The organism is Ochrobactrum sp. A-1 (genome assembly GCF_022488005.1).
In the GTDB taxonomy this organism is placed as follows: domain Bacteria; phylum Pseudomonadota; class Alphaproteobacteria; order Rhizobiales; family Rhizobiaceae; genus Brucella.
In genome coordinates this window covers 57,672-115,342 of the sequence record NZ_JAKVQC010000007.1, presented here as the reverse complement: position 1 = coordinate 115,342, position 57,671 = coordinate 57,672, and the positions used below count along the sequence as shown (strand labels likewise).

Genomic DNA, 57,671 nt, shown 5'->3' with positions numbered 1-57,671 from the left:
TCGGGCATCGGTCGCATGGCCGTACCGCTGACCCAATATCTCGATCCGGCAAAAGCCCGCTACTCCGGTATCGATCCCGTAGCAGGCGGCGTGAACTGGTGCCGCCAAAACATCACGTCGCGCTACCCGAATTTCGAGTTCCGCCACATCGATATCGCCCATGATCTCTATAACCCAAAAGGGACGGTAAACGGGCTCACTCTTACTCTGCCATTCGCGGACAAGAGTTTCGATTTCGTCATCATGACATCTGTGGTCACGCATCTGCCATCAGATGAAGTCAAAACCTATCTCGATCAGATATCACGTGTCCTCGCTCCCGGCGGAAAATTGTTCATGACGGCGTTTGTCGTGGATGATGTTGCCGCGCGCGACCGCCATGGCAAACGCGACAAACGACTTGCATTTGAACGGCATGGCAGCGGACCGTGCTGGTTTGTGCCGGAACTGCCACCGCTTGCGGCAGTCGGCTTTGAAAACGGTTTTCTGGATCGTGCGCTTGCAGGAGCGAAACTGACGCTCGAAACAAAATCCTTTGGTCACTGGCGCGGCATTGATGCGGATCACTATCAGGATATTTTCATCGCCTCGCGAGGTGTTGCCTGATGGCTCCACGCGTCCTTATAGCAGCCCATAACCACCCGTCTCTGCACCCCGGTGGAACGGAAATTTTCGCGCACGATCTGTTTCGCGCCTATCAGCGCGCCGGTTGCGAAGCCATGTTCGTGGGTGCCACCAATAAGGTGCATCGTGAGGCCCGCCCCGGCACAAGTTTCCAGAGCATCGGCAATGGCGGCGATGAAATCTTGCTCTGGTCCGGCCATTTTGACCGTTTCTATATGAGCCAAATCGACCTTTACGGGATCGTTCCCGACATTGTCGAACTGCTGCAGGATTTCCGGCCCGATGTCGTTCATCTGCACCACCTGCTTTTGCTTGGTGCCGAATTCCCGCATATCGTGCGTCGTACTTTACCCGACTGCCGTATCGTTCTGACTTTGCATGATTATTATCCCATCTGCCATCACGACGGGCTGATGGTGCGCACCACAGGCAAGGAACTGTGCCATGGGGCAGGTCCTGACCGCTGCCATGCCTGTTTCAAGGACATCGCGCTTGATAAATTCGTATTGCGTGAACGACATATCAAATCGCTCTTGAGCGCTGTTGATGCTTTCGTTTCACCGAGCGAGTTTCTCAAACAACGTTACGTTGAATGGGGCCTTGCGGAAGAGCTGATCAGCGTCATTCCCAATGGTCAACCGGAACGCCCCGCAGTCGAAACGCGGCAGGTCGAGCGCAGCAAGCCGGTCTTCGGCTATTTCGGCAATCTCAATCCGTGGAAAGGCGCAACAGTCCTGCTTGAAGCAGCGCAACAACTTATTTCAGACGGTTTCGATTTCGAATTGCGCGTGCATGGTGCAGCACCATTTCAAAGCGAAAGCTTCGTCAGTGAAATCGACCGGCTCTTTGCAGAGACATCGCCGTTCGTCCAACGCCGTGGTGCTTATCGTCGTGAGGACATTGCCCAGCTGATCCAGTCCGTCGATTGCGCAATCATGCCGTCGATCTGGTGGGAAAATGCGCCGCTCGTTATTCAGGAAGCACAGGGGCAAAACCGCCCCGTCATATGCAGCAATATCGGTGGAATGGCCGAAATGATTGAGAACGAGGTCAATGGCCTTACCGTTCCGCCGAATGATCCGCTCGCGCTCGCCCAGGCGATGCGTCGAATGGCGGAAAACCCGGATTTGCGCCAGTCGCTCAGCGAGAACGCGCGTCATCCGGACACCATCGACACGACCGCCGAACGCTATCTCGATCTGATCGGGACATTGCGTATTGCACGTGTCGAGGCAGCATAAGAGGTAAATCATGAACATCGCGACCAAAGTTCCATCCGAGGGGGAAACCAAGCAGGCAGCGACACCCAATGCCGCCGCCGGGCCTCAAAGGACCGAAGCCATGAAAGGACGCGTTGACGCCATTGAGGAAGGCCGCCTCTATGGCTGGGCTTTCGATCCTTCCGTTCCGACCGAACGGCTTCTGATCCGGGTTCTGCTTGATGACAAGCCCATTGCCGAAGCCCCAGCCGACAAGGATCGCCCCGACCTGAAGCGCAACGGCATCGGCGATGGCAAACATGCATTTGAAGTGATGCTACCGCAATTCGCCGCTGTTCGAGCTGGCGAACTGGTGGTGGTTGCCGCCAATTCGTCTGGCACAGAGCAGAAATTGCGCGTACCAAAACCCGACGAGCAGGCCGCCGAAGCGCTTATCGCCGCTCCGATGACACGCATTCTGGACAAGCTCGACATGCTCATGGCGGCGCAACGTCAGCTTCAGGTCAACCAGCGTTCGTTGCAGCGTGTTGCGCCAACACTGGATGCATCCGGCAATGCCGCTCCGGCGGAATTGCTCGACATTGCAAGTTCCGTCGATGGGCTGCGTACCGATCTTCATCAGCGCATGACTGAACTCGACGTGCATATCATGCGTATGGACGGCGTTGTTGCAGGGCTGGAACAGCGCATTGATGACGTTCGCAAGCGCAGCGGCGGAGACCTCAAATTCCTGTTCTTGCTGGCTGCGGTCTTGACTGGGTTCGTCGCTGGCGCGCTTCTCACACTTGCGGTCATGCCCTGAGGACGAGCTGCATGGTTCAAGACGAACGCCCCAACACACCAAAAACTGCCTCAAGACAGGTACGCACGCCGGATCGCCCTCCCATGATGATGGAGGGCGAAATGGTCGTTGGCAGCGTGATCGAAGACACGCTGGTGCTGGTGCTCGGAATCGGCAGTGCCGCAAGCGATCAGGTAACAGCTTTTCTCAATGGCGATCCTGCCATGAGCGTGAAGACGAACCTGATCACATGGCCGCTCAAGGAGCCTTCACCCGCTGGAACTCATGGTTTCGTCGCCATTGTGCCAACGGCTGCTTTGCGCCGTGGCACTCTCAAGACGATCATGTTCCAGCACCGCGCAAAAGTCGCTCGCTATAATTTCGCATCGCGCTCTGCTTCCATTGCCGATTTTGTTGCCATGATCGGCGATTTAGCCGGACCGAGCTTGCCGGGCGTCATTGATGAACTGGTCGAAGGCCTGATTTCCGGCCCTATCAGCCGGAAGAAACTTTCGGCCATTACCGTCCTGCTGCAGGCAGGAGCCCGCTCCGACGGCTGTATCGAACTCATCGGCGGCAGTGACGAAGGCGAAATTTTCGTTCAGGGTTGGGCACAGGATCTGACGCCCACCGTCACCCGGCTACTGATCAGCGGTAAAAACCCTTCGCTTGCGGAATGTGCGGTCAGCGTTTTTGCCCGTCCCGACCTGAACGATGAAGCATCAGGATTTGCGGGTCTCCTGCTTGCCAATGAGCCAGTAGAACCGACTGATATCGAACGGCTTCTGTTTCGCGGACGAAGGGGCTGGCGCTTTACCGAAGTCTATGACCGCAGGCTGTTGTCCGGTTCGCGTGAAACGCCGGGCCATATCCGGGCGATCCTGCCACGAGTACGAAGCTCGACTGACATTCTGCTGCGCATGCGTTCCGCCGCAAACCGTTTCGATGGCGCTGACACGGTATCCGGCCTCCCCTTTCCTGTCCGGATGGGGATAGACAATGTCTTCCGCGTCGAGGGAAGCGGCATGCTGATTTCTGGCTGGCTGCTCGATCCCGATAGCCATGTGGAAAGTGTGAAGCTGCGTCGTCACCGTGGTGAAATCCAGATTGATACCAGCTGGACCCGTATCGACCGGCCCGACGTCACCAGAGAATTCGACAATCAACCGCCTTTTAACGCAGGCCTTGACCCCAGCCGTCACGCCCATGGTTTCGTCGCTTTCGCACCTGAACTTGCCGGGGACAGCACCTCACCGTTCTATCTCGAACTTGCGATCAGCGATGGACGACGCGCGTTCTTTCCATTGACACCAACGCGAGTGACCTCGCGGGACGCCATTGTCCGGCAAATCCGCGCAACTGACCCGAATGCGTGGGCTTTGCGTCATATTGTCGACCAGCAGCTCGTGCCATTACTGCGGGGCGTCAACCGTCCTGCGCCGGAAGTCTTTGGCGTGGTCGATCTCGGCCCCTTCGAAGATGCGATAGGGCCAGCGATCATCATCGGCATCGACGAGCGCGTCGAGGAAATCGAACCTTTGCTGGCACTTCTTGCGCTCGATCCCGAAACCCGCATTGCGCCAATTGTGATCGCGGCTGCGACCGAGATTATCGACCGTATCGGCGTACAAATCAGGCGTCTTGCAGATTTCTATCGCCTGCGCATCCGTCTCGTTTCCGCCACAGGATCGGAAGACCTCTACGATGCGCTCGAAGTCGGCGCCCGCACAGTTTCGACGGATCAGGTGATATTTCTGGCGGGCTCATTGCTGCCGCGCCGCTCCGGATGGCTGAATAAGCTCGTCAGCGCCTATGAAGCGCACAAGGATTGCGTTCTCTCTCCCACCCTTGCCTATGAGGATGATTCAATTCGCTGGGCGGGAACCTGGGTTGCTGGACCGCAATCAGATCGCGCTCTGATCAGTCGTTATGCTGGTTACCCAATCGACGCCGTTTCGGGCATGTCTTTGACAGAAGTGGCAACGGCAACATTCGAGTGCTGCATCCTTCCACGCGAAGCCCTGTTTTCCGTCGGTGGTTTCACACGCGGTTATCTCGGCACCCATGAAAAGGGATTGGATCTCGGATTGAAACTGAAACAGTCGGGCTTGCGCTCCTACTGGTTGCCTTCAGCACAGATGCTTGGAGCTGACGACACATCCGTGACCGACAGGGCATCGACCGTTGCCCTCATTGAACGCATTGACCGGCAGGTCTTCGATGCACGATGGTCCTCTATTCTCGCCGGTAGACGCAAAATACAGGTGGAGGAACCCGCATGAGCGATAAACTCCGTGTTCTCGTCATCTCACACGCTCACCCATCGATTTCACTCGGTGGCGGTGAAATCGCCTCCTACAATCTGCACAAGGGGTTGAACAGCATTCCCGATGTGCAGTCAGTCTACCTCGCAAGGGCCGCTCACCCGATCCCTCGGCATGGCACAACGGCGCTGATGAGCATGCGGCGTGCCAGCGACGAAATCCTGTTCCATGCGGATGAGTACGATCACTTCTATCTGTCGAACAAGAACACCGATGAAATCCGCCGCGATCTGCTGCGCTTTGTCCGCGACTTCGACCCGGACATCGTGCATTTTCATCATGTTCTCGGACTCGGACTTGAAACGCTCTATGCCATCCGCGAGGCACTGCCGGATCGTATCATTCTGGTGACGTTTCACGAGTTTTTGTCCATCTGCAATAATGACGGCCAGATGGTGAAAGCTGGCACTTCCAAGCTCTGCAACGAGGCATCGCCCATTGATTGCCACGCCTGTTTTCCGCAGATACCGCCCGCGCGTTTCCTCAAGCGAGAACGCTTTGTGCGCGGCATGCTGGAATTGGCCGACGCCTTCGTCTCGCCGAGCGAGTTTCTCGCCAATCGCTATCTCGAATGGGGTCTCAATCCAGACAAGATGGCAGTCATCGAAAACGGCATCGCCATCCGCGATGTTACCCCTCCGCGTGAGCTGACCGGCCCGAACCCGCGTCGCAGCCGGTTCGCCTTTTTCGGTCAGATCAACCCGTTCAAGGGCATAGACGTTCTGGTTGATGCCGTATCGCGTGTACCGGAACAGGTATGGGGTGAGGATTCCCGCCTGATGATCTTCGGCGGCAATCTGGAGAAGCAGCCGCCCGCTTTTCAGGAACGTATGCAGAAACTGATTGAAGAGGCTGGCCCGCGCGTGCGTTTCTACGGCGCTTACCAGAATGCCGAAATGCCACGCCTCATGCAATCGGTCGACTGGGTGGTCATGCCTTCGATCTGGTGGGAAAACTCTCCCATTGTCATTCAGGAGGCGTTGCATCATCGCCGCCCGGTCATCTGCTCGAATATTGGCGGTATGGCCGAGAAAATCCGCGATGGTGAAGACGGCCTGCATTTCCGTGTCCGCAGCGCCGAAGATTTGGCCGACCGCTTTACAGAAGTGCTGAGCGAGCCGAGTATATGGGACAGGTTGCATCATTCCATCCGCAATCCGGTCCACTATGTCGACTGCGCCAAAGAGCATCTTGATCTCTATAAACGGCTGCGCGAGTTAAAACCGCGCAGACAGAAACCGGCAGTTACAGAAACTGCTCTTTCTCAGGCAAGCTGAGCCTGGCTTGACCTTAGTGAAACAGAAGGAAGACCGTATGGCACGCGCCCTCGTCATGATCCCTGCGGGAGAAGTGTACGATCACGACAATGTCCGCTGGTATCGTCACACCGACGTTCAGGGCAGCATCAATCACTATCACAATATCGGCGATGCCTTCGTTTTCGAGTCGTCGTTGAAGCTGATGAATTACGAAAAGGCTTCCGAACTCCCGATTACCAATTTCTCGCCGGAGAAGATCGATCAGCTGCGCGAGGAATTTGATTATGTGATCCTGCGCGGCTCGAATTATATCAACAAGGATATGAACTGGCGCGACACGATCCCGGTGCTGCAGCGGCTGAAATTGCCGGTCATTGCATTCGGCGTCGGAGCCCAAGCGCCGGTAAGAGGGGAAATACAACTTTCCGAAGAAACGAAGGCGGTCCTGCGCATCATCGCAGATTCCACTACATCCATCGGTGTGCGTGGCGCTTATACCGCCCAGGTGTTGAACGATATCGGCATCCGCAATGTGCGCATTGTCGGTTGCCCAACCGCGTTTCGTCGCAACAACCAGCATCTGCGCATCAAGTTGCCGCCGCTGGAAAACGTTACGCAAGTCGGCGTTACGGTTCGCCGCGAGGTTTCACCGGCCTATGCGCAGGATATCGAGCAATATCTGACCCGTCACCGCGACCTTCTCAAATCCATGGCTAAACGCTTCGATGTGACATTGATGGCGCAGGGCGAAATCGATGAAAAGAAGTTGGTCTTCGGCAGGGCGGAGCAGAAGGAAGAGGCTATTGCAGCCCTCAAGAACCATCGCTGGACAGCGGACTGGTATTTCGACGAGACTATAGAAAACCTCTATCGCCATCGTATGTTCTATTCGGATGTCGTTGCCGATTACGAGGAACTGGTGCGCAGGCAACAGCTCGTTCTCGGCTATCGCCTGCATGGTAATCTGATGGCACTGGCCAATGGCGTGCCGTCCATCTATTTCACCTATGACAGCCGCACGGCTGAATTCGCTGAGACCTACAAGATACCAAGCTATGATGTCTTCAGCGACAAGCCTTTCCAACTGGAAGATTATTGGGATCAGTCGCTGTTCGACAAATACAATCGGGCATGGTTCGAGACTTATGCCGAGATGAAGCAGTTTCTCGATGAAAATGGTGTCGACAACAAGATGACCGAAACCGGACTGCCCATCGCGGAGTTGAAGGTCGCGTGAGATCTAGTTCTCTGGCAGTTGGGCGGAACCCTTGCCCTTCTGCTCTTCTGCCAGAAGCGACCATGCGGCGATGAACATCGCAGCAATTAGCGGCCCGACCACAAAACCATTGATCCCGATCAGTGAAATGCCCCCAACCGTGGAGATTAGCACGACATAATCCGGCATGCGGGTCCCCTTTCCGACAAGCGGCGGACGCAAAAGATTATCGACCAATCCGATCACGAATACGCCGACGAAAACCAGAATACCTCCGCTGATCCATTCTCCGCTCGCAAAGAACCACGCCGCTGCCGGTACCCAGACGAGTGCCGCGCCGACCGCTGGAAGCATGGAGAGAAACGTCATCAATACGCCCCAGAGCAAAGCCGCCTCGACGCCTAAGGACCAGAAAGTCACGCCGCCTATCGTACCCTGAATGATGGCAATGATGATATTGCCTTTCACCGTCGCACGGATAACAGCGATGAACTTTTCCAGAAACTGCCGCGTATAATCGTCGTTGAGCGGAATGGCCTGCCTGATCTTCCGGCCAAGATCCGCACCGTCGCGGAAAAGGAAGAACAGCAGATAGAGCATGATGCCAAAGCCGATGAAGAATTGGAGCGTGTTCTGGCCGAAGCTGACCAGTTTTCCGGCAAAAAGCTGACTGCCCTGCATAATCGCGGATGATATGCGTGCGCGCCATTCAGCGAAATCGCCCAGTTCGAACCGGGTCAGCCACTCCTCCAGCGAATCCGGCAAGGCGCCCAGAATGCGTGAGATATAACTGTTCAGATCGAACTCCCGACTGCTCAGGCGTTGATAGAGGGAATTCCCCTCCTGTACCAGCGAGCCGAAAATCGCAAGCATCGGAATGATGACCAGACAAATGCACATCAACACGGATAGCAGAGCCGCAATATTTTTTCGACCACCAAGAAGACGTTCAAGGCGCTGTTGTACCGGCGAGAACACCACAGCGAGGATAACAGCCCACAGAACCGCCGAATAGTAAGGCAGCAATAGCCACGCAAAGGCAATGGTGACCAGTGCCAGTAGGATATAAAAGCTCGCGCGCTGGACGGACATAATCACCTGCTGCAGTTTTCCGGGTCGGGAAACCCTGCCCGGAAAACCATTTCAGTTCAATAGAGAAGCATAGTTCCGGCGAGTCATGCTGCTTTCAGAGGCACCAGCTTTTCATTGGGAAGTGAACGGGCAAGCGTGCTCAGAAGATCGCTTTGCGACACCAAACCGATGATGCGGCGCATTTCATCGACCACCACGACAGCATGCGCCAATCCATCTGTCAGGCTGGGCAAAAGGCTCATCACCGGATCGGTTTGGGAAGCGGTTGGAGCCTCCACAATATAACTTCTGAAATCGTCGCCCGGATGCATCAATTCGCGCAAGCCGACCACGCCCTTCAGGCGCCCATCGGCCCCACGCACGGGCAATGTCATGAGATTATGCCTCAGGATCAGCTCGCGCGCTTGGCTCGCCGTAGCATCTTCACCGATACTAACGACATCGCGGGACATAATGTCCGCGCAGGTCAGGTCGCCGTGGGAACGAATGGACACTTCAAGCTCCACCTGCCGCAGCAGACGTCCGAGATCGTTGCGATCGATATCGAAGCTTTCATCCAGAGCAAGCAAGGCGCGGTCGATATCTTCCTCGCGGATACCCATCCGGACCGACGGCGGCAGGTCTTCCGTGCTGTGCTTGTTTACCGGAGCGGCAGCCGCGACATGCGGATATTTCCGGCGCGACAGTTTGTGAAACAGGATACCCAAGCCGACGAGAAGGCACGAATTCAGCGCGACCGGCACAAGCGGAAACAGGAATCCCCACTTGGCAACCGCCGAACCACCCAGAACAGCAGTCAGTGCTGCTGCGCCGCCTGGTGGATGAAGACTGCGGGTAGCCGACATCGCCGCAATGGCGAGAGCCACTCCGAGGCCGATTGCCAAAGCCGGATCATCGACAAACTGGGTGACGGCCAATCCCACAAATGCTGAAATCGTATTACCGCCGATGATCGACCATGGCTGAGCCAGCGGGCTTGTCGGAACCGCAAAAAGCAAAACCGCTGAAGCGCCGATTGGTGCCACGATCAAAGGCAGATGCGGACCGGTTCCCAGCAAAATGCTCGATATGAATCCGGTCAGCGCGATACCGATCAAAGCACCAAGGCAGGCAATCGAACGTTCGCGCAGTGTTGCACCGGCAAGGACCGGCTTGAACAGTCGGAACGCGCGCGACTGGTCTTGTTCAGGATCTTTTTGGGTCATTCCGTCAATCAGGCCGATGATAGGGAAGCTTCAGCGAAAACCCGTTGAAGCTAAAGACTGTTCTCTTGGGGGTGAGTCAATATCCTGCCCTTGCCGGATTCGAACAAGAAAGCAAATCCGTATCCACTTGCCGGAATGGAAAAATCGTTCCTCGTTCATCAACTCATCGAGAACAATGGTCTCAACGCCATCTCAAGCCCGAGAATCATAAGGCCGATCAGAAACCATCGACGGAAGTTTTCCGGTCGAATCTTGCGGCGACACACCTGCCCTATGAACATGCCGACCAGTGATGGAAAGACGGCCAGAACGGATGCCAGCAAAAAATCGCCCGAATAGGCCTGCCTGCTCGAAAGTCCGACCGCAAGTGCGGTGGTCGAGACAGTGAAGGAAAGCCCGAGCGACTGTACGAGATCGTCTTTTCTGAAACCCAGCGATTGCAGATAGGGTACAGCTGGAATGACGAATATTCCAGTTGCACCGGCGACCAGGCCAGTCAACAGCCCGACGACAGGAGACAGCAGGCGCTCAAACCTTTCCGGTATCTGTAACTGGCGGGCAAACAACGTGTAGGCTGCGTAGATAACAAGCGAGAAACCCAGCATCGACGTTGTGACTGCAATATTTCCGCTGACCAGAACCACCGCTCCCGCAATGGTGCCGACTGCAATGGCAAGCATCATGCTCCAGAGACGAAGCATAAGCTGACCGAAACTAGGCCCCGCCAGAAGCTGCCAAAGATTGGTGATGAACGACGGAATAATCAGCAGGCTTGCAGCTGCGAGCGGAGATATCAGCGCGCCCAATATGCCCATGGCGACTGTGGGTAGCCCCATTCCTGTCACGCCTTTGACAAAGCCGGCACCGAGAAATGTAACCGCAATCGTCAGGATCAAGGATAAAGAATAAGTCATGCCCCTGCTATAGCGACTTGGCCATCGGACGGAATGCGGAAGTTCCTTATCGAGCCTTCGACTTTTCCATAGGCAGAATTCGCGCTACCATCGCTTATGCGTTTTGATCTCACAGACCTCCGCCTATTTCTCGCCGTAGCCGATACCGGCAGCATCACGCATGGCGCGGCCGAAGTCGGCCTGTCGCTTCCCGCTGCGAGCGAACGCCTGCGTGACATGGAAGCCGCAGGCCAGGTGTCGCTTCTGGAACGAGGGCGACGCGGCGTTGCCCTCACGGAAGCGGGCGAAGCGCTCCTCCATCATGCGAGGGTTGTGATGCGGCAAATGGCCGACATGCATACCGAGTTGGGCTTGCATGCCAAGGCCATGCGCACGGCCATTCGCGTTGCGGCGAATACCGCCGCCGCCACAGAATATCTTCCAGTACGGCTTGCCAGCTGGATGGCTGATAATCCCCGCATCGATGTGGAACTGAAAGAACGGCAGAGCAGTGATATTGCCCGCGCCGTTTTGCGCGGTTTCATTGAGATCGGCATTCTGTCGGATGCAGCAGAAACCGCGGGATTGGAACTCGTTCCTTTTGCAACAGATCATTTGGTGCTGATTATGGCCAGACATCATCCTTTGGCCGAACATAAGCGTGTGAGCTTCCTCGATCTTCTGCAGGAACAATTCATCGGCCTTTCCGCGGGTGCTTTGCAGGAGCACATCGAAATACAGGCAACCCGACTAGGGGGCCGACTTAAAATCAGGACGAGGCTTCGCACTTTCGAAGGCGTCGGCAATATGGTTGCTGCCAATGTAGGCATTGCGATCATTCCGCAAACGGCTGCCCGACGTCTCAGAAAGGCGCTCCCCATTGCGACTGCGACACTAGCTGACGCGTGGGCGACAAGAAACTTAGTGATCGCTGTACGATCCCTGAATGACTTAACCACACCTGCCAGAAATCTTGTCGATCACCTCACCTTGGGCGGTCGACCTCTCGCAAAAAAGACCGCGAGAGGTTGAACCATAGCACTTTTACGAATTGAGATCTGCAAGTAGATCATCATAGACCTTGCATGCGCCTTCGAGATCGCTCGTTGCCTGCGTCTGAGCACCGCTCATTTTCTGCGCGATTTCGTGAGCTTTCTGGGGGTTCGAAGCAGCCACTTCCTGCATTTTCGTGGCGACTTCCATCGCCTTTGCCTGGACCTCCTCAGTCGTGCAGGCAAAGGATGGAGTTGCCAGAACAACGAACAAAGCGCCTAGAAGATATTTTTTCATAATAGTCCTCTCCTAATCTATTTTCATGAATGCGCATTGCACCTAGCAAGGAATTTTCTTTAGCTCTAGCTAAAACAATAGTTCACCAGAATACTTCACAGAATTGCAATATATCTGGATGAACATAACTATCAGCATTTCAGCATAGGAAGCGACCGGCGAGACCGTGTGCAGGCGTACGGTCCTGGCACCACAAGCGAGCTACCCAGACTTTGGTAGTATAAGCGCTTTCATTGAAGCTCAGGCATTGGCAAGCCGCCAGGATACATCTACATTCTCGTTAGAGACCACCGGATAATCATGCCGTTTCAAGAGCAAGCTCGGTGTTGAATCTTTCTGTCGCAGTGACTTGATAATATCGAAATTGATTGCCCGAAGCGCCCAAAGAGGCGTGGGGAACTAAATTCTAAATACGGGCTTGCCCGCCGCAACATAGTCTGGGAGGACACTATGATGAAGCTTATCGCCACTCTGGCGACAACACTTGCTATTTCCACCGCAGCTTTCTCCGCACAAGCACAAAACTATCCGGAACGGACGATCACCATGGTCGTGCCTTTCGCTGCAGGCGGCCCGACGGACACCGTGACGCGGCTGGTCGCGGAATCCATGTCCAAGGATCTCGGACAGCAGGTTATCGTCGAAAATGTCGGCGGCGCAGGCGGAACACTCGGCGCGGGGCGCGTCGCAACCGCCGAGCCGGACGGCTATACCCTGCTGCTTCACCACATCGGCATGGCTACAAGCGCTACGCTCTATCGCAAGCTCGCCTATGACACGCTGAATGCGTTCGAATATGTCGGCCTCGTCACAGAGGTTCCGATGACCATCGTTGCCCGCAAGGACCTTGAGCCGACCGACCTCAAGGGGTTGATCGAATATGCCAAGGCCAACAAGGATACAGTGACAGTCGCCAATGCCGGTATCGGCGCGGCATCACATCTGTGCGGTATGCTGTTCATGAGTGCGATTGAAACTCCGCTCGTCACCGTCCCTTACAAGGGAACAGGTCCGGCCATGACCGATCTGCTCGGCGGGCAGGTCGACGTCATGTGCGACCAGACCACGAACACGACCAAGCAGATTCAGGCAGGTACAATCAAGGCTTACGCCGTCACCTCGCCCGAACGTCTGGACGTCTTGAAAGACCTTCCAACGACCAAGGAAGCCGGTCTGGACGGTATGGAGGTGGGTATCTGGCACGGCATCTACGCCCCCAAGGGAACGCCGGCTGAAATTACCGAACGCCTGTCGAAATCGCTTCAGGTGGCTCTGAAAGACCAGAACGTGGTTGCCCGCTTCGCTGAACTGGGCACAAAGCCGTCACCGGAATCGGATGCGACACCAGCCGCACTGAAGGCCAAGCTTGAATCCGAAGTCGCACGCTGGAAGCCGATCATCGAGGCTGCCGGACAATACGCAGACTGATCGTATTGCAAGCATTCAAGGCGCGTCTTTTGGCGCGTCCTGATTGTCGTCTCCTGTAGCTGCGCGTCGAAACAGCGGCCATCGGGATCGGTGATCCGACTTCATATGCCGGACCTTCGGCATAGCCCTTTCAACGGCAAATCCGAAAGACGATTGGCCCATGAACGAGCCCTCAAGAAAATTTTCAATCGATCCGACCAACGGATTGTGCGGCGCCCTTCTCGCACTGACCGGCGCGTTTTTCGCCTATCAGTCGCTAGGTCTGGACATCGGCACATCGCTTCGCATGGGACCGGGATATTTCCCGCTTGTCCTGTCCGGTGTCCTGATCCTGCTTGGACTGGTCATTCTTATTCAGGCGACACGTGTCGCGGGCGAACCAATGGGGCCGATTGCATGGCGCGGCCTGTTCTTTATTCTGCCTGCTCCGATATTCTTCGGTCTGACCGTGCGTGGCCTCGGTTTCGTGCCGTCGTTGTTCCTGACCTGCCTCATCGCCTCTTTCGCCTCAATGCGCATGAAACCGCTTGCTGCAATCATTCTTGCTGCTGCAATCACGGTCTTCTCCGTCATTGTGTTCAGTTACGCGCTCGCGCTGCCCTATCAGCGTTTCGGGCCCTGGTGGCCGTTCTAAGGGGGCATGAGCATGGAACTTTTCAACAATCTCGCGCTTGGCTTTTCAACCGCATCGACGCTTGCCAATCTTGGGTTCTGCCTCATCGGTGTGCTGCTCGGCACATTGATCGGCGTCCTGCCTGGCATCGGCGCTACGGCCACAATCGCCATGCTTCTTCCGGTCACGTTCCAGATCGGTGATCCGGTTTCCGCACTCATTATGCTCGCCGGTATCTATTACGGTGCCCAGTATGGCGGCTCGACAACCGCAATTCTCATCAACATGCCGGGTGAATCCTCATCCGCCGTGACGGCCATCGACGGTTACCAGATGGCACGTCAAGGACGAGCCGGTGCAGCACTTGCAATTGCGGCAATCGGTTCATTTTTCGCCGGCACTGTTTCCACCTTTCTGGTAGCGGTATTCGCTCCGCCGCTAACTGAAATTGCCCTGAAATTTGGCTCCGCTGAATACTTCTCGCTGATGGTCGTCGGGCTGGTGTCGTCTGTGGCGCTTGCTCACGGTTCCATCATCAAGGCACTGGCGATGGTCGTTCTGGGGCTTCTGCTCGGTCTTGTCGGCACCGACATCTACACAGGAGCACCACGATTCACACTTGGTATTACGGAATATGCCGACGGGCTCAACTTCGTCGCGGTTGCAGTCGGCGTGTTCGGTATCGCCGAAATATTGCGCAATCTTGAAAGCGAACATACGCGCGAAGTGCTGATGGCTAAAGTCACAGGACTGATGCCGACGCGAGACGATTTCAAGCGCATGACTGCGCCGATCCTGCGTGGAACCGCCATCGGCTCGGCACTTGGCATCCTGCCGGGCGGTGGCGCCATCCTGGCATCCTTTGCTTCATACACAGTGGAAAAACGTATATCCAAAACACCTGAGGAATTCGGCAAAGGCGCGATTGCAGGCGTTGCAGGGCCGGAATCCGCCAATAATGCCGGTGCGCAGACATCCTTCATTCCCATGCTGACGCTTGGAATTCCGGCCAATCCGGTCATGGCACTGATGATCGGCGCCATGATTATTCAAGGCATCGTGCCCGGTCCGAATGTTGCGGCAGAACAGCCTGCATTGTTCTGGGGCGTGATCGCGTCGATGTGGATCGGCAATCTCATGCTTATCGTCCTGAACCTGCCGTTGATCGGTCTGTGGGTGAAGCTTCTGACAGTGCCTTACTATGTGCTGTTCCCCATCATCATGACCTTCTGTTCTATCGGCGTTTATAGCGTCAATTCGAACGTCTATGATCTTTATGCAGTCGCCTTCTTCGGCTTCATCGGTTACCTGCTGGCCAAACTGCGTTGCGAACCAGCTCCCTTGCTGCTTGGCTTCGTTCTCGGTCCCTTGCTGGAGGAACATCTGCGTCGCGCCATGATCCTGTCACGCGGCGACCCGGCAACTTTCTTCACCCGGCCGATCAGCGCCATTCTGCTTGCCATAGCCGCAGCCGTTCTCGTGGTCGTGCTGCTTCCCTCGGTACGCAAGAAGCGTGATGAAGTATTCGTCGAGGAGTGCTAACATAGATTAAGCCAAAAGATGACGATGGAACATTGGTATGCTATAGGAGCCAGGGGCTTGGATTGTCGTTTGAATCGCCAGCACAGAGGGAGGTGTCATGGCGGACGAACAGCGTCGAAGCATTCGGCAGCGACTGGCTGCCATCGTCATCGCAGGTATCGGCACGGCTGCCGCAAGCGTATTCTCCTACGCAACGGCGATCTATGAAGCAGCCAATCCCGAACCCATGCGGGAAGTGAGCCCCGGCGAGACAGTCGATACCGGGCGCTGGCATGTGGCCGTCACTGACGCACGCTTCGGCTCCGTTCCGCCGACCGGCGTAAAACCTTACGAACCCAAGAACTACCTCATGGTCGATGTCAGCCTCGACAATCGTTCGGCATCGTCAGCCTTTGCATCGCAAAAACTCCTGACCTTCGACCCGCCAAATCCGGCTCTGACCGATCCAACTTTCTACATCGTGCGCGACAAATGGATTGCGGGTCAGGTCCATCCCGGCATGCCGGAAAAGCTGACGGTAGCGTGGGAATGGCCGCAAGGCAAAGCTCCGCCACAGGAAGTCCGGCTCCTCATCGGCAGCGAAATCTACAAGAAGCGGGATAATCTCTATGGGGCCTCTACATGGCTTGATCGGGATCCGATCGCCGTCATTCAATTGCCAGTACATATGTCATCCGCCGGGGACGAAGGATGATGAAGTGGCTCAAAAGCGCCGTGATGCTGTGTGTAGCCATCGCAGCACTTTATGGCATGCAGCATTCCACCCCCTACTACAGCAATATCTTTTCCTCGGTCACCGTTGAGGGAAAGCAGGGAAAACCCGTCGAAACCAGCCGTTTCGTAGTTGGCATTGTAAATGCCTATCGAACCCGCCAATTGACCACACCCGGCATAGGAAGTACCCGCACCTATAGCACGGACGGCGAATGGCTGGTTATCGAGGCCGCCGCGAAAGCAAAGATCGAAAGCCTTGGCCTCGCATCTGTCGAATGGCTTGGGCCGAACGGTATCCGCTATGCCATGAGCAGCCGTCCGACACTTGCGCCTGGCATAGTGGGCTCCGAACGGCTGGAGCCGGGGATACCGCGTCCTATCCTGATGGTATTTGAATTGCCACGCGACCAGATCGCAGACGGAAAGCTGCTCATTGCCGAATCTTCACTGACTCCTCTTTCAGAACAAATACAGATTAGCATGAGCACAACGGCGAAGGACAATGTCAGCCGGTCAATTGCGATCAAACGCATGGGGGCCATCATGCCATGGCAATTGGAGGTCAGCCAATGAGTGACGCGACCTCTTCTGGCGAGCGGAAATCCTTCTGGATATGCCTTGCTCTCCTGATTATCACCCTGCCCCTTGCCGCCTTTGTCGGTTCCGATGGCGGTCTGCTGCGATGGATCGAGCAGAAGCTTCAAGAGCCGATGGTCGTGCCGCGCGGCAACGTGCAGGCTTATGGAGGCGGCAACTGGAAACTGGTCGCGCTGGACAGGTTTCCGGGCACGTTGCCGGAAACAAACATTGTGCTCGCTGAAATCGAAGTGACTATTCAGGATGCCGAACAATTGAAACAGATGATACCCTGTTTCATGACCGTGACGGACACTGCGGGCCGCCGCTGGTCGACATTATATGTATCCAACCAAACAATCCAGAAACTGAAACCGGAAGCCGCCGACAAGCCGAAATGTTACGATCTCGCCAATGAAAACGGCAACGCCCCGGTTCGTATCGTCGAGAGTTTCCTTGTACCTGCAGATGCTGGACAGCTTTCGCTATTGCTCACTATGCTTGGGAAACAACCTGAGCATCTGGTTCTGAAATAGCTCTGTTCTTCTGGCTTACCAATGCATATTCGAGAACTGCCGCCAAAAGTGCAATACGTATTGCATCAAGCAGAATACCGCCATCAAGCTCCGTCGGGCTGCCGATAAAAATAACCAGAATACTGGCAATACGCTGCCAGATTTCAATATCGTATGGTCCAAGATAATGGGTTGTGCTGTACCACATCCACGCACCGATCCAGCTTATCGCACGATAAAGAACGATAAACGACAGCAGGGTACCAAGCCCTGCCCCGGCGACCAGTTTCAGGCAGGTCCAGACAGGCCGGTAACGGCTGCGATAACCGCCCAGATAATGCGCGGCGAAGTCGCTTAGCCACTTCCGGAAGGTAGTTCCGCGAGATGGGGTTGGCGGCACAGGCGCTTTCTTCGCTGACAGATCATAGCCGTAGATGATCGCAGCCATCACCAGCCAAACCATCGGCAAGAGCGCATAGAAGAACAGATTTTGTGCCTGCACCCAAAGGCTCGGTTGCTGGAACTCCACGGGTACAAAATTTTCGGCTGCATAAGCACTTATCGAAAACCATGTGGCACTGACATCGAAACTATCGAGCAGAGACCCAGCGCCGATCCAGCGGATCAGATCGTCTTTCCACTTGTCGAGTGCAAAGAGACCGATGAATATCCAGCTTGCATCTGCAGCGACAATGAGCAGCCGCAGCCATGGCGATTGAACTTTTTCATTGGCGCGTTTGGCAATCCAGCGGATCAGCCAGCAGACAAAAATCGCGGCGATCAGGCTGCCGGAGCGCACAAGGTCGAATATGTGCATCTTCTCGCCAAAGGCAGTGCGCTCAAAAGCAAGCCGGGAATATTCGCGAACCGTATCGCCGAGAAACCCCCATGCGGCATAGTAGGCAAAGAACGGCAGTATAACGGCCGCCGTCACCATCAACATACGATCAGCCCTGCGATTGTCAGGCGAAGATGCTGTACCTCCTACGGCCGCCGTCTGACGCAACGAAGCGAGTGCAGGTAATCCAGGCCGCAACGTGGCGAACATCGTCACCACCACGAGCAACTTGACCAGCACGACCAGCGAAAGAACGACCATTCCGGCGAGCGGAAAATATCCGCCCGCGCTCACCGCAGCATCGAGCAGCAGGTCGCGCGCGATATAACCCAGCGTCCCGATAAGCAGCAACTGGGGCCAGAACCGAGCCAGAAGACGGGCTGTCAGAGCGAGCAGACCGCCGATATCCTTGAGCATCGTCATGGCCGCAGTTTAGCCAGCTGATTGGTAGGGCTCAATATATTTTATTTATCTAATTTATAGGGTGGTATTTATCCGCGGCGTGTGCCGGAAGACACGATATCGAGATAGACGGCCAGAACAAGAATGCTACCCTTGATGATCTGCTGCCAGAACGTATCAACACCGAGCATGGACATACCGTTGTCGAGGCTCGACATGATGAGCGCGCCGACCAATGCACCAAGCACGGAACCGACACCCCCGCGCATGGAGGTGCCGCCGATAAAGCATGAAGCAATGGCGTCGAGCTCGCCACCCATGCCCGCCGATGGCGTGCCTGCCGCGAGGCGTGAGGATGTCGTCAGACCGGCCACTGCCGCCATCAATCCCATCAGCGCGAAGACCGCCATCTTGACGAAATTGACGTTCACGCCGGAAAAGCGCGTTGCTTCAGTATTCGAGCCGACCGCATAGATGTGGCGGCCAAATACGGTTTGTTTTGCGATTACGGTGAAGACACCGAGGATCACCAGCAGGATCAAGACCGGAACCGGCACACCCTGATAGCTGTTGAGGATCAGGATGAAGCCAAGGATCAGAATACCGATACCGAGAAGCCTTGCGACTTCCATCCCGGAAGAAAGCGTCTGGAGATTGTGCTTGCGCTTGCTGGCCCGCGTGCGCAGCGTCATCAGGATAAGCACACCGAACAGCGCAATGGCGCAGAGATTGCCAAGCCAGCCTGGCAGATAACCCTGCCCGATATATTTGAACTCCGGCGAGATCGGCGCGATCGTGACACCGCCCATGATACCGAGCACGATGCCGCGAAACACAAGCTGGCCGCCAAGTGTGACGATGAAGGACGGTATACCGAGATAGGCAGTCAGCCAGCCGTTAAAAGCGCCAAGCGCCACACCGAGAACCAGAACCGTGCTGATCGTCGCCCATAATGGCCATCCGTAGATTACGTCGAGAACGGCAGCGATACCGCCCAAAAGCCCTAACAGCGCGCCGACCGAAAGATCGATTTCGCCAGCAACGATGACGAAAACCATGGCGGATGCGAGCATTCCGGTAATGGCCATCTGGCGCAGGAGATTGGAGAAATTACGTGCAGTCAGAAACTGCGAACGCCCCATCTCGGGATCATAGGTAAGGATCGCAAACAATGCCCAGATGAGCGCAACCACAATCAGCAGCGCGACAATCTTATAATCCGCCAGAAACTTCCGAAGGCTTTTGCCCGTCAATGTCATATCATGCACCGGTCAAATTTGAGCATTTCCAGCAAAGATGTGAAACGGTTTTGCATAAGGAAAATGCGCGAAAACAACAAGTTATTCGAGGATCAGGCCGCATTGGTGATCGGTTTGCCGATTGCAGCGGCAAGTACCTTCTCCTGGGTGAGATTTTCATTGGGGAAATCGCCGCGCAGCCTGCCCTCGCCGATCACGAGAACACGGTCGCTGATGCCGAGAACTTCGGGCATTTCGGAAGAGACCATCAGCACCGCGACACCCTGTTTCGCGAGCGCGAAGATCAGTTTGTAGATTTCATATTTCGCACCAACATCGACGCCCCGCGTCGGCTCGTCCAGAATGAGCACCTTGGGGTCTGGCAGCATCATCTTCGACAGCACCGCCTTCTGCTGGTTTCCGCCGGACAGGGATGCGATTTCCAGCATTGGATCGGCAGTCTTCACCTTGAGGCGCAGAATTTCGCGCTGGATGGTGGCCAGTTCCGCTTCCTTGTCGAGCAATCCGCGCAAGGAAAACCGATCCAGCACCGAGACCGTCATATTATAGCCCACCGGCATGATGGGCAGGATGCCATCCTTTTTGCGGTCTTCCGGCACCATGCAGATGCCTTGTCGAACCGCATCGCGCGGTGTGCGGATTTTCAGTTCTTTGCCTTCCAGAAAGACCTGCCCCTCATGTGCTCCGGGCCAGACACCAAACAGGCTGGACACCAGTTCCGTTCGCCCCGCGCCTACAAGCCCGGCGATGCCAAGGATTTCCCCTCGCCGAAGCGCAAACGAGACGTTGTCGACCACCTTGCGATCGGGATTGGTCACATCCCAGCAATTGATGTTGCGCGCCTCGAAAATAATTTCGCCAATATCGTGTGGCTCGCGCGGAAACAGGTTTTTCATCTCGCGCCCCACCATCATGGTGATGATGGCTGGCGTGGTAAGCTCCGCCATCGGCTTCGTCGCGATATGCGTCCCATCGCGAATGACCGTCACCGTGTCGGAAATTTCGGCCACTTCATCCAGCTTGTGGGAGATGTAGACGCAGGCCATGCCTTGCGCCTTGAAATCCTTGATGAGATCGAGAAGGACACGCGTTTCGGATGCTGTCAGCGCCGATGTCGGCTCATCCAGAATGAGCAGCTTCGCATTCTTGTTGATGGCCTTTGCGATCTCGATCAGCTGCTGCTTGCCGCCCGGATAATGATAGACCGGAAGCGCGACATTGATGTCGTGAATCTTGAGGCGCGCCAGAAGTTCCGTCGCGCGCGCGTTCATCTGATCATAATCGATGAAGCCGCCGCTTGTCGGCTCAGATCCCAGAAAGATGTTTTCCGCAACCGAAAGATGCGGCACCATCATAAGTTCCTGATGGATGATGACTATACCCGCGGCTTCCGTATCGCGGATGCCCGTCGCCTTGAGTTCCTGGCCTTCCCAGAAAATTTCCCCAGTCCAGGTGCCATGGGGATAAACGCCGGAAAGCACTTTCATCAGCGTGGATTTGCCCGCGCCATTCTCACCGCAAAGGCCGACACACTCACCCGCGCGCACTTTCAGGTAAATACCGTCAAGCGCTTTCACGCCGTTGAAGTCCTTACCGATATTGCGCATCTCTAGAAGATATTCGGACATCGCATATGACCTTGCAATAATGCAGCAGAATGAGCCGTCCGGCTTCAAACCACACCATTTTCTGGCGGAAATGTTCCAGACAACGCTGTCAAAGACAGCATCGACAAGTCGGTGGGGCCAGAAGCTGGATCATGGTTTCCAGACTTCCGGCCCCACTATTCACACAGGGTTAAATCGCCGAAACCAACTCCGGCGATACCCGTCGGAAAGGCTTACTTTCCGTAGATCTGCTCCTTGGTGTAGAAGCCGTCCTGAACGTAGATGTCGATATTGTCCTTGGTCACGGCAGTCGGCGTCAGCAGAAGCGTATCGACCTGCTTGCCACCGTTGTCGAGCTTGGAATTGAATTCAGGCTTTTCGCCCTTGACCATCTGGACGGTCAGCTTGGCGGCTTCCGAAGCAATGAGTTTCAGCGGCTTATAGACCGTTACGGTCTGCGTACCGTCGATCAAACGCTTGACGGCGGCAAGGTCGCTGTCCTGTCCGGAAACGGCGGTCTTTCCAGCCAATCCCTGTGCGGCAAGTGCCTGAATAGCGCCACCGGCGGTGCCGTCGTTCGAAGCGACAACCGCATCGATCTTGTTCTGCGCAGCCGTCAGAGCGTTTTCCATGATGGAGAGCGCTTCAGTAGGGCTCCATTCCTTCACCCACTGCGAGCCAATGACCTTCACCTTGCCGGAGTCGACGGCTTCCTTGAGCGCCTTTTCCTGACCGGCGCGTAGAAGCTTGGCGTTGTTATCCGTCGGCGAGCCGCCGAGGAGATAATAATTGCCTTCCGGCTTGGCCTTCAGGACGGCTTCCGCCTGCATGAAACCGACGCGCTCATTGTCAAACGAGATATAGGCATCGATATCCGCATTAAGGATCAGACGATCATAGGATAGAACCTTGATGCCGGATGCCTTGGCATCAGCCACAACCGCGTCGAAAACCTTGGAGTTCATCGGCACGATGACGATGGCGTCCACGCCCTGCGCAATCAGGTTTTCAACCTGTTTGACCTGCTTTTCCTCGTTACCGTCAGCCGACTGCACATTGACCTTGGCGCCCAGCTTTTCTGCAGCCTCAATGAAATAATCGCGGTCACGCGCCCAGCGCTCGACGCGAAGATCGTCGATGGAAAAGCCGATGACCGGATTTTCCGGCGAAGCATAGACCGGCGTGGACGCCATGGCGCCAATGCCCAAAGCTGCGGCAACCAGCGCGCCGGTTAGAAAATTACGACGTTTCATGCAAATCTCCTCCAAACAACACCGGCTCGCTACCGGTTGATACCAAACCGCGCCCCCGAACGTATTCCGCCCCCGGAGTTCGGCACGACAAAACAGCCCACTTTGGAGCTGCTTATTCCTTGAATGGCTGATCCTCCCAAAGGCGTTTTGCGCCAAGATCACTCCATCGAGACAGCATGCAAAAGGCACACCGCCCCATCCTCGGAGACCATTGATACGTGAAGAAAAATGAATAGCAAGCATTTTTTGATTTACGTACCTCATTTTTGATCCTATGGTCCGCGTCGAGGAGCGAGAATGAAACCCACAGTCCATGATATAGCCAGAACAGCGGGCGTCAGTCTTGCCACGGTCGACCGTGTGCTGAACGAACGTCCGGGTGTAAGAGCGAAGACGCGCGACCGGGTTATGGACGCGATGAACACGCTCGGTTATGTGCGCGATGTGGGTGCTGCCAACCTTGCACGCGGCAGGCTTTATCAGTTCGATTTTATTTTGCCGGACAATGAAAACACCTTCATGCTGAGCCTGCGCGCGGAACTGCAATCCGCGACCGAACGAGCCTTGGCCGAGCGTATTCTGGTCAATGTCGTTCTTGTCCCCGCCTTCGATGAAGCAGCACTTGTCGCAGCGCTGGATGAGTGCGCCATGCGCAAGCCTGACGGCGTGGCCTTCGTGGCGGTCGATACGGATCCTGTGCGTGAAGCCTGTGCCCGGCTGGGCGAGAACGGCATTCATGCAGTTACGCTCGTATCTGATCTCGGACATTCCACACGGACGCATTATATCGGCGTGGATAACGGTGCGGCTGGACGTACGGCAGCGCGACTTCTGGGGCTCTTTGCCAACGGAACGGAAGGCGCGCTTGCGGTCGTCGCTGGTTCGTTGAAGGTCCGTGATCATCAGGAACGTTTCGATGGCTTTGCAACGGCCATGAAAGCAGACTTTCCCGGACGCGAGATATTGCCCGTGCTGGAAGGCTTCGATGAAGATCTGCGCGTGGAAAATCTCGTCGACAAGCTGCTTGACGAGCGTAGCGACATCGCCGGAATTTACAGCCTTGGCGCAGGCAATAGTGGTCTGGTGAAGGCACTGGCGAAGCACAGTTCCTATCGACCGCTCGTCATCGCGCATGAACGCGACAACGTTACCTCAAAAGCGCTGACAGATGGTATCATCCATGCGGTGCTGGCGCAGGATGCGGGCCATGAAATCCGCAGTGCCATCCGGGTTCTGAAAGCATCTGCGGATCGTCTGGCGATCGTTCCGGGACAGGAACACATCCGCATCGAAATTTTCCTTAAAGACAACCTGCCGCATTTCGACTGACGCGCGGGCCACAACGCCTTTCCAACAGGAGCAAATATGTATCTCGGGCTCGATCTAGGAACATCCGGTGTCAAGGCGCTGTTGATCGACGACGCGCAGACTGTGATCGGTTCGGCCCATGGCGAACTGGATGTTTCACGCCCCCACCCGGGCTGGAGCGAACAGGACCCGGCACATTGGATCAGGGCTTGTCGCACTGCAATCGATGGCTTGCGCACTGCCCACCCAAAGGAGTTTTCGGCGATTGTCGGTATTGGCCTCTCCGGCCAGATGCATGGTGCTACCCTGCTGGACGAACAGGATCAGGTACTGCGCCCCTGCATCCTATGGAACGATACGCGCAGCTATCGCGAAGCAGCCAAGCTTGATGCCGATCCGGCCTTTCGCGCCATCACCGGCAATATCGTCTTTCCGGGCTTTACCGCGCCCAAACTCGTCTGGGTTGCCAATAATGAACCCGATATTTTCGCACGTACCCGCAAGGTGTTGCTGCCGAAGGACTATCTGCGCCTCTGGCTGACCGGTGAATATGTCTCAGATATGTCAGATTCAGCAGGTACAAGCTGGCTCGATACCGATGCACGCCGCTGGTCTCAAGAACTTCTGGACAAGACCGGCCTCGATGAAAACCAGATGCCGCGTCTTGCCGAAGGCACGGACGCAACTGGACGCCTGCGAGCTGAACTTGCCGCCGAATGGGGCATTGCCGGTCAGCCGGTCGTGGCGGGCGGTGCTGGCGACAATGCAGCCTCGGCCTGCGGCATGGGTACGGTCAAGCCCGGCCACGCCTTTGTTTCGCTAGGCACTTCAGGCGTGCTCTTTGCAGCAAATGGGGCCTATCAGCCAAAGCCTGAAAGTGCGGTTCATGCCTTCTGCCACGCCCTGCCGGACACCTGGCACCAGATGGGCGTCATCCTGTCAGCGGCAAGTGCGCTCGACTGGTACGCGCGGCTTGTCGGCAAAACGGCACATGAGCTTGATAAAGAGCTCGGCGACACCTTGAATGCACCGGGCAGCGCGACGTTCTTGCCTTATCTCTCCGGCGAACGCACCCCGTATAACGATGCGAAGATACGTGGTGTGTTTTCGGGTCTTGAGCATGAATCCGATCAGCGGGCATTGACGCAAGCCGTGCTCGAAGGGGTCGCCTTCGCGATCCGCGACAACCTCGCCGCGCTGCAATCGGCTGGCACCGATATCAAGTCACTCACTGCCGTCGGTGGCGGTTCACGCTCTACCTATTGGCTGAAGGCAATCGCGACCGCGTTGAATGTACCGATTGCCTTGCCGGAAGAAGGCGACTTCGGTGGCGCTTTTGGCGCCGCGCGACTGGGCCTCATTGCGGCAACCGGCGCCGATCCGTTTGCCGTCTGCACGCCGCCGCGAACCGAACGCACGATAGAGCCGGAAGCCGCCCTGCTCCCGGTCTATGAGGAAGCCTATCAGCGTTATCACGCCCTTTATCCGGCACTTCACGCCCTCGCCGGTTAGTGACGCCGCCGCAAACAATCAGACATGACGACATTCGAACGGGAGGACACAATGAGCACCGGATTTTTCGGCGACATTCAGAAGGTTAAATATGAGGGGCCGGACAGCGACAATCCGCTGGCATTCCGCCACTATAATCCGGATGAAATCGTGCTGGGCAAGCGCATGGAGGACCATCTGCGCTTTGCGGTCGCCTACTGGCACAGTTTTGCCTGGGAGGGTGGCGACCCGTTCGGCGGACGCACATTCGACCGCCCCTGGTATTCCAACGAGCTGGATGCGGCAAAGCTCAAGGCTGACGTGGCCTTCGAGTTCTTCTCCCTGCTTGGCGCGCCCTATTATTGCTTCCACGATGCCGATGTGCGGCCCGAAGGACGCAACTTTGCGGAAAACACGCGCTATCTCAACGAAATCGTCGATATTTTCGAGAAGAAGCAGGCCGAGACCGGCGTAAAGCTGCTTTGGGGCACAGCCAACCTGTTCTCCAATCGCCGCTATATGGGCGGTGCCGCGACCAATCCCGATCCTGATGTTTTCGCCTTTGCCGCAGCGACCGTGAAAAGCTGCATAGACGCGACGAAACGGCTCGGTGGTGAGAACTACGTGCTCTGGGGCGGTCGCGAAGGCTATGAAACGCTGCTCAATACCGATCTTGGGCGCGAACTCGACCAGATGGGGCGGTTCCTCAATCTGGTGGTCGAATACAAGCACAAGATCGGCTTCAAGGGCACGATCCTGATCGAACCGAAGCCGCAGGAGCCAACCAAGCATCAATATGACTACGATGTCGCGACAGTCTATGGCTTCTTGAAGCGCTATGGCCTCGAAAACGAAGTAAAGCTTAACATCGAGCAGGGTCACGCCATTCTGGCCGGTCACTCGTTCGAACATGAACTGGCGCTCGCCCGTGCGCTCGGCATTTTCGGTTCCATCGACATGAACCGCAACGATTATCAATCGGGATGGGATACGGACCAGTTCCCGAACAATGTACCGGAAATGGCGCTTGCCTATTATCAAGTTCTGCTTGCAGGTGGCTTCACGACCGGCGGCACGAACTTCGACGCCAAGCTGCGCCGTCAGTCGCTCGATCCGCAGGATCTGCTGATCGGCCATATCGGTGGCATGGATTGCTGCGCGCGCGGGCTGAAAGCAGCCGCCGGAATGCTTGAAGACGGCGCATTGTCCAAGCCGCTCGACGAGCGTTATGCAGGCTGGAATGGCGACTTCGGCAAGAAGCTTTTGACTGGCCTCTCGCTGGACCAGATCACGGCTGAAGTCGAAGCGAAGGACATCAACCCGCAGCCGAAATCCGGCCGTCAGGAATATCTCGAAAACGTCGTCAATCGCTACGTTTGAAGTCATTAAATCGACGGATACAAAAAAGGGCGCCACCGGCGCCCTTTCTTCTATTACATATCGATTTCTAAAGCTTGACCCAGCCACCGTTTTTCTGTGACGAGCGCACGCAGGCATCGATGAAAGCAACGCCCTTCAAGCCGTCGTCGACGGTTGGATAAATCACGGCGCTATCCGGCTTTTTGCCGTTGCGATGAGCTTCGATGGCGTTGGCGGCTTCCGAATAAATCGTGGCAAAAGCTTCCAGATAACCTTCAGGATGCCCAGCCGGTACGCGGGTCACGCGGGTGCTCGCAGAGCCAGTACCGGCACCGCCCCGTGTGATAAGCCGCTTCTGCTCGCCAAAAGGCGTGAACCAGAGATAGTTCGGGTCTTCCTGTGCCCATTCAATGCCGCCCTTCGTGCCATAGACGCGCAGGCGCAGCGCGTTTTCATTGCCGGGCGCAACCTGGCTGCACCAGAGCATGCCCTTCGCACCGCCCGCAAAACGCAGCATCACATGCGCATTATCGTCCAGGCGACGCCCCTCGACAAAACTGTCAAGATCAGCCGCAAGGCTGTCGAGCGTCAAGCCGGTTACGAAGGAGGCGAGATTGAATGCGTGCGTGCCGATATCGCCGGTCGCGCCGCCTAGTCCCGATTGTGCCGGATCGGTGCGCCAGACAGCGCCCTTGGCACCTGTCGCTTCCACCGCTTCGGTCAGCCAGTCCTGCGCATATTCCACCTGTACGACACGAAGATGGCCAAGCTCGCCATTGGCGATCATTTCGCGCGCCTGCCGCACCATCGGATAGCCTGTGTAATTATGCGTCAGAACAAACAAGGCTCCGCTTTCGTCGGCGACTTTTTTCAGCTTCTTCGCATCGGCAAGTGTCGAGGTCAGCGGCTTGTCGCAGATGACGTGAATGCCGCGCCGCAAAAACTCCTTGGCAGCATCATAATGAACGTGGTTCGGCGTTACGATGGAAACGGCTTCGATGCCGTTTTTCAGCCGCGCCTCACGAATGGCCATATCCTTGTAGCTGGAATAGATGCGATCTTCGGCCAGCCCCAGTTCACGCCCTGAGGCCTGCGCCTTTTCCGCCGATGAGGACAAAGCGCCTGCCACCAGTTCAAACCGGTTGTCGAGACGTGCCGCCATGCGGTGCACGCCGCCGATAAACGCACCAGCCCCACCGCCCACCATGCCGAGGCGGATACGGGGAGCAGCTGTTTCCGTGGTTTTAGCTTCGATGGTCATGTCGTTCCCTATGTCTCACAAGCCAAGCATACGGCGATTGGCAGCGTCATCGGTGCCGCCGGCGGCGAAATCGTCGAATGCCTTGTCGGTAACCCGGATGATATGCGCCTTGACGAATTCGGCACCTTCGCGCGCGCCGTCTTCAGGATGCTTCAGGGCGCATTCCCATTCGACCACAGCCCAGCCGTCAAAGTCGTTCGCGGCCATTTTGGAGAATACCGCGCCGAAATCCACCTGCCCGTCACCGAGCGAGCGGAAGCGGCCTGCACGGTTGACCCAGCCCTGATATCCGCCATAGACGCCCTGTCGCCCGGTCGGATTGAACTCCGCATCCTTGACGTGGAACATCTTGATGCGGTCTTTATAGATGTCGATATTGTCGAGATAATCGAGGCACTGCAGAACATAATGCGACGGGTCGTAAAGCATGTTGGCCCGCGGGTGATTTTTGACCTGTTCCAGAAACATCTCGAAGGTCACGCCGTCGTGCAGGTCTTCGCCCGGATGGATTTCATAGCAAATATCGACACCATGCTCGTCGGCATGATCGAGGATTGGCTTCCAGCGTCGGGCGAGTTCCTCAAATGCGGTTTCGACCAGACCGGCAGGACGCTGCGGCCATGGATAGACAAACGGCCACGCCAGCGCGCCGGAAAAGGTCGCATGCGCGCCAATGCCGAGATTGCGTGAGGCGCGGATTGCCATCTTTACCTGCTCGACCGCCCAGGCCTGACGCGCCTTGGGATTGCCGCGCACTTCCGGCACTGCGAAACCATCGAAAGCTTCGTCATAGGCGGGATGCACCGCAACGAGCTGGCCCTGCAAGTGGGTCGAGAGCTCCGTGACCTCGACACCGTTCTGGCGAGCCACCCCGGCGAATTCGTCGCAATAATCCTTCGATTCAGAAGCCTTTTTCAGATCGATCAACTGGCTGGCCCATGTGGGAACCTGCACCCCGGCATAACCTTTTTCGGCAGCCCATTTGGTGATGCCATCCCATGTGTTGAACGGCGCTTCATCGCCTGCGAACTGCCCAAGAAAAATCCCGGGACCCTTGATCGTCTTCATCAAATTTCTCCTGAATATGCTCGGACCCCGCCATCAACCGGCATCGAGCAATTTGAGAGCGCGCATCGCGCTGCATATCGGGAATGAAAAGAAAAGCCGTGCGCCTGCTCAGACAGGCGCACGGTAGTCAAGCACCTTAGAACGGCGAATCCGGGAAATAGAAATCCTTCGCATTGTCCTTGGTGACGAGCGTTGCATCGAGGATGTAGCTGCCGCTCACCGGAATCTGGTCATAGAAATGACCGGCAGCGAGTTCCATGGCAGTCGAAACCATTGCCGGCGGATAGAGAACGTCAACCGGCACAAGCTTGTCGCCATCCATAACCTTCTTGATCATATCCTTGGAGCCTGCACCGCCTACGACATACTGAATGTCGCTGCGGTTCGCCTGCTTGATGGCTTCCAGCACACCGACGAGCATGTCGTCATCCTGTGCCCAGACCACATCGATCTTCGGATATTTGGTCAGGAAGTCCTGCATGACGCGGAAAGCATCGTCGCGGTTCCAGTTGCCATACTGGCGGTCCAGAACCTTCACGTTGGAGCCTTCAATGCCCTTGTCGAAACCGTCCTGGCGCTGCTGATCAATCGGGATCGGCAGACCACGAATGACGACGACCTGCGCATCGGGCGTGGTCTTCTTGATATATTCGCCAGCCACTTGTCCGAGTGCCGGGTTGTTACCGGCCACATAAAGATCGCGGATGGAATTGTCGTTGCTGCTCGGCGCACGGTCGACCAGAGCGACAAAAGTTCCCTTGTCCTTGATTTCCTTGATGGCGTTGACGAGCGGATCAGGATCAGTCGGCAGAACGACCAGCCCGTCGAGGCCCTGTACGGCCAGATCCTGCAACGCATTGGCCTGCGATGCCGCATCGGGCGACGTCTTGACGATGACGTTGAGGCCCGGATGCTCAGCCATCAGAAGCTTCGCCACGCGTTCGGCGTGATAAACGACGCCTGCCGTCCAGCCGTGATCGGCAGCCGGGATCGACACGCCGATCGTCACTTTCTTGTCCTGTGCGCTTGCTGCGCTGCCAAAGGCAAGCGCACCCGCCGTCAATGCGGCGAAAGCAAGCTTCATTAAATTCCCTCGCATAGTCTTCCTCCCAGTAAACGCGGGGCTCTCATTCCTCTCTGGCTGGAATCACCCCAACAATTCCGCCAATCCTTAAAGCGTGCCGCATTTTATCGTACTCGTATGACACGCTTTAAGTTTTTGTTTTCATGCATGTCTTTATCCCAAAACCGGTTCCAACTTTTGGAAGACATGCATTAGACCTATCTTCGCGACAGCGAACGCTGCACCAGCATGGCGATAATAATGATCGCACCCTGAATGGCTCCCAGCAGATATTCGCTGACAAAGTTCGACAGGATCATGATGTTGCCGATGATCTCCAGAATGAACGCGCCGCAGATTGTGCCCCAGATACGACCCACGCCGCCGCGTAAAGCTGTTCCGCCAACAACGACGGCGGTGATCGCCTGCAGTTCCCACATCAGGCCGGTCGTGGCCGACGTAGAACCCAGACGCGGCACATAAAGAAGCACAGCCACAGCGACGCAAAGGCCCTGAATGACGAAGGCGATAGTGCGCACTTTCTTGACTGAAATGCCGGAATAGCGCGCCACGTCCTCATTCGATCCGACCGCGATGACATGGCGGCCATAGCGGGTCCGATAAAGGACGAATGCCGCAAGCGCTGCCGTCACGAAGATGAAAATAACAGGAATAGGAATGCCAGCTATGTGTCCGTAATAGACCGGACGGTACATGGCCTGAATTTCGGAATTACGCAGAGTGATCGCACCACCTTGCGATAGCCATGTAGTGAGACCACGATAGATGCCCATCGTGCCGAGCGTTGCAATGAAGGGTTCTATGCCGCCAACGGTCGTTATCAGGCCGTTCAACAGGCCGCAGGCTGCCCCAACGATCAGCGCCAGCATCACGGCCGCAATCAGCATCATCACCGGATCGGCAATCACCCCGCTGTTCATGAACAGGATCATGATACTGGCGACGAATGCCACCATTGCGCCCACGGACAGGTCGAGCCCGCCGGACGAGATCACATAGGTGGCGCCAAGCGCGATAATGGCGATGAAAGCGCTGCGCGTTGCGACATTGAGAAGATTATCGATACTGATGAAGTTCGGGCTGGCAATCGCGCCCAGAACAAGCAGCAAGGCGAGCGCAATGAACGGGGCAATCGCCTTTAAATCCCAATCCTTGGATGTCCTCGCCACTGAGCCTTTATCGGTCGCAACCTGTGTCATCTACTTCCCACTTTATTGTTTTTATGCGGCATTTTCGGCTTCAACACCGGTTGCAAGCACGACGATGTCATGTTCGGTCATACGGTCGCCTGTTACCTCACCGGCAACCCGCCCTTCCCGCATCACGACGATGCGGTCGCAGATACCGATCAGCTCCGGCATTTCCGACGAAACGACAATGATCGACTTTCCCTCATCCGCCAGATTGGCGATGAACTGGTAGATTTGCTCCTTCGTGCCGACATCGATGCCGCGTGTCGGTTCATCGATGATGACGATAGACGGATCGAGCATCATCATCTTGGCAAGCAGAAGCTTTTGCTGGTTGCCGCCCGAAAGCTGGCCCGCAAGAATGTCCTTGCGGCCAGTACGAATATCGAATTCGCGGATCGCATCATCGAGCGCGGTGCGTTCCCGGTTGCGGTCGATCTGCAAACCGCTCACGAATTTCTTCAATGAAGCGAGCGTCAGATTGACGCCCAGATCCTTGGACAGAAGCAGCCCTTTGCCCTTCCGGTCTTCACTGAGATAAACAATCCCCGCCTTCTGGCTTTCATGCGCATTGCGGAAATGAACCGGTTTGCCATTATGGCGCGCGTTCCCCTTGCCGGGGCGCAGCCCGACAATACCTTCCATCAGTTCCGTGCGTCCCGCACCAACGAGACCGGCGAAGCCGAGTATCTCGCCCCGGTTCAGATGGAAGCTCGCATTCTGCACATAGCCAGGTACGCTGAAGTTCTCGATTTCGAGAATGGCAGCGTTGTCATGCTGGCTTACACGGTCAGGATAAAGCTTTGAAACGTCACGACCGACCATCAGGCGGGCCATGTCCGATGGCTGCAATTCCGACGACAAATGCGCTGAAACAAGCTTGCCATCGCGAAGCACAGTCACGCGATCGGATATTTCCTTCACTTCCGGCAGACGGTGCGAGATGTAGAGGACGGCGACACCCTTCGCGCGAATGTCGCGAATGACTTTCAGCAGTGCCTCTGTCTCAAAGGGCGTCAGCGAGGCGGTCGGTTCGTCGAAAATCACCACACGATGCGGCACCAGCAGCACGCGGGCAATCTGCACCAGCTGGCGCTGTGCAATCGACAAGGAGCCTACAACTGCATCCGGATCTATATCGGCACCAAGATCACGGATGGCCTTGCGCGCACCTTCGCGCATCGACTTGTCATCGACGACCAGTCCACGGTTAAGCTCGCGACCAAGATAAATGTTCTGCGCGACTGTCAGATCTGGCGCGAGCAAAATTTCCTGATGCACCAGCACAATGCCCTGTGCTTCTGCCTCCACCGGCCCCGAGAAGGAAACCGGCTTGCCATCGATGCGGATTTCCCCGCTCGTAGGACGTTCATTGCCCGCAAGCAACTTCATCAGCGTCGATTTCCCGGCACCGTTTTCACCGATGATCGCATGAACTTCGCCGCCGAAAATGCGCAGATCGATATTCTTCAGAACCTGGACAGGACCGAATGATTTGGAAAGCGACACAGCCTCCAGCAGCGCAGGCCTGTCATCTTTTTCCGGCGCACTCACAGGCGACCGCCCATAGCGAACTGCCGCACTTGGCGCTTCTCAACTGTACTCTGTCTCAATGCTTCTGGCTGCACGTGAACTCCTCCCAAAGCGTCACGATGAAAAGCTTAGCTTTCGTTTTGAGGTACGTAAAGCAAAATGTGCACTCTATCCCATCATCAAACCGGAGAAGCCCTGCCCTTGCAAGGCTTCGGTCTCTATGCGGACGAGCCTGATCAATCGTCCTGATGGATCGGTTCATCGACAAATGTACCGCCCTGATAGACTGCGAGCGCGGAATCGGGTGCCGGCCGTGGTGTCGTCTTCTCGAGTTCGACGCGGAAACGTTCGGCGTTGTCCTTCGGGTGCCAGCCGAGAAAACGCGCATGGCTGTTATCCCACCACATCGAGTCGTTGTTCGATACACCCCAGATGACGGGACACCCAAGCATCGGCGCCCGGAAAACACACTCGATGAGGCCGGCAAAATCATCATACGACATCCAGGTGGAAAGCATGCGATGATTGCGTGGCTCTTCGAAGCAGGAGCCGATGCGCACGATCGCCGTCTCCTGCCCGAACTTGTCGTGATACAAGCTGGCAATGGACTCGCCGAAGCATTTTGAAACCCCGTAAAGACCGTCGGGCCGCGCGGGTGCCGTTGCGTCGATATGCTCATCCTGCCGATAGAAGCCGATCGTGTGATTTGAGCTGGCGAATATAATCCGCGGATGGCCATGCGCCCGCGCTGCTTCGTAAAGATTGTACATTCCCACGATATTCGCATTGAGTATCTTGCTGAAAGACGCCTCGGTCGAAATACCGCCGAGATGCAGAATACCGTCACAGTCCTCGACTAGACGCATGACCGCGTCCAGATCGCCAAGATCACACTGAACCAGCTCTTCATTGGGCTTGGCTTCGCCCATGTCGGCAACGTCGGAAAGGCGTAGCAGCTCAGCCTGCCCGACCAGTTTTTCGCGCATCACGCGCCCCAGTCCCCCCGCAGCACCGGTAATCAAAAGTCTTTTCACGAAAATCTCCATTCGGACGGGATAGGGCACAATTCGACCGCTCGGCTTGCGGGCATCAGCCCTCGTCAACGGTTATCCTTTGGATGGAAAAGCAGCGTCCCCTCCCAGGTACGTCGCCGCACCAACCATCATACATGTCCGAAGGTGACCGTCAACGCCGGCACGGCCAGCAGCCTATCCTTTGCGCCCCAAGGCCCAGGCGAGATACGGCGCACCAACAAGGGCAGCAAAAAGCCCAAGCGGCAGCTCATAGGGAAATGTTGCATTGCGTGCGCCAAGGTCGGCTATCGTCATCAACAACGCACCGAGGAGCGCCGAGGCCAACACGTGGCTCGCAGCCCGGTCAAATCCCATGCGTCGCGTCATATGCGGCGCCATCAGGCCGACGAAACTCAGTGGCCCCACGAGCAGTGAGGCAGCCGCGCTCGCAATACAGGCGAGAAGAATGGTCGACACACGCGCCGGGCCGACGGGCAATCCCAACGACACAGGCGTCGTTTGCCCGAGCGGCAGGATCGTCAGCCAACGGGTCAGGAGTAGAGCCGCCAACGTCACGCAGATGCTCAAAACCACGAGAAAAATGGCTGTTTCAGGAGTCGCGGACGCAGATGAACCACCGAGCCATGCAAGAAGTTGCCACGACCGTTGATCGCCAATGGCGAGAAAAACACTCAGTATGGCAGACGCGAATGAGCTAACGGAAATGCCAGCCAGCAGAAGACGATTGGGCGAAAGATGTCTCTGACTTGCAAAACTGAGGACGACGACCATCGCCGCAAAGGCACCTATCGCGGCACACAGCAACAATTGAAAATTGTTGGGTGCGGCAAACAAGGTTAGTGCGATTGCAAAACCAATACCTGCACCACCGCTGACGCCGACAACTTCCGGGCTTGCCAATGGGTTGCCGGTGAGGCGCTGGAGAACGGCACCTGCCATTGCCAGCAGGCTTCCCGCCGCTGCCGCTGCCAGAAGACGCGGCCAGCGCAGAGGCAGAAGTTCGGCAAAATCTTTTCCCGTTAGCAACGACCAGCCATCGGGCGTCCGCACCAGCGAGAGCGCCAGGAAAGCAGCAATTGCGAGCAATGCCAGCAACAGCAAGGCTTTGGTGGCCGAGGCGCGCGCGAATATGGCCGGGCTGCCTCCAGCCGATCCGGAAGAGCGGACACGTGGAATGAGCCACAAAAGGAGCGGTCCTCCGATCAGAGCCGTCACCGCACCGGTCGGGAATGTTTCACCGAGACTGGAACCAAGCCATTGCACGCCGCCGTCGCAAAGCCAGAGCAGAATTGCGCCAGCGAGTGGCGCAGCAACCAGCACCGTACCGGGCTTGCGAACGCCAAGCCCCCGTACGATTGCCGGTGCGGCAAGGCCGATGAAACTGACAAGCCCGACATTCGCGGCAACCCCTGCAGTCAACACAACAGCAACCACCACGACTGCCACGCGCAGCCATGCCAGCGGCACGCCGAGCGCCCGCGCACTGCTATCGCCAAGCCCCACAAGTGCCAGCGGGCGGCTCAACATGATTGCGGCAACCAGACCTATGACGAACTGAACCGCCAGTACTTTAGCGGCAGACCAGTCCTGCTGACTGAGCGAACCGCCATTCCATGTCACCAGCGACATAAGATATTCGCCTTGGGAGAGCGTCATGGCGGCGGAAATCGCGCTGCACGTCACACCGACAAGCAGACCCGAAATCACCATCGTCACCGGTTCAAGGCGGCTTCGCCATCCGAGCAGAAAGACGATGACGGTCGCAAGCCCGGCTCCTGCCAGCGCGACGGCCCAGCGAAACTCATCAAGGAGAGCCGGGAAAAACAATGTGGCCGTGACGATGGCAAGCTGCGCGCCGGACGAAACGCCGAGCGTCGATGGATCGGCAATCGGATTGCTTAAAAGCCTTTGCAGCAGCGCACCGGCAAGCCCCAATGCGGCACCGGCAAAGATGGCGACCGCTGCGCGCGGCAGCACCGCGTAGGCCAGAATGACCTGTTGGGTATTCATTTTATCCGGATTGAACGGAACGGCAGGCCATTGCGCGAATGGCAGAAACGCGTTCGCATTCCACAGACACAGCGCCAGCGCGGCCACGATGCCAACCACAGCCGCTACGCTAAAATTCCTTTGCGTCACCGGCTGCCCTCCGGTTGTTCCAGCAGGGCATGTTTTAAAAGGCGCGCGAATCGCAATCCCGCAGTGATGCCGCCATAAGGATTGACATTACCCAGCATATGAACGCGTCCCTCGCGGACCGGCTGCAGCGAGCGCCAGATCAAGCTGTTACGCAGGCTGTTGCGCGCTTCGACTGGAATATCGGAAATGATAACGATCCGCGCTTCCGGCTTTTCTGCAAGAGATTCCAGCGGCACGGGAGCCGCGAACGTAAAGCGCGAACGGTCCTTCCACGCATTGGGAAGTCCCAACCTAGACAGAATATCACCGAACATGCTGTCATCGCCGAAAGCGCGAAAATGGCGCGCATCGCCGATATTGACGAGATATGTCGGGCGGTCCACGAAAGGCTTCAGCGTCCCTGCGGTTTGCGCAAGAAAAGCTTCCTGCTCGCTTAGAACAGCCTCTGCCTTTGCCTCGAGTCCCAGCCTGCTTCCCAGTTTCGCTACCGCCGCAAGGGCCTTCTGATAGGGTGGTTCTCCCTGCACATAAAACGGCAGAGACAGAACCGGCCCGATCGCTTTCAGCGCCGGTTCATGCCGGGTGTAGAATGGAGAACTCAGGATCAGATCAGGTTTCAAGAGATAAAGAAGTTCGAAATTCGGCGACCCCCGAAGGCCAAGATCGGTAACCAATGCGGGGATATCCGGCTCGACTGCATCCTTGCGAAACTGAATCAGTTCCGTCGCAGCAATCGGCGTAACGCCAAGTGCTATCACCGTTTCGAGCATTGCCCAATCGATGGCTGCGATGCGCAGCGCCGAACTGGCGCGTGCGCCCTGCGGCAAAGCCAAAGCCGCCAGAAGGCCCAGAGCTTTCCGGCGGCTGATATTAAGGGACGAGAAACCCGCCCCGTGTTGCGGGTTTTCTACCATGAAAAGGTCAGCGTACTCATATAGGTTCTGCCGTCACCATAGTTACATCCAAAGGAACTGCAACTTGCGACATACTTCTTGTCCGCAATATTCTTGACACTGAGTATCCCCTTTATGCCATCCTTCTGATAGTGGACAGCTGCGTCTACCAGTGTCACCCCGTCGAGGTCGTAGGTATTTCCCGTATCGCCGTAGCGTTGGCCCAGATAGCGTACTCCACCGCCGAGGCCGAAACCGTGGAGAGCCGAGCCCTCCTGAAAGGTATAATCCAGCCAAAGGCTTGCGGAATGTTCGGGCACATTGGGCGGGCGATTGCCGTCGTCTTTCCCGCTGACGATTTCGGCCTCCATATATGTGTAGGCGGCGCGCAGATCGAGCCCCTGGGCGAGGCTCGCTACACCTTCCAGTTCCAGCCCCTTTACCTGCACTTCGCCAATCTGTTCGGTCGTTGAGCCACCGCCCGGCAGCGCAACCGAAATCGGTACATTCTGCTGGCGGAGATCATAGACTGCAGCGGCGAAATAACCGTCCCAGCCATTCGGCTGATATTTGACGCCAGTCTCCAACTGCTTGCCCGTCGTCGGCTGCAGAACCCCTGCCGTCGCGGAAACTGCCACCGGTTCGAAGGAGGTTGAATAGCTTACATAAGGCGCAATGCCGTTATCGAAGACATAGCCTATGCCGGCCCGTCCGGTCAGCTCTTCGTCATCCTGATCAAGCGAGCGGGCAACCGGCGTTGCAGGCACATAGTTGGTCGAGGTGCCGCGCGTCGTCGCCCAATCCTGACGCAAGCCGAAGGTCGCACGCCAGTTGTCATAGGTCAGTTCATCCTGCGCATAGATACCGAGCTGCGTCATGCGGGAAACCACATGGGTGTTCACCGAGTTGCGCAGCAGCTTTATCGGCCCACCATAGACCGGATTGAAGGCATCGAGAGGCGTAGCGCTCCAGAACTGTGTCTTGGCGCTGTTGTCGAAATAGCGATAGTCGACACCGAAGAGGACCTTATGTTCGACAGGTCCCGTGTCGAACTCCGCGACCAGATTGTTGTCGATATTGAATGTGTTGAGCAGTTCGTCCTGAAAGGTCGCCGTTCGGTTGATGGTCCGCCCGTCGGCTGCAAGCCCTGCCGTTGCATAGCCAAGCGCCGTATAATCCCAGTTCTGATTGGAGTAACGGGCGTTCTGGCGAAACGTCCAGGTTTCGTTGATGCGGTGCTCCAGCTCATAACCGAGATTGACAACATTGCGATCGGAATCGTCGAAGCTCGGGTCACCGACGTAGAAATCGCGGGGGAGACTGTAATTTGTGGCATTCAGTGTCAGACTTGGCGGCAGGCCTGAGGGCGAGCTGGGATTGTCATGCTGGAAGCTGGTCAGAATTGTCAGTTTGGTGTCTTCGTCGGGCTTCCAGGTGAAGGCCGGGGCAATGAAGTACCGATCATTGTCGAGATAATCGGTTTGGGTTCCAGCTTTGCGCACCAGACCCGTCATGCGATAGGCAAGACTGTCATTGTCGAGAACCGGGCCACCCACATCGAAAAATGTGCCGTAAGTATTATAACTGCCAGCCTGAAAGCCGATTTCACCGAACTTCTCGAAAGTCGGGCGTTTGCTGATCATATTGATGAGCCCGCCGGGATTGCCCTGCCCGAACATGACCGAAGCAGGGCCGCGCACCACCTCGATACGCTCCAGCATATAGGGATCGACCGCCGAGGCGCCTGCAGTCCGCATCAGGCGCAACCCGTTCAAGAACTGCACCTGCCGGCCGTCGAAGCCGCGAACGAGAGGCGAGTCAAAACGAGGGTCGGAACCGTAGGGTTCAGAAACAACACCTGCAGAATAACCGAGCGCTTGCCCCAAAGTCTGGGCGCCCTGCGCACTGATCTGATCGGCTGTGACGACTGAAATCGATTGCGGCGTCTCAACCAGCGGAGTTCCGGTCTTGGTTGCACTGATGCTCGTCTTTGCGACATAGCCTTTTACGGGGGCCGTCGGGTCCTCACGGCTACCTTCAACGACGATGGGTGCAAGAACTGTAGGTGCGGCGGCCTCCTGTGCAAACGCTCCGGTCACAGCGGCAAAAGTGGTACTGGAAATGGCTGCAGCGGACAATAGACCGTGCAATCGGGCTAGGACGCTCACTGGGTTCCCCTCAAAACATAAACTGGACTCCATTAATCATCTTTTGTCGATCGATCCAATAAGTTGAGGGTGTCTTTTTCATAATCATAACTTATGATGCTTACTGCCGTCATAGTTTTGAATTATTCAAAAAAGCACGCAAATGCCGCCAGCTCCGAATAAAAACACTGCCGCCCGCTCCTTCGAGTTGCGCCACTTGCGCTATTTCTGCGCTCTGGTGGACGAGAAGAATTTCGAACGTGCTGCCGCGCGACTGGGCATCGCCCAACCCGGCCTCAGTCAGCAGATCATGGCGCTAGAGGCAATCGTCGGCTCGCCATTGATCGACAGGTCGCGGCGTTCGGTGCAACTGACCCAGTCCGGCGAGGTGCTTTATCGGGAAGCTCTCAATATCCTTGCACAGACCGATGCAGCCATGGTGGCAGTCAAGCGCGCCGGTCGGGGCGAAATCGGGCAGGTTTCCATCGGCTATGTAGCGTCAGCCGCCTATTCCGGTATTGTCTTCGAAGCCATTCGCAAATTCCGGTCGGAATATCCCGATATCGCAGTCAACCTCACTGAAATGGAATTGCGGATGCAGCTCTCGCGCATTTCAGACGGCTTGCTGGATATGGGTTTTATCCGCTGGCCCGCCTCGCTGCCGCCCGGCTTGACCAGCCTTGTCGTGAAACATGAGCCACTTGTTGCCGTGTTGAACGAAGCCCATACTCTGGCGAATTGCAGCACAATCCGGCTCGAAGCTTTGAAGGAAGAAACCTTTCTCACACCACGTCAACCCGCCGACATCGGCTTTCACAGGACGACACTCGAAGCCTGCCGATGTGCCGGTTTCGAGCCTGATATCAACGCCCAGGCATTAGACTTCACCGAAATAGCAAGCCGTGTGGCAATCGAGCTCGGCGTTGCACTGGTGCCCAAATCGATGAGTGCTGTCGGCCTTCCCGGCATACGCTATGTCGATATAAGTGGTATTGCCGTAACCTCGGACGTGGCCCTCGCCTTCCGTAAAAGCGAGCCCTCACAAGCCGCAAAGAGTTTCATAGCCCTATGCCGTCGCGCTCGATAAAGATCAAGATTATGCGGCCGGCAACAGGCTTATCAGATTATCGATCAGCGGCGAGCGGTTGTTCTTCATCGAAACCAGCCCCAACCGCGCCAGAAGAGGTTCGCCTTCGATAGGACGGTAAGTCACTCCGGCCAGCTTGATCTGCGCAATGGCGGTTGGGACAATCGAGACGCCCAGATCGGCTGCGACCAGATTGACCACAGACGGCATCTGCGGCGCTTCCTGCGCTACGATCATTTCAAAGCCCGCATTCCGGCAAGCCTCAACCACATCGTCGTAAAGGCTAAGCCCCACAATGCGCGGGAAAAGCACGAATGCCTCCTTTGCCAGAGCTGAAATCGGCAGCTTGGGATGAACGGCAAGCGGATGATGGCTCGGCAGGGCGATCAGCATCGGCTCATCAGCCAACCGCTTCATGCGTACATCCTTGGGATTTTCCAATCCGGGCCGGATGAAGGCAGCGTCCACTTCTCCCCTGACCAACTTTTCCATCAGCAAATGACTGTTCATCTCCGTCAGGGTCAGCCGGACATCGGGCCATCTGGCCCGAAACTTGCGGATCGTACCGCTAACAGTCGGGTTGAACGCGGACGATGCAGTGAAACCCAGCGCGAGCCTGCCGGTTTCTCCACGCGCCGCGCCCTGGGCTGCGAGCTTCGCCTTCTCGGCGGCGGCAAGGGAAGCCTTCGCTTCACCAAGAAAAGCCGTGCCTGCTGCCGTCAGTTCGGCTCCATGCGGCACGCGATGAAACAACGCCACACCGATCTCGTTTTCGAGGTCACGTATCTGCTGGCTGAGCGGCGGCTGACCGATACCGAGCTTCGCAGCCGCGCGGGTAAAATTGCCCTCTTCGGCCACGGCCAGAAAATAACGCAGATGACGTAGTTCCATCGCCATATCCAAAAGCTATTGCAATTGCCACTTCCATATATTGGACAAATGAAGCGTATTTGACTAGATCAAAAGCGGGAGGATTTGAAAAGGCAAAGTCATGTCACGCCTCGCAGAACGCAGCCTCGACAGCGTCAGAACACCGGAAAGCCAGCTCAAGCTCGTTTCAGCTCCCACGGCAACCGAACAGCAACACTATCTCGTCAAGGGCACACCGGCATTTCGCAATGCAAGCATTGCGCTGTTCCTGTCCGGCTTCGCGACCTTCTCGCTGCTTTACTGCGTCCAGCCACTGATGCCGCTTTTTGCGCATGATTTTAACATCACGCCCGCGGTAAGTTCCCTGTCACTTTCCGTCTCGACGGGTTTTCTCGCCTTTGCAATTTTCTGTGCCGCCGCTGTATCGGAGCGTTTCGGGCGCAGGACCTTGATGTTCGTTTCGCTTCTCGGCTCAGCACTTTGCACGATAGCCAGTGCATTGGTGCCGGACTGGCATATGCTGCTCATCATCCGCGCCCTGCAGGGACTGCTGCTTGGCGGCGTGCCAGCGGTCGCCATGACCTATCTGGCTGAAGAAATCGACCCGCGCGGCCTTGGCGCTTCAATGGGGCTTTATATTGCTGGCAACGCGTTCGGAGGCATGGCGGGCCGTGTCATTGCCGGAACGCTCGCAGAGTATTTCTCCTGGCGCGTCGGGCTGGCGGGCATGGGACTGCTTGGACTTGCCGCATCCATCGGTTTCCTCTTTCTGCTGCCCGCCTCGCAGAACTTCGTCCCGCGCCCGGGCTTCAATGCACGGTTTCACCTCGGCGCATGGATCGGCCACATCCGCAACCCGGCCTTGCCGCTGCTCTTTGCCATTGGCTTTCTCGTGATGGGTTCCTTCGTCACCATCTACAACTATATCGGTTTCCGTCTTGTCGCAGCGCCTTACAGCCTCAGCCAGACAGCGCTCGGCGCCATTTTCACGGTTTATCTGTTCGGTATCGCCGCTTCATGGCTTGCTGGCAGGATGGGCGACAGGCTCGGCTATTTCACCGTTCTTCCCATCGGCCTTGCGATACAGGCGGCGGGCTGTCTTCTGACCCTGTTTGCGCCGTTGCCTGTCATCGTCCTGGGTATCATCCTCGTGACTGTCGGCTTCTTCGTCAGCCATTCGGTCGCCAGCGCTCTGGTCGGACGACTGGCACTCCACACAAAGGGACATGCATCGTCACTCTATCTGCTCGCCTATTATCTCGGTTCCAGCGTAGCCGGTGCAGCGGGCGGCTATTTCTGGGTTGCGGATGGATGGTCTGCGGTTGCCGAGTTCACCTTTGTCATGCTTGCCGTTGCGTTCGCGGCGGCATTGGGTGCAGCCCAACTGTCGAGGCGGAACTAAGATTGGAAAAAAGATAAAATTGTATGGAACCATATCGATTCCAGCGCGTTCATGCGGCTCGGAAGGAGAATGAATGCATGCAAATTATCGATGCTCTGGTCAAAAGATGCGGCGAGGAAAATTCCTATCAGGTAGAATTCATCGGTGAAGATGGCGAAACTGTTTGCGTATCCTTCCGCCACGATTCCGAAGAAGAGTTGAGCCACCATGACGCCATTGCGAGCGCGCTTGCCAAGATGGCGCCGCTCACGGCTTATGGCGCGGCTTTTATCAGTATCCTGTCAGCCAACAAATTGAACACAGCCGCCACGGCGGCCTGACGATTTCCGATTGAAAAGCCCTGCGGTCCGGCCGGATTGCGGGGTTTCTTGTGTTTATTTATCTGACCTTTGTGAAGCGCTTTAGGATTGATATCCCTTCCAAAATTGCCTAGCTGCTTGACAGGAGCGAGGCAAGTGACGGAGGCTTGGACATGAGCGAATTGGCCAACTGGCTATCGGACACGCATCCGATCACACGAAAGAATGCGGCGGAAGTCGTGTTCGACGATATTCGCTCGGCCATCACATCCGGTCGCCTTGCCATAGGCACCCGCCTGCCCTCCGAAGCCCAACTCGCTGGCCGGTTCGGCGTCAGTCGCCCAATCGTCCGTGAGGCGCTGCGATCACTACAGACGCTAGGGCTAACCCAGACCCGGACAGGTAGTGGCACTTATGTCCTGAATACTTCCCCCGTGAGCGAACTGAGTTATGGCGGCTATTCGGCGCGTGATCTGATCGAGGCGCGCCCGTTCATCGAAGTACCGGCGGCGGGTTGGGCAGCACTGCGCCGCAGCGTCGGGCAACTCGCCCACCTGCTTGAGCTTTGCGACAAGATGGACCGCCAGACGGACCCGCAGAAATGGGAATTGCTCGATTCCGAATTTCATTGCGCTATTGCTGAGGCTTCCGGCAACACAGTCTTCTCCAAGATCGTCGCCGATGCCCGCGAAGCACTGATCCAGCAATCCGAACTCGTCAATCTGATGTCTGGTCGCCGTGAAGCGTCAAATGTCGAGCATCGCCGTATTGTCGAGGCCATTGAGGCTGGATCGGAAGCCGAAGCCCGTGCAGCGATGGAAGCCCATCTGAGCAAGGTCAAGACAGCCGTGACGACGATCATCGGCAAGGATGAAGTCTGACGCCACAAGGCGGTGGCTTTGCACAGGATTCGCGCAGATTATTCGAGCCAATCCGGCTTGGCGCAGCATTTTCCTGCCGAATAAGCACAAGCCGGTAACACTCTCTTCCTGCTGATTTTTTCCCTACCAGCCTTTTCTGAAATTGGGTGCCGAGCTTCTCATTTGAAGCTGAATACTTGACGTGCGTTCTGCGATATGCGTTAAAACCGCCTCCAAAATCTGTCATGCAGCTTTACAGAATACCCATCAAATGGGGATGAATTCCATCGCCTCATTGAATGACCGGCGGCGTGCCCTAATTGGCCTTTCACGCCGAACGGTCGCCCGTCGAAACCGCGCTCTCAGGGAGGAGCAATGCCAATCGAAACAATGAAAGCCACCCCGGCCGAACGCGAAGTGTTCATTGAAGAGGACCGCGGTTATCACAAAGCCTTGAAACCGCGGCAGATTCAGATGATCGCGATTGGCGGCGCAATCGGAACCGGGCTCTTTCTCGGCGCGGGCGGACGCCTGGCGCTGGCAGGTCCCGCCCTGGTCTTCGTCTATGCCTTGTGCGGCTTCTTTGCGTTTCTGGTTCTGCGCGCCTTGGGCGAGCTCATCATGCATCGTCCCAGCTCCGGTTCCTTCGTCTCCTATGCCCGCGAGTTCTACGGCGAAAAGCTGGCTTTCGCGGCAGGCTGGATGTACTGGCTCAACTGGGCCATGACATCAGTTGCAGACGTGACGGCAGTTGCGCTCTACATGAATTTCTTCAAGCATTATGTGCCCTGGCTGCAGGGCATCGACCAATGGGTATTCGCCCTGACGGCGCTTGTCATCGTGCTTGCGATGAACCTCATGTCGGTGAAAGTGTTCGGCGAACTGGAATTCTGGTTCAGCCTCGTCAAGGTCATCGCGCTCGTAACGTTTCTTGTCGTCGGCATTTACTTTGTCGTTTCCGGCACGCCGATTGACGGTCATCCGGCGGGTTTCAGCATCATTACCGATAGCGGAGGTCTGTTCCCCAACGGCATATTGCCTGCCTTCATCATCATACAGGGCGTGGTTTTCGCCTATGCATCCATCGAGTTGCTGGGCACCACGGCTGGAGAAACCGAAGACCCGCGCAAGGTAATGCCCCGCGCAATCCGCACCGTGGTCTTCCGACTGCTTGTCTTTTATGTGGGTTCGGTCCTGCTGCTTTCGCTGCTTCTTCCCTACACCGCCTATTCCGCTGGCGAGAGCCCGTTCGTGACCTTCTTCGGCAAGATCGGCGTCGAGGGTGCGGATATCATCATGAACCTCGTCGTCCTGACAGCAGTGCTGTCGTCGCTGAATGCCGGGCTTTATTCCACGGGACGCATCCTGCATTCCATGGCAATATCCGGTTCTGCACCTGCTTCGCTGGCCAAGATGAACAAGAACGGCGTTCCCTATATGGGCATTGCGGTTACCGCCGTCGTCACCGTGATTGGTGTCATTCTCAATGCCGTCGTGCCTGCGGCTGCGTTCGAAATCGCGCTTAATCTCTCCGCTCTCGGCATCATCACCGCGTGGGGCGTCATTGTCCTCTGCCAGTTGAAACTGTGGCATCTTGCGCGTCGCGGCGAAATCGTGCGCCCGGATTTTCGCATGTTCGGCGCGCCCTATACCGGCATCCTCACACTCGCATTCCTGCTCGGCGTACTCGTTTTGATGGCGCTCGACTATCCGGTGGGCACCTGGACGATTGCTTCGCTGGCGATTATCGGCCCGGCCCTCATCCTCGGCTGGTATCTGATGCGTGAACGCATCCATCGACTCGCTGCTGAACGTGCTGTAGACGCCAGCATTCTTGGTAAGTGAGAGGATTCGGAAATATGACGCTTGCAAAGCCTTCCATAATGGTGATCGCCACTGGCGGCACCATCGCCAGCAAGCGCGGGGAAGACGGCGCGAGCACACCGGTCCTGACCGGTAAGGATTTGCTGGAATTCGTACCGGGCCTTGAAGCGGAGCTTCGTCCTGTCGATCTCATGGCGAAGGACTCTGCTAGCCTTACCCTTTCCGACATGCAGCGCATCAGTGATGCTGTGGGTTCGGGCCTGCAGGATGATGACGTCGATGGCGTCATCGTCCTGCACGGAACGGATGCCATGGAAGAAACGGCGCTGCTGGTACATCTGCAGCGTCGCATCAGCAAGCCGGTGATTTTCACCGGAGCGCAATTTACCGCCGATCATCCGCAGGCGGACGGGCCGGAAAATCTCGCTGCCGCCATTCAGCTTGCCTGCAATCCGGCCAGTGCCAACAAAGGTGTCCTTATTGCCTTCGGCGGACGGATTGTTCCTGCTTGGGGGGCATACAAGTTCAGCAGCGACAGTACTGACGCCTTCCGCTCTGCACGCATGATCCAAATCCAAAGCCCTGTGCTTCCAGCCCCTGTCGGTGACCGCCGGATCGACACGATTGCCCTGTATCCGGGCTGCGACGCCCTCCACATCGAAGCGAGCATTGCAGCCGATGCCAGCGGCGTGGTTCTTGCGGCGCTGGGGTCCGGCAACACTACGCCCTGCGTTGTCGAAGCTGTCCGCGAATGTACACGCCGCAATATTCCTGCCGTCGTTTCAAGCCGCGTGCCAGAAGGCCTGTTGACACCCGGCTATGGTGGCGGCGGAGGCGGATATGATCTTGGCGAAGCCGGAGCCATTCACGCACATACGCTTCGCCCAGGTCAGGCTCGCATCCTGCTTGCCGCATTGATCGCCAGCGGCAGTTCCAAGGATGCGATGATCCACGCCTTCAGCGACGACTGGAAAGCAAGTTAACAGTTCGCGCGATATCTCACCGCTCACCGCATAACCAAGATCGTTATCCGTCCAGTAAAGGATTTCATCGCCATCACTTGACGGCGAAACGAAAACTCGTGTCACGATTTTCCGAATTACGGCCAACGATCAACGTCAAAAAATTGTGTTTCCTGTTTCCGGTAACCGTTGCAGCCATTGATTAGCAGATCCAGAGTATTATATATAGCTATACATATAATAGATGGCTATACAATGTCCCAATCAAAACACGATCTCGAAGCGGCTTTCACGATGGAGCTTTCCACGGCCGCACGCAAAATGCGCAATCTGTTTGATTCCCGCGTCCGTGAGCGCGGACTGACGCTGGCGCGCGCCCGTGTGCTTGTGCTTCTGACCCAGCAGCGCGACTGGAACCAGCGCGAGCTGGCGGATGCTCTTGAAATCGAGCATCCCTCGGTAGTGCGTCTTCTGGATGGCCTTGAGAAGCAGGGATTGATCTATCGCAGCGCGGTTGAAAGCGACCGCCGTGCGAAACGCATTGAACTGACGGATGAAGCACAGGCGCAAGTACGCGAGCTGCAAGAAATCACCCACCGCATGCGATCCGAACTGCTGCAGCGCGTAGACAGACAGTCGCTGGAAACGGCGCTATCGGTGCTTCAGGAAGTCAGCCAGACAGTAGAAGCGACCCTCGCGGGCAAAGACCGCTAAAACCATGTCGGAAGAAGGCAAAGATCGGCAGGGACAAGAGGCTGCGCCGACGCAGGCTGCAACGCCTTCGGTTCCGCATATGCCGGTTTACATGTCGGCCATCTATATCACCGCGTCTGTCCTCATGTGGTCGACACGCGGCCTCAGCATGTATTTCATCTCGGCCAATACACAGCAGATACAGGGATCACTCGGCGCGACGCTGACGGAAACCTCCTGGCTGGTAGCGGCCTATATGGCGCCTTACGCCAGCCTGACGATCCTTCTCGTCAAGATCCGCACGCAGTTCGGCCTGCGCCGGTTTGCGGAAATTGCGATCGCGGTCTTCCTGATTTCCTCGTTGCTGCATCTACTTGTCTACGACATCTGGTCGGCAATCCCGATCCGCTTCATTGCGGGCGCTGCCGCAGCACCGGTCTCGACCATCGGCTTTCTTTACATGCTGGAAGCCTTTCCGCCCGCCAAGAAAATGACGTGGGGGCTCAGCCTTGCGCTGACCTGTTCGGCGGCAGCAGGCCCACTAGCACGTGTCATTTCGCCATTGCTGTTCGATATCGGCCAATGGCAGCAACTCTATATGGTCGAGATCGGCCTGTCGCTTGCAGCCTTCGCCGTCGTCTATGTCTTGCCGTTAACGCAGGCGCCGCGCGCGAAAGTGCTGCACTGGCTGGATTTCGTCGCTTACGGCCTGATCGCCATCGGCTTTGGGCTTCTCGCGGTGGTTCTGGTTCAGGGAAAGAATTACTGGTGGTTCGAAGCCCCGTGGATCGGCGTATGCCTTGCGATCTCAATCGCAGTCCTCGCTTGCGCTGCCGCCATCGAACTCAACCGCGAACAACCGCTGATGAACCTGCACTGGCTGTTCTCGCCGGAAATTCTGCGCTTCACGCTGATACTCTTCGTCTTCCGCATCGTGCTTGCCGAACAGACGACCGGCGCGGTCGGCCTCTTCCAGGCATTCGGTCTGCAGGACGGCCAGAGCCGTGGCCTCTATCTGGTCATCCTCGCCGCGTCGCTGGCGGGCGGCATTGCCTGCGGCATGTGGATGAAGCTGGAACGCGTATCGATCATTTTCGGGCTGGCGCTCGTCTTCATCGCGATCGGGGCCTTTCTGGACAGCCATGCGACAAACCTGACCCGTCCGCATAATGCCTATCTCAGTCAGGGACTGATTGCTTTCGGCGGCGCTCTGTTCCTGCCCCCGGCCATGCTTGCAGGCATTACCAAGGCGCTGAAACAAGGGCCGACCTACATGACGAGTTTCATCGTCATCTTCCTGTTCACACAGAACATTGGTGGCCTTATCGGCTCTGCCGTGTTCAGCACCTTCATCGCGATCCGCGAGAAATACCATTCCGCCTATCTGGTGGAACAACTGGTCATGTCCAATCCCGTGGTCGCCCAGCGCGTTCAGGCACTATCCGGCACCTACGCAAAGGTTCTGGCTGACCAGGGACTGACGAAGGCAGAAGGGCTGGCGCTTCTTGGACAACAGGTCACCAAGGAAGCGACAGTGCTGTCCTATAACGATGCTTTTCTCGCGATCTCCGTCATTGCGGTGCTCTCACTCGCCTGCCTGATCGCCTATCGCCTCTATGAAAACATGCACGCCCGCCGCCAAAGTGCTGCGATGGCTGGTTAAATCGACGAGTATTTGAAAATGTCAGTTGGAAAACAGTATATTCGTGGCGGTCTTGCCCTCATCATCGGCCTGGCAGGCGTTCTGATGGTGCTCTGGGCGTGGCAGTTGCCGCCTTTCAAGCACAGCGTCGAGACCACCGATAACGCTTATGTCCGCGGACAGGTAACGGTTATCAGCCCGCAAGTCGCTGGCTATGTCACCAAGGTCAATGTCAACGACTATCAAACCGTGAAACAGGGCGACCTCCTGTTCGAGATCGACAGCCGCAGCTATCAGCAGAAGCTGGATCAGGCGCTTGCCGCACTCAACAGCAAGAAGGCAGCGCTTGCCAACTCAGAACAGAGCCAGCGTTCAGCCGAAGCAACGATCCAGTCGCGGCAGGCGCAGATTTCCGGCGCCAAGGCAGCACTTGAGGTAGCTGAGGCCAATGCGAAGCGCGTCGAAGCCTTGCTGCCGCGCGGCGTGACGACGCAAAGCTCTGCCGATACAGCACACGGCACCCTGCTTCAGGCACAAGCTTCTGTTGACGAAGCCCAAGCCGCACTGGCCGTTGCCCAACAGGACCTGCAATCCATCATCGTCAATCGTGACAGCCTCAATGCCGATATCGCCAATGCGGAAGCGACCGTTGAACTGGCGCGGATCGACCTGCAGAACACCCGCATCATCGCCCCGCGCGACGGTACGCTCGGCGAAGTGGGCGTCCGGCTCGGTCAATATGTGACGGCGGGAACGCAGCTCGTGTCCGTCGTCCCGAAGACCAAATGGGTGATGGCGAATTTCAAGGAAACACAGCTCTACGGCATGAAGGTCGGCCAACCAGTCACTTTCACCGTCGATGCGCTGCGTCATGCAGAGTTGACGGGGCATATCGAAGCCTTCGCACCCGCTGCCGGTTCTGAATTCAGCGTCATCAAGTCGGACAATGCGACCGGCAATTTCACCAAGATCACGCAACGCCTTTCCGTTCGGATCGCCATCGATGAAGATCAACCGGACGCCGCGCATCTGGCACCCGGCATGTCGGTGGTCGTCCGTGTCGACACCAATGCGGAACCGATTAAAAATTAGAAAAGCCGCAGCTTACGGGCATGGAAAGCTTCGGCATAAGTTTCGGGCGCGCGGCATTCCATGCCGCGTAGCCGGGCAAGACCGCGAAAGGTTTCCGGATCGAACCAATCCTTCGAGCGCTGTGTGCCGAAGTGCTTCATCAACAGTTCGATCTTGCGATCCATCATCACAGCCGGTAGCGCCGAATAGGCGTTCGGCTGGCCCAGATCGCCATCCCATTTCGGAATTTCATATTCAAGGATCACCTGATCCCGAAACAGGTTCCATGTCAGCTCGTTGATCGTACGGTGATCCTGATGAGCATCGCCATGGCGATGAGTGAAAACCATATCCGGTAGCCCTCTTCCGCGCTGTTCAATCAGCCATTGCTTGATTTCGCGGCTTTGCGCCGGGAAATAGCTATCCTCGAAAGAGGCCAGATGGATGTTGAAACTGTCTATCCCGCGCAGAAAATCGCGTGCGGAAGCCTCTGCCTCCGCGCGCCTTGTCTCGTTCCCCGACAGAACACACCATTCGACATGCAGCGGCGTTCCGCTCTCGATCAGGCTCAGAAGCGTGCCGCCGCAACCGATCTCGATATCGTCGGAATGCGCGCCCAGACAAAGCAGCTGAAGCGGACGGCTGTTATTTGCCAGTGAGCGCAGATCGATCATAGCGCTATCGCGACATTGGTGGCCCGACGTGCGGCTTCTTCCGCCTTGTGCCTCTTCCAGGGCATGTCACCCTTCTCCACCATATCTTCAAGCGTCTGCCAGTCACGCAGCGTATCCATGGAGCGCCAGAAGCCCTCATACTTATAGGCCATCAACTGGTTTTCAGCGATGAGACGACCGAAGGGCTCGAGCACCAGTTCCTCCCCTTCGCGCATATAGTCGAAGATTTCCTTGCGGAAGAGGAAATAGCCACCATTGATCCAGATATCGGAGGTGTTCGAGGTTCGGAAAGCCCGCACGTCGCCGCCTTCGGCAATATCTGCAAGGTGATAGGTCAGCGGCGGACGGACGGCGAGAAAGCAGGCAATCTTACCGCTGGCTCGGAAACGTTCCGTCATGTCGTCGAGATCGACATCGCTGAGACCGTCACTGTAATTGGCGAGGAACATATCTTCATTTGCTACATGCGATCGGGCGCTCCAGAGCCTTTCACCGATATTGCGCCAGATACCCGTATCGAGCAGCGTAACGCTCCAGTCGCGATCCACTTCCTCGAGCAGTTGCACATTGCGCCCGCCATCCGAAACCACACAGTCCGCGAAGGTTTGCGGACGGATCGTCAGGAAGAAATCCTTCACGACATTGGCCTTATAGCCCAGACACAAAACAAACTCGTTGTGCCCATAGTCGCTGTAATATTCCATGACATGATGCAGGATCGGCTGATGACCGAGCGGGATCATCGGTTTCGGGACATTCTCCGAATACTCGCGGATTCTGGTTCCAAGACCGCCGCAGAACAAAACGACTTTCATGACTTACCGCTCCTCTGTGAGTAATGCCGGGTCAATCAAGGTGACGTGCGGGATGGGAATGATGAACTTCGCACCCCATTCGACCACATGCTGCATCTGCCGGATGATCTCGTCCTTGAAATTCCACGGCAGAATGAGGATGTAATCGGGCCGGTATTTGTCGATTGCCGACACATCGTAGATCGGAATGTGCATGCCCGGCGTGAAACGCCCGTGCTTGTAGGGATTGCGGTCAACCGTGAAGTCCAGGAAATCCGTGCCGATGCCGCAATAATTCAGAAGCGTGTTGCCCTTGCCCGGCGCGCCGTAACCGCAGATGCGTTTTCCAGCATTCTTGGCTGCGATCAGGAAGGACAGGAGATCGCGCTTGGTGCGCCGCGTCTTTTCGGCAAACTGCTCATAGGTCGAAATCTCGTTGAGGCCGAAACTCTCTTCGCGCTTCAGAAGAGCTGCAACACGCGGCCCCGCCTTCCGCTTGCTGCTGTTATGCGCAAGATACACCCGGAGGGACCCGCCATGGGTTGGCAGTTCCTCCACGTCGATAATCTTGAGGTGATGGCGATGCGCCATATACCGGATCGTCAGCAACGAGAAATACGAGAAATGCTCGTGATAGATCGTGTCGAACTGGTTCTGCTCGATCAGATTGGCGAGATGCGGAAACTCCAGCGTAATCACGCCCTCCGGCTTCAACAGCAGTTGCAGGCCGCGCACAAAGTCATTGAGATCAGGGACTTGCGCCAGAACGTTGTTGCCGATCAGGAGGTCGGCCTTGCGTCCCGCGCCCACCAGTTCGGCGGCGAGCGTCGAACCAAAGAAATCCACGCGCGTCGGCACGCCCTTGGCAATTGCGGTCTCAGCCACATTGGCAGCCGGTTCGATACCGAGGATCGGGATGCCCTTCGGCAGAAAATGCTGCAACAGATAGCCATCATTGCTGGCAATCTCGACCACGAAGCTATTCTCGTTCAATCCCAGCCGCTCGGTGATCTCGTCGCAATAGGTCTTTGCGTGGCTGACCCAGCTCGTGGCGAAGGACGAAAAATAGGCATATTCAGTGAAAATTTCTGCAGGCGAGAAATACTCCTTCAGCTGCACCAGATAACAATGGTCGCAGACGAGCGCATAGAGCGGGTAATAGGGCTCCATACGGTCAAGGCGATCCGCCGTGATGAAGCTCTCGCAAGGCGGTGACATCCCAAGATCGACGAAAGTATGTTTGAGTAATTTACCGCACAGGCGACAGCCGGTCTGCTCTTGCGCCATGCTCGTGCTCCGCGAAATATCCGGCGTCTGGATGGTCATACGTCATTCCTCGCCTCGTCGAACCTTTTGGCTGGTCCGTTATGGGTTGATAGAGTTGAACTCCGATCCGCGTCGGATAACCAAAATTACTAAGCGGCCTAAAAATTTCCGAGACTGTCATCAGGAGCGAGCCGTACATACGATCGGGCGCAACATTCACCGGACGGACTATGCGGTGTAGATACCCAATCTTCGCCCAATGGCGGCAGGGGCGTAGTCGCCTACCTCATTCGGACAGTTTGGCCTCATCCGGAAGGCTATTCGGATGCATCGAAGAAGGTTCTATCGCCCGGCAATCCAGCTGTCAGAATGCAAATGGCTGCAATCCGGGGCAAATCATGCGTTTCACTTCGCTCAATATCGACGGTGCCTGGTCTATCGAGCCGGAAAGACTTGAAGACGAACGCGGCTGGTTCGCGCGGGTCTATTGCGAAGCTGCATTCGCCGAGCGGCAGATGGAAACGCATTTCCCGCAGCACAGCCTGTCTTTCTCGCGCGAAGAAGGAACACTGCGCGGCCTCCATTATCAAAACGAACCGCATTCTGAGACCAAGCTCGTCACCTGCCTGCAGGGCGTCATATGGGATGTTCTGGTCGATCTGCGCCCGCATTCGCCAACCTATCGGCGCTGGACCGGCGTGGAGCTGTCTGCCGAAAACGGCGTGCTGCTTTATATCCCCGAAGGATGCGCGCACGGTTTTCAGACCCTGACGCCCGATGTGCTCGTGCGTTACATGATCTCGAAGCCCTATGCACCTGACTATGCGACAGGTTTACGCTATGATGACCCGTCGCTCGGCATACCATGGCCAAACAGGCCGAGTGTCATTTCCGACAAGGATTTGGCCTGGCCGCTGCTTTAACGTTCCACCAGTAAGCCTGCCTCGCGGAGCCGGGCAGCCGCGTCGGCGAGGGTTACAAATGGCAGTTTCGCACGCTCTGCCATATCAAGAATGGAATGCTCGCCATCTGCCAGATTGAGCACCCATAACAACGCCATTGCGTTCTGTGCAGAGCGGCTATCCCCACCCATGTTTCCATAGAGTCCACGTCTTCCAAGCTGCGGCTCTCCCTTGGGTGAGGTATTCAGCGGACGCCAGTTTCGTTCAGCAATTTCAATAGCCTGCAAGACCATGTTGAACGACTGCTCAAGATACTCCGGTTTGATGAAATCGAGATTGTCGGCCGATGTGTGATATTCCGGAAAGGTGCCATAAAGGCTGCGCTGGAACATGCCGACCGGCAGATTGAATCCCGGCGAACAGAACTGGCGCTCGTCATAGCCGTAAGGCCAGAAATCATGCATCGTCGCATTGGTGCACTCACCGAGTACGAGGCCCATGATGCGATCAATCTCCGCGTCGCCGCGACGGCTGCGCTTGTAGTTCGGCCCGCCAGCATCGCCGACGCAGGACAAGACCAGCCCGTGGCGGACCAGCCCCAGTTGCGCCTCGTTATGCCTGAGCCACGCAAGAGCGCCGAAAGTCGCCGGGCCGAAAAGCAGTCGATAGGTCAGGCGCGTGCGCCGTGATTGCAGAACCTCACCAAGGCGGGTCAGCAGTGCCAGCCCCGAGCAGTTATCGTTGGCCAGCGACGGATGGCAGAGATGGGCCGACAGGATGAAGGTCTCGTCGGTGTCCCCCTCGTGAATGAACTCACCGAAGGTCAGAAAACCGTCGCGGCGCTCCGCATCGATCACGACGTCATAATCGTCCTCCTGCATGGACAGAAATTCGTTATGCGCCATACAGAACCCCCAGCCCTCCGCGTGATAACAGGTGCGGTAGGGAATGAGGTCCGGCTGGTCGGGCAGCGTATGAATATGCTCCCTCAGTGCACTGAGCGGCATTCTTTCCCGCACCGGCACGCTGAAATTCACCACATGCAGATTGTGCCGGGCAAAATCGACGACACGATTGCCGTTCATATCCGCAATATAGGCCTCACGAATAATCCACTCCTGCGGCGCTTTCCAATCGTAAAGCGGTGTACCGGTCGGAACCTGATGGACTGTCAGCGGCAGATGTTCCCCGATGATGGCAAGCGTTTCGCGCACGCCATCGCCGGCGAGACTGCGGCAGACTGGATAAAGCCGAGCAGCAAGGTCGTAAATGGCCATCCCGTTCGATACCGGCGGAATGGCTGTTTCAATGCCTTTGCGCCCTGCCCCCGTATCCATCACGCAGTTGCCCGAAGCTGTTGCGGTTCCTCGTCGGCACGCCGCAGATCGGCGTCCAGCACGCCTTCCGCAATCAGCTTGCGGATATGAGCGATACGCTGGAAGCGTGGTCCTTCAAACTCCTCAAGTGTCAGCGTAGAACGGCTATAAGCGGCAAGCAATTCACGCGCGCCGGCAACGGCATCCCATTCCGGTTTCGCTTCCGGCAGCACGCGCGCCAGCTTTTCAAAACTGACACGGTAGGAGCGCGTATCCGGCCCGGCATCGTCCGCATATTCGATACGGCAATCGGGAACATTGTCGGCGACGATGCCCGCTATATCTCGAATGCGGTAGTTGTGCTCCGTTGATCCGACATTGAAGGCCTCGTTCCAGACTTTTTCGCGCGGGGCTTCCATGGCGGCCATGAAGGCGCGGGAAATATCGCGAATATGCACGATGGGTCGCCATGGCGTGCCGTCGGACTTGAGATAAATCAGCCCTTTCGTCACTGCCCAAGCCACTAGATTGTTGAGCACGATATCGAAGCGCAGGAAGGGTGAAACACCGTAAGCCGTTGCTGGACGCAGATAGACCGGACAGAAGCTTGCATCCGCCAGTTCCCGGATTTCCTGTTCTGCCCGCACCTTGGACCGGCCATAGGCCGTCACCGGTTTCAGCTCGCCGGTCTCATCGATCAGATCGGCATCGCTGATACCGTAATTGCTGCAGGACGAAGCAAACAGAAAGCGCCCCACCCCTGCCAGCTTGGCGGCCTTGGCCATCGCGACGCTCGCCCGATGATTGATGTCGTAAGTCAGTTCCTCATTGAGATTGCCAAGCGGATCATTGGAGAGCGCAGCAAGATGAATGACCGCGTCGAACCCTTCCAGATCGCGTGGCGACACATCGCGCACGTCCTTTCGGATGGTCGGCACGCTCATGACGGCGCCGCCTTCTTCAAAACGGCAATGTTCGTAAAGACCGATGTCATAGCCGGACACCTCATGCCCCGCATTTGTGAGGACCGGCACCATGACCGACCCGATATAGCCCTGATTGCCCGTAACCAGTACTTTCATGTCCGACTCCTCAAGCTTTGATAAATGCATGTTAGCCAGAGAGGACAGGAGCGACGACTTGACCGAAGGCATGTCCGGTTAGGACAAGCGTTTATGAAAAGCGTGAAAGGGCGTATCGCCTACCTCTTTTGGATGTCCTGCAGGCGCCTGGCGTTGCCGATCAGCAGAAGCCAGTCAGTTCCGCCACCGGCATTTTGCGCCTGCTTGGGTGTGTAGGTCGCAACCGATCCCTCAAGCTTTGGTTGGCCCGCATCCGCGAACGTGCCGGAAACCGGGTCGTACCAGACAGCCTGCCAGCCTTGTTTGACAATAGCTTTCTGCACCGCAAAACCACCGGCATCGCCATAGATAACCGACAAGGTACCGTCGGGCAGTGATGCGGCATAGTTTCCCGCGCCTGCCGAAATGGCTCTACTGCTATCGGGTTGGAGTTGCGACCATGGCAGTTTGTCGAAGAGTTTCTTTAATACCGTCATTGACCGCGCGCCGGCACTGTCGAGGGCTTCCTGCCAGCTTCGATCAGCAGTGGAGATCCCCGGTCCCGTGAAATGCCAAATCGGGTTGTTACCAAAGAACTGCCCGGCAGCACCCGCCAACAGCGCGCCATAGGCATTACGGCGGATCATCCGCGTAGTCGTCCCCCGCTCGAACTCATAGCCCGCTTCCAGCAAAATGACAGGCATTTCAGCCGCTTTTCGCCGTTGAAAAACCGCTGCATGAACATCGTCATATGTATAAACCGTATCGAAACTCAACCAGGGCCGGTCGCCCCAGAGTTCAGCCGTATTGCTATTGCGACCCGAATGTACCGTCAGAAGAGCGCCGGGAACAATACTTGAGATTCCATCGGCCAGACTGGAAACCAGCCGTCGATCAGGATCATCAAAATCCCCGCCCAAGACCCAGACAACATTATGAAACTCCGCAAATCGCTGAGCTATCGTCTGGCCATAGACACGCATTTTCTTGGGACCAGCAGCCTGCGCCTTGGAGAACCAACCCTGGTTGCCGCCGTTCACCCCAAGGTAGGCGGGCGCGAGAAAAACGACTAAGCCGAGTTCTTCCGCCCTCCCGATCACCCAGGCGGCGTGATCGAAATATTTCGGATTGAGTTCACCGAAGGCATCGCTCTTGAACGGCTTCTCGCCATAGGCATTGGCGGGCGGGTGACTGGAGAAGTAGTGTTCGACCAGACTGACCAGAATGGCGTTGAAGCCGCGCTTCCGGCGATCTTGCAGATAGGTTTCGACATCTTCGCGCTTCAATTCCGCAATCAGCGACCATGCGGTATCACCCTGCAACAGAAGCGGCCTGCCCGTTGCATCCTCGAATACGCGCCGTTCCTCACCAACTGTGATTGGAAACAGATCGGCGGCATATGTCGGCTTCGTTGCCGACCACAGCAGGGTTGCGGCGATCAGGACCGCTGCGAAGTGCTTCATCGCATCGTCGGCGGATAAGTCGGCGCTTCATTGAAGCGGCGATAGACCACCTGCGAAGGGCGTCCCGTCAGATAGGAAGTCACACCATCGTTCAGTGCCCGGACATAGATGTCGAGCGCGCCGTCGATTGCATCCACCGTTCGCGCAATATCCGTGTCGCTATGGGTATAGCTTACGACCAGCGACGGCATCAGCACGCCACGCCGGATTGTCTCCTGAAGAAACAGGGTGCGAAATGCCTGAGATGGCTGCCCCTTCTCGTCGAGCGTTCCATATGCAAGGCAGCACGGACGCCCGAACAGGCGAAGGTGGTTCTGCAGGCCATGG

General features: G+C 56.7%; 51 protein-coding genes and 1 pseudogene (2 of these 52 cut by a window edge). 26 read left to right on the top strand and 26 right to left on the bottom strand.

The window, feature by feature from the left end; all coding sequences use genetic code 11:
* The 6 genes in view from MKS82_RS18585 to MKS82_RS18560 are tightly spaced (at most 37 nt apart) and all read left to right on the top strand, a layout consistent with a single transcriptional unit that may run on beyond the window.
* A protein-coding gene (locus MKS82_RS18585; RefSeq protein WP_109987390.1) for a class I SAM-dependent methyltransferase crosses the window boundary here: on the top strand, positions 1-606 show its 3' portion. The gene continues 234 nt to the left of window position 1, outside the view; 606 of the gene's 840 nt are visible here — the last part of the coding sequence; the start codon falls outside the window, past its left edge; it ends in the stop codon at positions 604-606.
* A complete protein-coding gene (locus tag MKS82_RS18580) occupies positions 606-1,865 on the top strand; it encodes a glycosyltransferase family 4 protein (RefSeq protein ID WP_109987391.1) in 1,260 nt (419 codons plus the stop codon). The genes MKS82_RS18585 and MKS82_RS18580 overlap by 1 nt, the downstream gene beginning before the upstream one ends.
* A 10-nt stretch (positions 1,866-1,875) precedes the next feature.
* Positions 1,876-2,646, top strand: a complete 771-nt coding sequence (locus MKS82_RS18575; RefSeq protein WP_109987392.1) for a hypothetical protein — start codon at positions 1,876-1,878, stop codon at positions 2,644-2,646.
* A gap of 11 nt (positions 2,647-2,657) precedes the next feature.
* The gene (locus MKS82_RS18570) at positions 2,658-4,907 is read left to right on the top strand and encodes a glycosyltransferase family 2 protein (RefSeq protein WP_109987393.1); all 2,250 of its coding nucleotides are present in this window, start codon (positions 2,658-2,660) and stop codon (positions 4,905-4,907) included.
* Positions 4,904-6,226, top strand: a complete 1,323-nt coding sequence (locus MKS82_RS18565; RefSeq protein WP_109987394.1) for a glycosyltransferase family 4 protein — start codon at positions 4,904-4,906, stop codon at positions 6,224-6,226. The genes MKS82_RS18570 and MKS82_RS18565 overlap by 4 nt, the downstream gene beginning before the upstream one ends.
* Positions 6,227-6,263: 37 nt before the next feature.
* Complete coding sequence (locus tag MKS82_RS18560) at positions 6,264-7,445, top strand: polysaccharide pyruvyl transferase family protein (protein WP_240579157.1); 1,182 nt, start codon at positions 6,264-6,266, stop codon at positions 7,443-7,445.
* A gap of 3 nt (positions 7,446-7,448) precedes the next feature.
* Here MKS82_RS18560 and MKS82_RS18555 read toward each other — a convergent pair whose 3' ends face one another.
* The 3 genes from MKS82_RS18555 to MKS82_RS18545 all read right to left on the bottom strand — a co-directional run bounded on the left by MKS82_RS18555 (position 7,449) and on the right by MKS82_RS18545 (position 10,635).
* Complete coding sequence (locus tag MKS82_RS18555; RefSeq protein WP_109987396.1) at positions 7,449-8,516, bottom strand: AI-2E family transporter; 1,068 nt, start codon at positions 8,514-8,516, stop codon at positions 7,449-7,451.
* Positions 8,517-8,599: 83 nt separating this feature from the next.
* Entirely contained in the window at positions 8,600-9,721 is a 1,122-nt protein-coding gene (locus MKS82_RS18550; RefSeq protein WP_109987397.1) for an HPP family protein, read from the bottom strand.
* 158 nt (positions 9,722-9,879) lie between these two features.
* Positions 9,880-10,635: a sulfite exporter TauE/SafE family protein gene (locus MKS82_RS18545; RefSeq protein ID WP_109987398.1), complete on the bottom strand. Its 756-nt coding sequence runs from the start codon at positions 10,633-10,635 to the stop codon at positions 9,880-9,882.
* Positions 10,636-10,731: 96 nt separating this feature from the next.
* Between MKS82_RS18545 and MKS82_RS18540 the strand changes: the two genes are divergently transcribed.
* On the top strand, positions 10,732-11,646 hold the full coding sequence (locus tag MKS82_RS18540; RefSeq protein ID WP_109987399.1) for a LysR family transcriptional regulator: 915 nt from the start codon (positions 10,732-10,734) through the stop codon (positions 11,644-11,646).
* Between the two features lie 12 nt (positions 11,647-11,658).
* On the opposite strand, the gene MKS82_RS18535 is transcribed toward MKS82_RS18540, so the two are convergent.
* A complete protein-coding gene (locus MKS82_RS18535) occupies positions 11,659-11,904 on the bottom strand; it encodes a hypothetical protein (RefSeq protein WP_109987400.1) in 246 nt (81 codons plus the stop codon).
* A 450-nt stretch (positions 11,905-12,354) separates the two neighbouring features.
* Between MKS82_RS18535 and MKS82_RS18530 the strand changes: the two genes are divergently transcribed.
* From MKS82_RS18530 to MKS82_RS18505, 6 genes are all read left to right on the top strand, one after another.
* Entirely contained in the window at positions 12,355-13,332 is a 978-nt protein-coding gene (locus MKS82_RS18530) for a tripartite tricarboxylate transporter substrate-binding protein (RefSeq protein WP_445558089.1), read from the top strand.
* Positions 13,333-13,492: 160 nt separating this feature from the next.
* On the top strand, positions 13,493-13,966 hold the full coding sequence (locus tag MKS82_RS18525; RefSeq protein ID WP_109987401.1) for a tripartite tricarboxylate transporter TctB family protein: 474 nt from the start codon (positions 13,493-13,495) through the stop codon (positions 13,964-13,966).
* Positions 13,967-13,978: 12 nt separating this feature from the next.
* Positions 13,979-15,487 carry a tripartite tricarboxylate transporter permease gene (locus MKS82_RS18520; RefSeq protein WP_109987402.1) on the top strand — a complete coding sequence of 503 codons (1,509 nt, stop codon included), beginning with the start codon at positions 13,979-13,981 and terminating at the stop codon, positions 15,485-15,487.
* A gap of 97 nt (positions 15,488-15,584) precedes the next feature.
* On the top strand, positions 15,585-16,181 hold the full coding sequence (locus MKS82_RS18515) for a hypothetical protein (protein ID WP_109987403.1): 597 nt from the start codon (positions 15,585-15,587) through the stop codon (positions 16,179-16,181).
* A complete protein-coding gene (locus MKS82_RS18510; RefSeq protein WP_419190603.1) occupies positions 16,181-16,774 on the top strand; it encodes a hypothetical protein in 594 nt (197 codons plus the stop codon). Before MKS82_RS18515 ends, MKS82_RS18510 begins: the two co-directional genes overlap by 1 nt.
* Positions 16,771-17,313 (top strand): hypothetical protein, encoded by a 543-nt coding sequence (locus tag MKS82_RS18505; protein ID WP_109987405.1) that lies wholly within the window; start codon positions 16,771-16,773, stop codon positions 17,311-17,313. Before MKS82_RS18510 ends, MKS82_RS18505 begins: the two co-directional genes overlap by 4 nt.
* Here the strand turns inward: MKS82_RS18505 and MKS82_RS18500 are convergent.
* The 4 genes from MKS82_RS18500 to xylF all read right to left on the bottom strand — a co-directional run bounded on the left by MKS82_RS18500 (position 17,273) and on the right by xylF (position 22,651).
* A complete protein-coding gene (locus MKS82_RS18500; protein WP_109987406.1) occupies positions 17,273-18,553 on the bottom strand; it encodes a hypothetical protein in 1,281 nt (426 codons plus the stop codon). The genes MKS82_RS18505 and MKS82_RS18500 overlap by 41 nt on opposite strands.
* A gap of 68 nt (positions 18,554-18,621) precedes the next feature.
* Positions 18,622-19,791: a sugar ABC transporter permease gene (locus MKS82_RS18495; protein WP_240579156.1), complete on the bottom strand. Its 1,170-nt coding sequence runs from the start codon at positions 19,789-19,791 to the stop codon at positions 18,622-18,624.
* Between the two features lie 92 nt (positions 19,792-19,883).
* Complete coding sequence (locus tag MKS82_RS18490; protein WP_109987407.1) at positions 19,884-21,419, bottom strand: xylose ABC transporter ATP-binding protein; 1,536 nt, start codon at positions 21,417-21,419, stop codon at positions 19,884-19,886.
* A 212-nt stretch (positions 21,420-21,631) separates the two neighbouring features.
* Complete coding sequence (gene xylF / locus MKS82_RS18485) at positions 21,632-22,651, bottom strand: D-xylose ABC transporter substrate-binding protein (RefSeq protein WP_061347830.1); 1,020 nt, start codon at positions 22,649-22,651, stop codon at positions 21,632-21,634.
* 297 nt (positions 22,652-22,948) lie between these two features.
* Between xylF and MKS82_RS18480 the strand changes: the two genes are divergently transcribed.
* From MKS82_RS18480 to xylA, 3 genes are read left to right on the top strand one after another with little or no spacing between them, the layout of a single operon-like run.
* Entirely contained in the window at positions 22,949-23,980 is a 1,032-nt protein-coding gene (locus MKS82_RS18480; RefSeq protein ID WP_109987408.1) for a LacI family DNA-binding transcriptional regulator, read from the top strand.
* Positions 23,981-24,016: 36 nt separating this feature from the next.
* Positions 24,017-25,471 (top strand): xylulokinase, encoded by a 1,455-nt coding sequence (xylB, locus tag MKS82_RS18475; protein ID WP_109987409.1) that lies wholly within the window; start codon positions 24,017-24,019, stop codon positions 25,469-25,471.
* 51 nt (positions 25,472-25,522) lie between these two features.
* Positions 25,523-26,830, top strand: a complete 1,308-nt coding sequence (xylA, locus tag MKS82_RS18470) for a xylose isomerase (protein ID WP_109987410.1) — start codon at positions 25,523-25,525, stop codon at positions 26,828-26,830.
* A 67-nt stretch (positions 26,831-26,897) separates the two neighbouring features.
* On the opposite strand, the gene MKS82_RS18465 is transcribed toward xylA, so the two are convergent.
* The 9 genes from MKS82_RS18465 to MKS82_RS18425 all read right to left on the bottom strand — a co-directional run bounded on the left by MKS82_RS18465 (position 26,898) and on the right by MKS82_RS18425 (position 39,212).
* Positions 26,898-28,070 carry a Gfo/Idh/MocA family protein gene (locus MKS82_RS18465; RefSeq protein WP_109987411.1) on the bottom strand — a complete coding sequence of 391 codons (1,173 nt, stop codon included), beginning with the start codon at positions 28,068-28,070 and terminating at the stop codon, positions 26,898-26,900.
* Positions 28,071-28,085: 15 nt separating this feature from the next.
* Positions 28,086-29,138, bottom strand: coding sequence for a sugar phosphate isomerase/epimerase family protein (locus MKS82_RS18460; protein ID WP_105544554.1), 1,053 nt, complete (start codon positions 29,136-29,138; stop codon positions 28,086-28,088).
* 136 nt (positions 29,139-29,274) lie between these two features.
* Positions 29,275-30,237 (bottom strand): substrate-binding domain-containing protein, encoded by a 963-nt coding sequence (locus MKS82_RS18455; protein WP_012092835.1) that lies wholly within the window; start codon positions 30,235-30,237, stop codon positions 29,275-29,277.
* Positions 30,238-30,419: 182 nt separating this feature from the next.
* Positions 30,420-31,421, bottom strand: a complete 1,002-nt coding sequence (locus MKS82_RS18450) for an ABC transporter permease (RefSeq protein WP_109987412.1) — start codon at positions 31,419-31,421, stop codon at positions 30,420-30,422.
* A gap of 21 nt (positions 31,422-31,442) precedes the next feature.
* Positions 31,443-32,966, bottom strand: a complete 1,524-nt coding sequence (locus tag MKS82_RS18445) for a sugar ABC transporter ATP-binding protein (RefSeq protein WP_240579155.1) — start codon at positions 32,964-32,966, stop codon at positions 31,443-31,445.
* A 215-nt stretch (positions 32,967-33,181) separates the two neighbouring features.
* Positions 33,182-33,979 (bottom strand): NAD-dependent epimerase/dehydratase family protein, encoded by a 798-nt coding sequence (locus MKS82_RS18440; protein ID WP_109987545.1) that lies wholly within the window; start codon positions 33,977-33,979, stop codon positions 33,182-33,184.
* Positions 33,980-34,153: 174 nt separating this feature from the next.
* Positions 34,154-36,118 carry a Fe(3+)-hydroxamate ABC transporter permease FhuB gene (fhuB, locus tag MKS82_RS18435; RefSeq protein ID WP_109987414.1) on the bottom strand — a complete coding sequence of 655 codons (1,965 nt, stop codon included), beginning with the start codon at positions 36,116-36,118 and terminating at the stop codon, positions 34,154-34,156.
* Positions 36,115-37,032 carry an iron-siderophore ABC transporter substrate-binding protein gene (locus tag MKS82_RS18430; RefSeq protein WP_181394272.1) on the bottom strand — a complete coding sequence of 306 codons (918 nt, stop codon included), beginning with the start codon at positions 37,030-37,032 and terminating at the stop codon, positions 36,115-36,117. The genes fhuB and MKS82_RS18430 overlap by 4 nt, the downstream gene beginning before the upstream one ends.
* Positions 37,026-39,212: a TonB-dependent siderophore receptor gene (locus MKS82_RS18425; RefSeq protein ID WP_109987415.1), complete on the bottom strand. Its 2,187-nt coding sequence runs from the start codon at positions 39,210-39,212 to the stop codon at positions 37,026-37,028. The genes MKS82_RS18430 and MKS82_RS18425 overlap by 7 nt, the downstream gene beginning before the upstream one ends.
* 109 nt (positions 39,213-39,321) lie before the next feature.
* Between MKS82_RS18425 and MKS82_RS18420 the strand changes: the two genes are divergently transcribed.
* Positions 39,322-40,245, top strand: a complete 924-nt coding sequence (locus tag MKS82_RS18420) for a LysR family transcriptional regulator (RefSeq protein WP_109987416.1) — start codon at positions 39,322-39,324, stop codon at positions 40,243-40,245.
* A gap of 9 nt (positions 40,246-40,254) precedes the next feature.
* Here the strand turns inward: MKS82_RS18420 and MKS82_RS18415 are convergent, their stop codons facing one another.
* A complete protein-coding gene (locus tag MKS82_RS18415; protein ID WP_109987547.1) occupies positions 40,255-41,136 on the bottom strand; it encodes a LysR family transcriptional regulator in 882 nt (293 codons plus the stop codon).
* Positions 41,137-41,236: 100 nt separating this feature from the next.
* On the opposite strand from MKS82_RS18415, the gene MKS82_RS18410 reads away from it, so the two are divergent.
* The 5 genes from MKS82_RS18410 (at position 41,237) to MKS82_RS18390 (ending at position 46,483) form a co-directional block, all read left to right on the top strand.
* Entirely contained in the window at positions 41,237-42,517 is a 1,281-nt protein-coding gene (locus MKS82_RS18410; RefSeq protein WP_109987417.1) for an MFS transporter, read from the top strand.
* A gap of 77 nt (positions 42,518-42,594) precedes the next feature.
* Positions 42,595-42,837, top strand: coding sequence for a hypothetical protein (locus tag MKS82_RS18405; protein ID WP_109987548.1), 243 nt, complete (start codon positions 42,595-42,597; stop codon positions 42,835-42,837).
* A 152-nt stretch (positions 42,838-42,989) separates the two neighbouring features.
* Positions 42,990-43,697, top strand: a complete 708-nt coding sequence (locus MKS82_RS18400) for a FadR/GntR family transcriptional regulator (protein ID WP_109987418.1) — start codon at positions 42,990-42,992, stop codon at positions 43,695-43,697.
* 354 nt (positions 43,698-44,051) lie between these two features.
* Entirely contained in the window at positions 44,052-45,521 is a 1,470-nt protein-coding gene (locus tag MKS82_RS18395) for an amino acid permease (RefSeq protein ID WP_109987419.1), read from the top strand.
* Between the two features lie 14 nt (positions 45,522-45,535).
* Positions 45,536-46,483: an asparaginase gene (locus tag MKS82_RS18390; protein WP_109987420.1), complete on the top strand. Its 948-nt coding sequence runs from the start codon at positions 45,536-45,538 to the stop codon at positions 46,481-46,483.
* Here MKS82_RS18390 and MKS82_RS18385 read toward each other — a convergent pair.
* Positions 46,481-46,622 (bottom strand): annotated as a pseudogene (locus tag MKS82_RS18385) (anti-sigma factor family protein); the annotation flags it as partial. The gene MKS82_RS18390 and the pseudogene MKS82_RS18385 sit on opposite strands and share 3 nt — an antisense overlap.
* Before the next feature lie 95 nt (positions 46,623-46,717).
* Here MKS82_RS18385 and MKS82_RS18380 point away from each other — a divergent pair.
* From MKS82_RS18380 to MKS82_RS18370, 3 genes are read left to right on the top strand one after another with little or no spacing between them, the layout of a single operon-like run.
* Positions 46,718-47,176, top strand: coding sequence for a MarR family winged helix-turn-helix transcriptional regulator (locus tag MKS82_RS18380; RefSeq protein WP_109987421.1), 459 nt, complete (start codon positions 46,718-46,720; stop codon positions 47,174-47,176).
* Positions 47,177-47,180: 4 nt separating this feature from the next.
* Positions 47,181-48,818, top strand: a complete 1,638-nt coding sequence (locus MKS82_RS18375; protein WP_109987422.1) for an MFS transporter — start codon at positions 47,181-47,183, stop codon at positions 48,816-48,818.
* Between the two features lie 18 nt (positions 48,819-48,836).
* On the top strand, positions 48,837-49,889 hold the full coding sequence (locus MKS82_RS18370; protein WP_109987423.1) for an HlyD family secretion protein: 1,053 nt from the start codon (positions 48,837-48,839) through the stop codon (positions 49,887-49,889).
* Here the strand turns inward: MKS82_RS18370 and MKS82_RS18365 are convergent.
* Genes MKS82_RS18365 through MKS82_RS18355 form a run of 3 tightly spaced genes read right to left on the bottom strand, consistent with a single transcriptional unit; the run spans position 49,886 to position 52,662 of the window.
* Positions 49,886-50,542 (bottom strand): PIG-L deacetylase family protein, encoded by a 657-nt coding sequence (locus MKS82_RS18365; RefSeq protein WP_109987424.1) that lies wholly within the window; start codon positions 50,540-50,542, stop codon positions 49,886-49,888. The two genes, MKS82_RS18370 and MKS82_RS18365, sit on opposite strands and share 4 nt — an antisense overlap.
* Positions 50,539-51,357: a sugar phosphate nucleotidyltransferase gene (locus MKS82_RS18360; RefSeq protein WP_109987425.1), complete on the bottom strand. Its 819-nt coding sequence runs from the start codon at positions 51,355-51,357 to the stop codon at positions 50,539-50,541. The genes MKS82_RS18365 and MKS82_RS18360 overlap by 4 nt, the downstream gene beginning before the upstream one ends.
* Before the next feature lie 3 nt (positions 51,358-51,360).
* The gene (locus MKS82_RS18355) at positions 51,361-52,662 is read right to left on the bottom strand and encodes a class I SAM-dependent methyltransferase (RefSeq protein WP_109987426.1); all 1,302 of its coding nucleotides are present in this window, start codon (positions 52,660-52,662) and stop codon (positions 51,361-51,363) included.
* A gap of 338 nt (positions 52,663-53,000) precedes the next feature.
* Here MKS82_RS18355 and rfbC point away from each other — a divergent pair, with 338 nt between their 5' ends.
* On the top strand, positions 53,001-53,525 hold the full coding sequence (rfbC, locus tag MKS82_RS18350) for a dTDP-4-dehydrorhamnose 3,5-epimerase (protein ID WP_109987427.1): 525 nt from the start codon (positions 53,001-53,003) through the stop codon (positions 53,523-53,525).
* Here rfbC and MKS82_RS18345 read toward each other — a convergent pair.
* The 4 genes from MKS82_RS18345 to MKS82_RS18330 form a co-directional block, all read right to left on the bottom strand.
* On the bottom strand, positions 53,522-54,841 hold the full coding sequence (locus MKS82_RS18345) for a DUF4910 domain-containing protein (RefSeq protein WP_109987428.1): 1,320 nt from the start codon (positions 54,839-54,841) through the stop codon (positions 53,522-53,524). The two genes, rfbC and MKS82_RS18345, sit on opposite strands and share 4 nt — an antisense overlap.
* On the bottom strand, positions 54,841-55,902 hold the full coding sequence (locus tag MKS82_RS18340) for an NAD-dependent epimerase/dehydratase family protein (protein WP_109987429.1): 1,062 nt from the start codon (positions 55,900-55,902) through the stop codon (positions 54,841-54,843). Before MKS82_RS18340 ends, MKS82_RS18345 begins: the two co-directional genes overlap by 1 nt.
* 119 nt (positions 55,903-56,021) lie before the next feature.
* Positions 56,022-57,344 (bottom strand): apiosidase-like domain-containing protein, encoded by a 1,323-nt coding sequence (locus tag MKS82_RS18335; RefSeq protein WP_109987430.1) that lies wholly within the window; start codon positions 57,342-57,344, stop codon positions 56,022-56,024.
* Positions 57,341-57,671 carry the 3' end of a glutamate-1-semialdehyde 2,1-aminomutase gene (locus MKS82_RS18330; protein ID WP_109987431.1) on the bottom strand. The gene runs 1,025 nt beyond the window's last position, so 331 of the gene's 1,356 nt are visible here — the last part of the coding sequence; its start codon lies beyond the right edge, outside the window; the stop codon is at positions 57,341-57,343. Before MKS82_RS18330 ends, MKS82_RS18335 begins: the two co-directional genes overlap by 4 nt.

Excerpts from the sequence above, each read along its gene's own strand:
- MKS82_RS18360 (WP_109987425.1), bottom strand. The coding sequence starts at position 51,357 with ATGAAAGTCGTTTTGTTCTGCGGCGGTCTTGGAACCAGAATCCGCGAG.
- xylF (WP_061347830.1), bottom strand. The coding sequence starts at position 22,651 with ATGAAACGTCGTAATTTTCTAACCGGCGCGCTGGTTGCCGCAGCTTTG.
- MKS82_RS18390 (WP_109987420.1), top strand. The coding sequence starts at position 45,536 with ATGACGCTTGCAAAGCCTTCCATAATGGTGATCGCCACTGGCGGCACC.
- MKS82_RS18565 (WP_109987394.1), top strand. The coding sequence starts at position 4,904 with ATGAGCGATAAACTCCGTGTTCTCGTCATCTCACACGCTCACCCATCG.
- MKS82_RS18550 (WP_109987397.1), bottom strand. The coding sequence starts at position 9,721 with ATGACCCAAAAAGATCCTGAACAAGACCAGTCGCGCGCGTTCCGACTG.
- MKS82_RS18375 (WP_109987422.1), top strand. The coding sequence starts at position 47,181 with ATGTCGGAAGAAGGCAAAGATCGGCAGGGACAAGAGGCTGCGCCGACG.
- MKS82_RS18575 (WP_109987392.1), top strand. The coding sequence starts at position 1,876 with ATGAACATCGCGACCAAAGTTCCATCCGAGGGGGAAACCAAGCAGGCA.
- MKS82_RS18345 (WP_109987428.1), bottom strand. The coding sequence starts at position 54,841 with ATGGATACGGGGGCAGGGCGCAAAGGCATTGAAACAGCCATTCCGCCG.
- MKS82_RS18410 (WP_109987417.1), top strand. The coding sequence starts at position 41,237 with ATGTCACGCCTCGCAGAACGCAGCCTCGACAGCGTCAGAACACCGGAA.
- MKS82_RS18380 (WP_109987421.1), top strand. The coding sequence starts at position 46,718 with ATGTCCCAATCAAAACACGATCTCGAAGCGGCTTTCACGATGGAGCTT.
- MKS82_RS18500 (WP_109987406.1), bottom strand. The coding sequence starts at position 18,553 with ATGACGATGCTCAAGGATATCGGCGGTCTGCTCGCTCTGACAGCCCGT.
- MKS82_RS18420 (WP_109987416.1), top strand. The coding sequence starts at position 39,322 with ATGCCGCCAGCTCCGAATAAAAACACTGCCGCCCGCTCCTTCGAGTTG.
- MKS82_RS18580 (WP_109987391.1), top strand. The coding sequence starts at position 606 with ATGGCTCCACGCGTCCTTATAGCAGCCCATAACCACCCGTCTCTGCAC.
- MKS82_RS18340 (WP_109987429.1), bottom strand. The coding sequence starts at position 55,902 with ATGAAAGTACTGGTTACGGGCAATCAGGGCTATATCGGGTCGGTCATG.
- MKS82_RS18560 (WP_240579157.1), top strand. The coding sequence starts at position 6,264 with ATGGCACGCGCCCTCGTCATGATCCCTGCGGGAGAAGTGTACGATCAC.
- MKS82_RS18400 (WP_109987418.1), top strand. The coding sequence starts at position 42,990 with ATGAGCGAATTGGCCAACTGGCTATCGGACACGCATCCGATCACACGA.
- MKS82_RS18415 (WP_109987547.1), bottom strand. The coding sequence starts at position 41,136 with ATGGAACTACGTCATCTGCGTTATTTTCTGGCCGTGGCCGAAGAGGGC.
- MKS82_RS18490 (WP_109987407.1), bottom strand. The coding sequence starts at position 21,419 with ATGTCCGAATATCTTCTAGAGATGCGCAATATCGGTAAGGACTTCAAC.
- MKS82_RS18355 (WP_109987426.1), bottom strand. The coding sequence starts at position 52,662 with ATGACCATCCAGACGCCGGATATTTCGCGGAGCACGAGCATGGCGCAA.
- MKS82_RS18455 (WP_012092835.1), bottom strand. The coding sequence starts at position 30,237 with ATGCGAGGGAATTTAATGAAGCTTGCTTTCGCCGCATTGACGGCGGGT.
- MKS82_RS18370 (WP_109987423.1), top strand. The coding sequence starts at position 48,837 with ATGTCAGTTGGAAAACAGTATATTCGTGGCGGTCTTGCCCTCATCATC.
- xylB (WP_109987409.1), top strand. The coding sequence starts at position 24,017 with ATGTATCTCGGGCTCGATCTAGGAACATCCGGTGTCAAGGCGCTGTTG.
- MKS82_RS18570 (WP_109987393.1), top strand. The coding sequence starts at position 2,658 with ATGGTTCAAGACGAACGCCCCAACACACCAAAAACTGCCTCAAGACAG.
- MKS82_RS18535 (WP_109987400.1), bottom strand. The coding sequence starts at position 11,904 with ATGAAAAAATATCTTCTAGGCGCTTTGTTCGTTGTTCTGGCAACTCCA.
- xylA (WP_109987410.1), top strand. The coding sequence starts at position 25,523 with ATGAGCACCGGATTTTTCGGCGACATTCAGAAGGTTAAATATGAGGGG.
- MKS82_RS18545 (WP_109987398.1), bottom strand. The coding sequence starts at position 10,635 with ATGACTTATTCTTTATCCTTGATCCTGACGATTGCGGTTACATTTCTC.
- MKS82_RS18510 (WP_419190603.1), top strand. The coding sequence starts at position 16,181 with ATGAAGTGGCTCAAAAGCGCCGTGATGCTGTGTGTAGCCATCGCAGCA.
- MKS82_RS18430 (WP_181394272.1), bottom strand. The coding sequence starts at position 37,032 with ATGGTAGAAAACCCGCAACACGGGGCGGGTTTCTCGTCCCTTAATATC.
- MKS82_RS18465 (WP_109987411.1), bottom strand. The coding sequence starts at position 28,070 with ATGACCATCGAAGCTAAAACCACGGAAACAGCTGCTCCCCGTATCCGC.
- MKS82_RS18395 (WP_109987419.1), top strand. The coding sequence starts at position 44,052 with ATGCCAATCGAAACAATGAAAGCCACCCCGGCCGAACGCGAAGTGTTC.
- MKS82_RS18335 (WP_109987430.1), bottom strand. The coding sequence starts at position 57,344 with ATGAAGCACTTCGCAGCGGTCCTGATCGCCGCAACCCTGCTGTGGTCG.
- MKS82_RS18540 (WP_109987399.1), top strand. The coding sequence starts at position 10,732 with ATGCGTTTTGATCTCACAGACCTCCGCCTATTTCTCGCCGTAGCCGAT.
- MKS82_RS18405 (WP_109987548.1), top strand. The coding sequence starts at position 42,595 with ATGCAAATTATCGATGCTCTGGTCAAAAGATGCGGCGAGGAAAATTCC.
- MKS82_RS18530 (WP_445558089.1), top strand. The coding sequence starts at position 12,355 with ATGATGAAGCTTATCGCCACTCTGGCGACAACACTTGCTATTTCCACC.
- MKS82_RS18515 (WP_109987403.1), top strand. The coding sequence starts at position 15,585 with ATGGCGGACGAACAGCGTCGAAGCATTCGGCAGCGACTGGCTGCCATC.
- MKS82_RS18460 (WP_105544554.1), bottom strand. The coding sequence starts at position 29,138 with ATGAAGACGATCAAGGGTCCCGGGATTTTTCTTGGGCAGTTCGCAGGC.
- MKS82_RS18555 (WP_109987396.1), bottom strand. The coding sequence starts at position 8,516 with ATGTCCGTCCAGCGCGCGAGCTTTTATATCCTACTGGCACTGGTCACC.
- MKS82_RS18505 (WP_109987405.1), top strand. The coding sequence starts at position 16,771 with ATGAGTGACGCGACCTCTTCTGGCGAGCGGAAATCCTTCTGGATATGC.
- MKS82_RS18450 (WP_109987412.1), bottom strand. The coding sequence starts at position 31,421 with ATGACACAGGTTGCGACCGATAAAGGCTCAGTGGCGAGGACATCCAAG.
- MKS82_RS18425 (WP_109987415.1), bottom strand. The coding sequence starts at position 39,212 with ATGGAGTCCAGTTTATGTTTTGAGGGGAACCCAGTGAGCGTCCTAGCC.
- MKS82_RS18525 (WP_109987401.1), top strand. The coding sequence starts at position 13,493 with ATGAACGAGCCCTCAAGAAAATTTTCAATCGATCCGACCAACGGATTG.
- MKS82_RS18495 (WP_240579156.1), bottom strand. The coding sequence starts at position 19,791 with ATGACATTGACGGGCAAAAGCCTTCGGAAGTTTCTGGCGGATTATAAG.
- MKS82_RS18365 (WP_109987424.1), bottom strand. The coding sequence starts at position 50,542 with ATGATCGATCTGCGCTCACTGGCAAATAACAGCCGTCCGCTTCAGCTG.
- rfbC (WP_109987427.1), top strand. The coding sequence starts at position 53,001 with ATGCGTTTCACTTCGCTCAATATCGACGGTGCCTGGTCTATCGAGCCG.
- MKS82_RS18480 (WP_109987408.1), top strand. The coding sequence starts at position 22,949 with ATGAAACCCACAGTCCATGATATAGCCAGAACAGCGGGCGTCAGTCTT.
- MKS82_RS18520 (WP_109987402.1), top strand. The coding sequence starts at position 13,979 with ATGGAACTTTTCAACAATCTCGCGCTTGGCTTTTCAACCGCATCGACG.